Source organism: Arthrobacter arnarulunnguaqae, assembly GCF_051262515.1.
In the GTDB taxonomy this organism is placed as follows: Bacteria; Actinomycetota; Actinomycetes; order Actinomycetales; family Micrococcaceae; genus Arthrobacter_N.
On record NZ_JBIMER010000010.1, the window covers coordinates 1 to 56433 of the forward strand.

The following is a 56433-nucleotide window of genomic DNA, read 5'->3' on the forward strand; positions in this document are numbered from 1 at the left end:
TACCACCACCGACAAAATGGGAACAAACCTTCGAACAAGGAAAAGATTCCCATACCAGCACCTGTGGAGGACGAGTCAGGGCGGAATGAAGAGCGCGGCGGCTCCGCGAGGCTCGGCAAATTGAGAGTGCGCTCGGAACTAACCATTGAAACCTTAAGCATGCCACTGTAGAATAGTTTCACATTCAACCAACGGAGATTCTCCATGCAGACCGCGACCACCGCCCATTCAGTCATTACGCCCGCGCTCCGCCTTGCGGCAGAGGGAGCGACGAACGACGACGCCGTTCAGGTACGCACCCGTGTCAGCGTCCCGTTGGAATTCGCCGACGGCTCCGGCACCGCGGCGGACGTCTTCACGTTCACAGGCCTCTCCGACGGCCGCGAGCACCTTCTGCTCGGACTCGGCGATTGGCAGGCCGCCCTGACCCGTTCCGCCGCGGGCGGCGAAGCCCCGCTGGTCCGCCCGCACAGCGAATGCCTGACCGGCGACGTCTTCGGCTCCCAGCGCTGCGACTGCGGTCCCCAGCTGCGCGAGTCGGTCGAGCGCATCGCCGAGGCCGGCGGTTTCCTCCTCTACCTCCGGCAGGAAGGCCGCGGCATCGGCCTCTACGCGAAGCTCGACGCCTATGCCCTGCAGGACGCCGGCCTGAACACCTACGAGGCCAACGTCGCCCTGGGCCACGGGGAAGACGAGCGCGACTACTTCCCCGCCGCCCAGATGCTGCTCGCGTTGGACGCGGACCGGATCCGCCTCCTCAGCAACAACCCGGACAAGGCCGCCCAGTTGGAGTCCCACGGCGTCGCCGTGACGGAGAACGTCCCTACCGGCGTTTTTCTCTCCAGCGCCAACTCCCGCTACCTCGAGGTGAAGCGGGACCACACCGGGCACACTCTCGATCTGGGCCTGCCCGGCGCGATGGCCTACGGACGCGCTTCGTAGACGAACAGCTCCGTTCCGGCGACCTCATCGCCGTCGTCCGGGGCGGCGAACATGCGCAACACGCCGCCGTCGGACTCCAGCGCCACGGGGTTCCGCGTCATGGAGTGGCCCGCCGTCGACGTCATGCCCACGGGAACCTCGTGCTTGATCTCACCCGTGGCCAGATCGGTCAGGGCGAGGCCGCCGAGCTCGTACGTTCCGCCGTCGGCCGTCGCCAGGTTCGTGACTCCCGAGCAGAGCTGGTGGCCCGCTCCGGCGTACTCGCAGTCCTGGTAGTCGATGAAGTGGCTGGGGTTCGCCGACGAGTCCACGACCTTGCCCTGCCTGTTCCACGTGAAGAACGTGCGCGATCCCCAGTTGACACCGTTGAGCTTGCCCGTGGACCGGTCCATGGTCACCCCGCCGACGTGGTCGTCGTGGCGCAGGTGCTCCGTCACCTCGTACGTTTCGGGGTCGATGGAATAGACGATCGACGCGCTGTCTGGGCGGTATTCGGCGACCGGAACCCAGACCTGCTTGCCGTCGAAATCGATGCCGCCCGGGTGGTAGATGGACCCTTCGCCGACCACGATGTCCTTGAGCAGTTCGCCGTCGCGGTTCAGCACGAAAACGTGCCCGCGGCCGACGCCGGCGGAACGGTCCACGCCATCGACTGGCTCCGGGTAGCGGACGGTCGGTTCGATGATCTCCACGCTGGACAGGAAGATCTTGTCGCCGACAACCGACATTCCCTGCGGATGGTGCGTCTCGAAATCCAACGACAGCTTGCGGGCCAGGCTCCAGGCAGTTCCGCGGTCGGTCTGGGAGAAGGCGGACGCCTCGGCCGTGAGCCGGGTGCGCTCGCTACCGCTCTGGGCGCGGTCTGAGTGGTCCGCCGGTGCGGCGGACGCGGCTGTGAGGCCCGTGGCGGCGACGGCGAGCGCGAGCGCTGCCGTGGTCAGTGACCTGGTGAATTTCATGCTGTGCTCCTGGGGAAGGCGCCTGCGCCCGGTCCCCACCCCGGACGGTTGCCGGACGGCAACACCCAGGGACACTATGCGGGTCGGCGAACGGCGGCGTGACTCGCGCGGAAATCCCCGGTGAACGCCGGGCGGCGTTTCCGGATCCAGTCGCGTTCCGTTCGACGGCACAACGCTTCCCCACCCTGCCCGCACCATGTCAGAGTGGGCCGCACCCAGCAACAATGTGCCATAGGTTGCGGTTACCGGGCCGCGGAACAAGGCCGCGGGAACGAAACCCCGACCGCCATGGCGCGGACGCACCCGCCCGAATCGACCACCGGGAGAACCCAGTGAACACCGAAAAAGCGCCGGACGGCGTCGTACTCCTTGAGCGCCGCGGCCCGGCGCTGGTCGTCACCATCAACCGGCCCGAACGCCTGAACGTCGTCAACACCGAGGTCGCCACGGCGCTCGGCGCGGCGTTTGAGGCGGCCGACGCCGATGCCACCGTCCGCGCGGTGGTGCTGACCGGCGCGGGGGACAGGGCGTTCACGGCCGGCGCGGACCTCGAGGCGTTGGCAGCGGGGGAACTGCTGCGGTCGGAGGCCCCTGGCGGCGACGCGTGGGGGTTCGCGGGGATCGTGCGGCACCACATCTCCAAGCCCGTCATCCTCGCTGCCAACGGCGCGTGCCTCGGCGGCGGGACGGAGATCCTGCTGGCGTGCGACCTAGTGGTCGCCGCCGAACACGCGGTCTTCGGGCTCCCCGAGGTCAAGGTGGGCGTGTACCCCGGCGGTGGCGGTGCCTTCCGGCTGTACCGCCACCTGCCCCCGAAGATCGCGTTGGAGGCCATGCTGACCGGGCGCGTCCTGGTGGCGGACGAGGCGGCCCGCTGGGGCTTGGCCAACCAGGTGGTTCCGGCCTCGGAGTTGTTGGATGCCGCCCTGGAGCTGGCCGACCGGATCGCGGCCAACGCGCCGCTGAGCGTCGCCGCGACAAAACGGATCGCGCGGGGCTTCGAGCCGGACGGGGACGGGCTGGCGTGCCCCGACGAGGACGGCGGCTGGGCGCGCACCTACGCCGAAGGACCCGGCGTCCTCGGCTCGGTCGATTGCGTCGAGGGGGTCGCCGCCTTCAAGGAGAGGCGCGCACCCGTCTGGACCGGCAATTAGGGCTTGACAAACCGCCGCGTCCTAGTGTTCGGAACGGGCGTTGGCCAATGGGTCGCGGCGGGTGTGTGATGTAACCGGAGCACATCGCGCCACCTGGCGCGGATCCGCGCTCCGCTCGTACGACAGTCCCCGTCAGAAGGAAGCATTCCGATGAGCACCACGGACTCCTGCCCGTCGAAGGCCAACCCCGCCATCGGCAGGCTCCCGCGCCCGGAATCGATGGCAACCAACATCGACGTCTCCACGCTCGTGGATGCCGACGGCGGCATGATCGACCGCTCCATCTATACGGACCAGGGCATCTACGGTCAGGAGATGCGGCGCGTCTTCGCCCGCAGCTGGCTGTTCCTGGCCCACGAGAGCCAGTTCAAGAAGCCCGGCGACTTCTTCACCACCTTCATGGGCGAGGACCCGGTCATCGTCACGATGGACAAGACGAAGACCATCCGCGCCTACCTGAACTCCTGCCGGCACCGCGGCGTGCGGCTCTGCCGGGCCGACGCCGGCGCCACCAAGATGTTCACCTGCACCTACCACGGCTGGTCCTTCGACCTGGCCGGCGCGCTGCAGTCCGTGCCCAACGAGACCGCCTACCCGGAGGACTTCGACCGCAAGGACTGGAGCCTCATCGACGTGCCCAGCCTGGCCATCTACAAGGGCCTGATCTTCGGCAACTGGGACCCCAACGCGGAACCCCTCGAGGACAACCTGGGGGACATGCGCTACTACATGGACGCGATGCTGGACCGCGACCCCGAGGGCACCGAGGTCATGGGCGGCGTCATGAAGTGGGAGCTGGAGGGCAACTGGAAGCTCGCCGCCGAGCAGTTCGCCACCGACTGGTACCACGTGAACATGTCCCACGCCTCGGCGCTGATGGTCATGTCTCCCACCGGCCGCGGGCCCAAGGCGGAGATCGTCGCCACCCCCGGGCGCCAGTTCGTGGCCCCCAACGGCCATGGCGCCGGCTTCCCCACGCACCCCAAGTCCCGGTTCGACGCCGGCCCGGTCCACGAGTACTACGACTACCCGGCGCTGCGCGAACGGCTCGGGGACGCCGCCGTCGAAGGACCGATGACCACGGGCCACGCGACCGTGTTCCCGAACTTCTCCTACCTGCCGATCAACGGTTCCATCCGCGTCTGGCACCCCAAGGGCCCGGACAAGATCGAGGTCTGGGCCTGGGTCCTGGTGGACAAGTCCATGCCGGACGAGGTCAAGGACGCACAGCGCCTCTACAACCTGCGCACCTTCGGACCCTCGGGCATCTTCGAGGCGGACGACGGCGAGAACTGGTCCGAGGTCCAGGCGATCTCCCACGGTTTCGTCACCAACCGCGTCCCGCTGAACTTCCAAATGGGGATCGGCAGTGAACGCGAGGACGGCGTCTACCCCGGCCAGACCTCGGAACTCTATTCCGACGCCGCCGGCCGCGCCTTCTACAGCCACTGGGCGGGGCTTATGAACGAACCGGCCTGGCACGAGAACATGGGCAAGTAACCAATACCACCAGCCAAGGAGCAGGACCATGAGCGAAGCAATCAACGTGGGCAGCGTCGACGACATCGACGAGGGCGAGGCGAAGGTCGTGCCCGGCGACGAAAACGGCACCGGCGAGGACATCGCGGTGTTCCACGCCGAGGACGGCAACTTCTACGCGCTGAACGACGAGTGCACCCACGAGACCGCGTCGCTGGCGGATGGCTGGATCGAGGGCACCGAGGTCGAGTGCCCCGTGCACTCCGCCAAGTTCTGCCTCAAGTCCGGCGCGGCCATGTGCATGCCCGCGACCGTCGCGGCGCGCACCCACAAGGTGGTCGTCGAGGACGGCGAGGTCCTGCTGTACCCGAACGAAGGCGCCGACGATGCCTCTTGACTCGGTCACCATCGTCGGCGGCGGGATGGCCGGCTTCACCACGGCCAAGGAGCTGCGCTCCCGCGGGTACACCGGCTCCCTGGCCATCATCGACCCCGAGGGCCTGCCCTACGACCGCCCGCCGCTGAGCAAGGACTACCTTCTGGGCAGCCGCAGCAGCGAGCAGATCCTGCTCTCGGCCGCGGCCTGGTTCGAGGAACACCACGTCGAGGTCGTCACGGGCCGGGCCGTCGCGCTGCGGCCGGACGCCGGAGTCGTGGTCCTGGAGGACGGGACCGAGCGCGCCGCGGACCGGATCGTGCTGGCCACCGGCGGGTCCGCCCGCCGCCTGGACATCCCGGGCGGGGACCTGGAATCCGTCCTGGAGCTGCGCAACCGCGCCGACGCCGACAAGCTGCGCGGTCTGCTGAAGCCCGGCGTCCGGCTCGCGATCATCGGGGCCGGCCTGATCGGCGCCGAGACCGCGTCCTCGGCCATCGCGCTGGGCGCCGACGTCACGCTGATCGATCCCGTCGACCCGCCACTGGTCCCCGCAGTCGGCCCGGAACTCGCAGGACGCCTGCACCGCATGCACACCGAGCGCGGCGTCCGCCTGGTCACGGGCATCCCCGCGGCCATCACGGTGGACGACGCCGGGCACCACGTAGGGATGGACGACGGCTCAACGATCGACGCCGACCTGGTCCTGGTGGGCATCGGAATCGTTCCGGAGACGGCACTGGCGGCCTCCGCGGGCCTGGACATCGACAACGGGACGCTGGTCGACGAGCACCAGCGCACCACCCACCCGTTGGTCTACTCCGTGGGCGACTCGTCCCGGACGCGGTTGCCCGATGGCACGCTGTTGCGCCGCGCGGAGCATTGGGAACACGCCATGAACACCGGAACGACGGCGGCCGCCTCGCTCCTCGGGCAGGACCTGCCCGCGCACGGCGCCTCCTGGTTCTGGTCCGACCGCCACGGCGTGCACGTCGAGGGCGTCGGCTCGATGCTCGGCGAGGGCAGCGTGGTGCTCCGCGAGCGCGACGGCGTCCCGCTGGCCAGCTTCCGGCTGGACCCGGACGGATACATGGGAGGGTGCGCCGCGATCGACGGCGGCCTGACCGTGCGCGCGGCCCGCCGCATCATCGACCGCAGGATCCTGGTGGATCCCGCGAAGCTGGCGGACCCGGACATCGACCTCAAGAAACTCGCCCGCTAACCCCGATCCCATCGATCCCCTCCAAGAAACGCGAGCCGAAACCATGACCGAAAACGTGGCCCCCACGGCGGGGCTGGACACAGCCGCACCGGACAACACCACATCGGACAAGGGCGCGCCGAAGACCGACGAGTTGGACGGCCGCCTGGTCGACTCCGAGCTGTCCTACCGCGTCCAGCAGTTCTACTTCCGCGAAGCCGAGCTCCTGGACGACGGCCGCTTCGCCGACTGGCTCGAGGTGTTCGACGACGACCTCTTTTATTGGGCCCCGCTGCGCACCAACCGGCTCCGCCGGCAGGCCGCGCTGTCCATCGGACGCGAGGGAGAGGCCGCCTACTTCGACGAGACCAAGGAATCCCTGGCCTGGCGCATCCGCCGCTACGACTCCGGCATGGCCTGGGCCGAGGATCCGCCATCGCGGACCCGCCACCTGATCTCCAACGTCACCGTCCACCACCAGGGCGACGGCACCCTGAGCGCGCGCTGCGCCTTCCTGGTCTACCGCAACCGCCTGCAAACGGAAACGGACATCTACGCCGGCGGACGGACGGACATCCTGCGCATCCAGCCCGACGGCGGATTCCGCGTCGCGCGCCGAGAGATCCTCTTCGACGCCAATGTCCTCCAGGCGAAAAACCTCAGCACGTTCTTCTAGCCGCACCGTTCACCACGAGAGGTCCACATGAGTGAAACACAGCAGGCCGGCTGGCTCCGGGGCGACGTCGCCCTGGTGACCGGCGGAGGGTCCGGGATCGGCCGGGCCGTGGCCGAACGCTACCTGGCGGAGGGCGCCTCCGTGGCGATCTTCGGCCGCGACCTCGCCAAGCTGCAGGCCGTGGTTGACGCGAGCGCCGCGCCGGAGCGCATGCTGGCGATCGCCGGCGACGTGCGCGAGACGCGCGACCTGCACGACGCCGTCGAACAGACCGTCGCGCGCTTCGGCAAGCTGGACATCCTGGTGCCCAACGCCGGAATCTGGGACTACAACCGCTCCATCACGCGCCTGGACGGGGAGCAGTTGGGGGACGCGTTCGACGAGCTTTTCTCCATCAACGTCAAGGGCTACCTGCTCACGGTGGAGGCGGCGTGGCGGGAACTGGTCAGGACCCGGGGGTCCATCGTCATGACGCTGTCCAACGCCTCCTTCCACACCGCCGGCGGCGGGCCCGTCTACACGGCGTCGAAGTTCGCCTGCCGCGGGCTGGTCAACCAGCTCGCCTACGAACTCGCGCCGAAGGTGCGCGTCAACGGGGTCGCGGTCGGCGGCATGAACACGGACCTGCGCGGACCGGCGTCGATCGGTCTGGACGGCCGCTCCATCGCGGACTCGTTCGCCCGCTCGGAGGTCACGGGCAACAACCCGCTGATCCCGCTGCACGACGCCTCGGTGGAGCCCGTGGACTTCACCGGCTCCTACGTGCTGCTGGGATCGCGGAGCAACGCCGGGAACATCACCGGCGCCATCATCCCCGCCGACGGCGGCATCGCCGTCCGCGGCTTCGGGGACCGGGCCGCGGGAGGCGACCAGCTATGAGCAACCGGATCGACATCAACCCGGTCGGCGGCGTGCTCCGCCAGGCCGCGTACTCGCCCGACTCCACCGCGCTGGTGTACGAGGGGCGCGAGATCGGCTACGGCGAACTCGCCCGCGACGCCGGCCGGATGGCCTCCGCGCTACGCGCCCAGGGTGTGGCCGACGGCGACCGCGTGGCCTACCTGGGCCTGAACAGCGCCACCTTCATCACCACCATGCTGGCCGCCTGGTGGCTCGGCGGGGTGTTCGAGCCGCTGAACTTCCGGCTCGCCCCGCGCGAGGTCGGCGTGCTGCTGGAGCGCTCGGCGCCCACGGTCGTCGTCGTCGAGCCCTGCCACCAGGACGTCGTCGAGACCCTGGCGGGCTTCGCCGGGCACGACGCCGGAACGCAGCGCTTCGTGCTCGTGGACAACGATCCCGCCGTGCCCGTGGCGGGCGAGCCGGCGTCGTTCTGGACGCCCCTGACCGCGTTCCTCGGCGCCGCCGGCGGTGAGGTGCCCGAGGCCGTGGAACGGTCCGAGGACGATCTGGCGATCCTGATGTTCACGTCCGGCACCACCGGGGTCCCGAAGGGCGTGCAGCTCACGCACGGAAACCTGTGGTGGAACTCCGTGAACGTCGATTCGCTGGTGGACACGCGCCGCGGGGACACCAACCTGGCGGTCGCGCCGCTGTTCCACGTCGGCGGGCTGAACGCGCTGACCATCCGCGTGCTGGTGCGCGGCGGCACCACGGTGCTCCGCCGCACCTTCGATCCGCGGCAGACCCTGCGCGACATCGAGGAGTACGGGGTGTCCCAGGCGTTCCTGGTCCCGGCGCAGCTTTCGGCGATGCAGCAGACCAAGGAGTTCGAGGCGCACGACATCTCCAGCCTGCGGGCGCTCATCTGCGCGGGCGCGCCGGTCCCGCCGGTGCTGCTGAGGCAGTACGAGCACAAGGGCGTAGCCGTGCAGCAGGCGTGGGGCCTGACCGAGACGTCCCCGTTCGCCACGTACCTGCCCTCGGAACTGACGTACGCGAAGGGCGGATCCTGCGGGATCCCCATGCCGTACAGCCAGGTCAAGATCGTGGATCCGGCGACCGGTGCGGACGTCCTCGCGCCAGGCGAGACCGGGGAGATGTGGACGAAGGGGCCCAACGTCACTCCCGGTTACTGGAACGACGACGCCGCGACAGCCGCCGCGTTCCACGACGGCTGGTTCCGCACCGGGGACATCGGCTACCGGGACGCGGACGGCTACTTCTACATCGTGGACCGGCTGAAGGACATGATCATCACGGGCGGCGAGAACGTCTATCCGGCGGAGGTCGAGCGCGCGCTGATGGAGTACCCGGGCGTCCTGGACGTCGCCGTCGTGGGCGTCGACGACGAGAAGTGGGGCGAGTCGGTGGTGGCGGTCATGAGTTGCGCCGACGGGTCCGTGCCGGACATCGAGTCCGTCCGCGAGTTCACCGCGACTTACCTCGCGCGCTATAAGCTGCCCAAGAAGCTGGTGCTGACCGCCGCGGTTCCGCGCAACGGGGCGGGAAAACTGGACAAGCCGGCCATCCGCCGCCTGGTCAGCGAGGAGGAGTAGCCGCATGATGGACCACGACGAGCACGCCGACAACGACCACGCCAACGACGAGGTCGACCAGTTGCGCTGGCCCGATGCGCTTCCGCCGTCGTGGGCGGCCGCCCCGGTTTCCGCGGAGCCGGGTTTCGAGTCCACGTTCGCGGTCACCGAGGACGGGGCCCCGCGGGGGAGCGTCTCGGTGGTCCGTGTGGCCAAGAGCGAGTTGGACGCCGCCTACCCGGCCTCCGTGCGGGACCGGCTGCTCGTGCCGTCGCCCGACGCCCCCGCGGAGGCGCTCCAGCTGGTGTCCGAACGCGTCATGGAGGCCGAACCGGCCTGCCGGCGCCTGGTGGTCTCCACCCCGGAGGGGGACGTCGCGCAGATCGCGCGTGCAGAGAGGGCCGGCTACCGCTACGTCGTCGACGTCGACCTGCCGGACCGGGCGGTCTCCCTGATGGCCGCCGAACCGGACTGGGTGCTCGAGGAGTCGCGCCGGATCGACGACGTCCCCACGCGCTAGGCGGTCCGGCGCTAGGCGCTCTTGGCCGCCTGCCGCTTGGCCTGGTGCTGCTGCCCGCTGATCGCCGCCACGGCGCGCGAGGCGGCGTAGCAGACCTTCCGCAGGACGGTGGCCTGCGAGTCCGGGACGAACTTGCCGACCGGCCCGGACACGGACATCGAGGCCACCGGCTTGCCGTTGGGCCCGAAAATCGGGGCGGCGATGCAGTTCAGACCGGTGAGGATCTCCTCGCGGTCGAACGCGAGGTTGGTGTTGCGGACCTCCAGGAGCTCGCGGCGGAAGGCGTCCGGGTCCGTGATGGTGGCCGGCGTCCAGGCCAGCATTTCGGAGCGCATGGCCTCGTCCGCGGCGTCGGGATCGTAGGCCAGGAGCACCTTGCCGACGGCGGTGCAGTAGGCCGGGGCACGCCCGCCGATGCGCGAGGGGCTGCGCACCTGCAGGTGTCCGTAGAGCTTATTGAGGTAGACGACGTCGGTGCCCTGCAGGACGGCGAGGTGGACCGTCTGCTTGGTCAGTTCGTAGAGGTCCGCGAGGAACGGCGTGAGCGCGTCCCGCATGCGGCCCTGCAGCGCGTCCTCCTGCGTCGAGCCCAGGTCCTGGATCATCTTTCCCAGTCGGTATGCGTTGCCGGCGCGCTCCACGGCACCGTTGTTCTGCAGGGTGGCCAGCAGCCGGAAGGCGGTGGACTTGGACAGCGAGGCTCGGCGGGCGAGTTCGCTGACGCCGACGCCGACGAACGCGTCGTTGCCGAAGGCGTTGAGCAGCGACATGGCCTTGTCGACGGCCGTCCGGTCGTCGCGGGGCGCGGGGGTGCTACGGGTCATGCTTTAGTTTCCCGCGCCATCGTGCGGCTGTCAAACATGACAGTTCGTCACTTATAGGTGACACTTGGGGTGTGCAGGCCAACGACCTCGTCTCCCGGAACATCCGCCGTTTCCGCGTGGAGCGCGACCTCTCGCTCGGCGAGCTTGCGGCGCTGGCGGGCATCTCCAAGCAGACCCTGTCCAAGGTGGAGGGCGGCGTCGGGAACCCCACGGTGGGGACCCTGGAGAGCATCGGGCACGGGCTCGGCGTCAGCGTCGTGCGGCTGCTGACCGAATGGGGGACTCCCGTCCACGAGTCGTTGGCGGCGGACGCATCCTGGCGTGCCGCTGGCGTCGCGCACGTCAGGGACCTGGACCGGATCTATGGGTCCGGATACGTCCGGACGCATGTCCTGCGCGTGCATCCGTCGACGAAGACGCGCGTGGTCGAGGTGCACGGATTCGGGTCCCTGCACCAGTTGTATGTGGTGTCCGGGACGCTGGAGGCCGGTCCGGTGGGGGACCTCCGCCGCCTGGGCGAGGGCGATTTCCTGCGTTTCCCGGGCGACGCGGAACACGCCTACCGCGCGGTCGGGGGCCCCGCCGTCGCGCATCTGACGACGACGGCGCCCCAGGTGCCGCAGTTCCCGCACGGGGACGGCACCGGGGATCCGGCCTGAGCTCTCGCTCCGGAATGGGGCGCCCGTTGGCCCGGGCGCCCCAAGTGGGCTAGGCTCGCCATCGTCCACACGGGTGCCCTCGCAAGGGCTGAGATCAGGCTGACGCTGCCTGCGACCGTCGAACCTGTCCGGGTCATGCCGGCGTAGGAAGTGAGGGCTCATCCGTGAGCGTTTCAGCAGAAAACCAGTCCATCCACCGTGCCTCCGAACAGCACCCGGCCCACTCGCCGGCGTTCCTGGAGGACGCCGACTCCGGCATCCGCGTGCCGGTGACGGCGATCAGCCTGGACGATTCCCCGGACGGAAACCCCAATCCGCCGCTGAACGTCTACCGCACCGCGGGGCCGGGCAGCGACCCGCTGGAGGGGCTGCCGCCGTTCCGCGCCGCGTGGATCGAGGGCCGCGGGGACACCGAGGAGTACGGCGGCCGCGAGCGCAACCTGCACGACGACGGGAAGTCGGCCGTGCGCCGCGGCGCGGCATCATCCGAATGGAAGGGCGCGCGTCCGGTCCCGCGGCGTTCGCTAGCTGGGCGCGTGGTGACGCAGATGCACTACGCGCGCGCCGGCGTCGTCACCGAGGAGATGCGCTACGTGGCGCTCCGCGAGGGATGCGACGTGGAACTGGTGCGCAGCGAGGTCGCCGCCGGACGGGCCATCATCCCCAACAACATCAACCACCCCGAGTCGGAGCCGATGGTCATCGGCAAGGCGTTCCTGGTGAAGATCAACGCGAACATCGGCAACTCCGCCGTGACCAGCTCGATCGCCGAGGAGGTGGACAAGCTGCAGTGGGCCGCCCACTGGGGCGCCGACACCGTGATGGACCTGTCCACCGGCGACGACATCCACACCACGCGCGAGTGGATCATCCGCAACTCGCCCGTCCCGATCGGCACCGTGCCCATCTACCAGGCGCTGGAGAAGGTCGGCGGCGACGCGGCGAAGCTGGACTGGGAGGTCTTCCGCGACACCGTGATCGAGCAGTGCGAGCAGGGCGTGGATTACATGACCATCCACGCGGGCGTGCTGCTGCGCTACGTGCCGCTGAGCGCCGAGCGCGTCACGGGGATCGTGTCCCGCGGCGGGTCCATCATGGCGGGCTGGTGCCTGGCGCACCACCGCGAGAACTTCCTCTACGAGCGCTTCGACGAGCTCTGCGAAATCTTCGCCCGGTACGACGTCGCGTTCTCCCTGGGCGACGGGCTGCGGCCCGGCTCGATCGCCGACGCGAACGACGCCGCTCAGTTCGCGGAGCTCGACACGCTGGCCGAGCTGACGAAACGGGCGTGGGAGTTCGACGTCCAGGTCATGGTGGAGGGGCCCGGGCACATCCCGTTCCACCTGGTGCGGGAGAACGTGGAGCGCCAGCAGGAGCTGTGCGACGGCGCGCCGTTCTACACGCTGGGCCCGTTGGTGACGGACATCGCGCCGGGCTACGACCACATCACCAGCGCCATCGGGGCCACGGAGATCGCCCGTTACGGCACGGCGATGCTCTGCTACGTCACCCCGAAGGAGCACCTCGGGCTGCCGAACAAGGACGACGTGAAGACCGGGGTGATCACGTACAAGATCGCCGCGCACGCCGCCGACCTGGCCAAGGGCCATCCGGGTGCGCACGAGCGTGACGACGCCCTGTCCAAGGCGCGCTTCGAGTTCCGCTGGAAGGACCAGTTCGCGTTGTCGCTGGATCCGGCCACGGCGGAGGCGTTCCACGACGAGACGCTGCCGGCCGAGCCGGCCAAGACGGCGCACTTCTGCTCGATGTGCGGGCCGAAGTTCTGTTCCATGCGGATCTCGCAGGACATCCGCAAGCAGTTCGGCTCGGCCGCGGACCAGCAGGTGCTGGCCGAGGACATCGAGCGGCGGATCTCCGAGGGCATGGAGGAGAAGAGCCGCGAGTTCGCCGGGGCCGGCGGCAGCGTCTACCTGCAGCAGACCATCGGGGTGGGCTCGCCGAACGCCTAACCTCGAAGCACTGGACCCCGTCCGCGCCGCCCGAAGCGAGGCGGCGCGGACGGGGTCCAGTGGCGGTGGGCACCGACAGGCGGGGCATAGGACCGCCGCGACAGGTCACCGTTATCGACCTTTTGACCTATTTGGTGGCGTTGGGATGGTGTGTGTGGACGTCGGTCAGTACAACGGAGCGTTCGTCGACGTAGAACCAGATTCTGGCGCCATTTGCCAGCTCGTACTGCCGTCGGCGGTGTTTCGTTCCTTTATGGCTGACAAACTCGAGATCACCCTTCATCCCATGACACGTCGGATCGTCAGCGAGGGGATCAGTGGTCAGTCGCTCCCAAGCTTGGACGACGGTATTTCGTTGCACCGCGACGACGTCTATCCAGCTTTTTCGCGAGTTGGAGGTCCCGAAAACGATCTCGTACTCACTGCGGCGCAGGGGACGGTGGACTGTCTCCTTCTTCGGTGTCACCGCCCGGCCCGAGGATCGTCAACACTTTCGCGCTCATCCAGCCAGTCGAGCTCGTCATCGGGAGTGAAGCCGGCCGCGATCGCTTCGGCTGTTGATCTCCACTCGGCCAGAACGACGAAAAGCCTGTCAAAGCTAGAGATCGAAGCACAAGCGCGGGAGACTTCGACGATTTCGGCTGCGAACTGCTCGCGCTGGTAAGCGGGTAGGAAACCCAGCCAAGGGAAGGGCGCAAGGAGCCGCTCGGCGAAGCTTGAATCGCCGGGCGCAAGGGATGCGGCCAGGAGGTTGGCTGCCAGTCGTAGGGCCTCATGTTCCCGCTCGACCGAGCTGGATCGGACCAGTGTCAGCGGCTCGCCGTCGCGACGTGTGATTGTCACTGGGCCTTCTTCTGCCGCGCGGAAGACCTGAGCCGGATTCCTGGACAGGTCCGAGGAGCTGGCAGTGCGGCTATGCGCGATAACAGTCATGACACTATTATTCTGAATATGTTCAGAAAACGCAATGTCGCTACTGGCGCTCAGTATTTTCCCTTGCTCGTGACTGGCGCCGGATCCGCTGGCAGGCACATGTGTCAAGCCCCGGGTTTGGTGGAGGCTAATTTAGTTGGAGATTGCTGTTGGTTTCCGGTGCTGTTGCCACGGCGTTGACCCGTTCGTATTCGACGGGTGGGACGTGTCCGAGCTCGCCGTGCAGGCGCCGGAAGTTGTACCAGTCGACCCATTCCGCGACGGCGATTTCAAGGTGGTTGATGTCCCGCCATGGACCCTTGTTCCGAACCAGTTCGGCCTTGAACAGCGAATTGAGGGCCTCTGCCATGGCATTGTCGTAGCTATCACCCTTCGAGCCCACCGATGCCACGGCGTCCTCGGCGTCGAGCCGCTCGGCGTACTTGACCGCACGGTACTGCACCCCGTGGTCTGAATGGTGTACGAGGCCGGCCAGATCGGCTCCCTCTTTGGTACGGGTCCAGATCCCCATCTCCAAAGCGTCCAGCGCCAGTTCGGTATAGAGCCGCGTTGATACCTGCCAGCCCACGATCCTGCGGGAGAAGACATCCAGGACGAATGCGGCATAGACCCAGCCGGCGAACGAGCGGACGTAGGTGATGTCCGCGACCCACAACCGGTTGGCCTCCGAGGCGGTGAACCGGCGCTCCACGCGGTCGGTGGGCCTGTCCGTTTCCGGGGCCGGCTTCGTGGTCTTGGGTCCCTTGTCCCGGGTGATGCCGCGCAGTCCCTCTTCGCGCATCAGCCGCTCGACCGTGCACCGCCACCGGGATGCCTTGCCGGCGCAGTTGGGCGTGGACCTTCCGGGCGCCGTAGGCGTCGTAGTTCTTCCCGTGGACCTGTCGGATCACCGGTTTGAGCCCGGCGTCGCGGACGCTGCGGGCAGAGGGCGGGCGGGTACGGCGGGCGTAGTAGGTGCTTGGGGCGATCCGCAGTTCGCGGCAGATCGGCTCGACCCCGTGTTCATCGCGGTGTTCGTCGATGAACGCGCACATCACTTGGACGGGCGGTCGAGCTCCGCCGCGAAGAAAGCCGACGCCTGGCGCAGGATCGTGTTGGCGCGGCGTAGCTCGCGCACCTCGCGTTCGAGTTCGACCAGTCGGACGGCATCGTCGGTGGTGGTGCCGGGGCGGAGCCCTGGTCCGTCTCGGCGCGTTGGACCCAATTGCGCAGCGCTTCGGGATTGACACCGAGCTGCTCGCCGATGCGCCGGTAGGCGCCGCTCTTGGTGGCCACATCACGGCGGGCCTCGACGGCCATCCTTGTGGCCCTCTCCTTCAGTTCTGCGGGGTACTTCGATGGTGCTGGCATGAGATCCATCCTTCCGGGTAATCGATCTCTCCATCAAACCCGGTGCGAATCACGTACGGGTGGTGGTCGCCCTGCCCAGGCCTCGGGGACCTGTTGGACCTGGCCATGGGCCAGCCCCGGCAGTACGGGTCGGAGGACCCCGACCGGACCGGCAGCTACCGGAACGGAATCCGGGAGCACCTGCGGCGGATGCGGGACGCCATTGGCGCGGGAAGCCAACCGCCGGCCGAACGCCGGCGCCTGCTGGACCTGGCGGACACGATCGGCACCACCCCGCCGATCGGCTAGCCCGCCCATGGCGTCCACCAGTGCCGGCGGGTGTCATGCCCTCGCCGACGCTGGATGCCAGCTGGCCCTGCGGGGGGTCAGGCGGTCGACCGTGCCGGCGTGCGCCCGCGGTTCCGCGTGAGGAGAGCCAAGGCCGGCAGGGCCAGGGTGGCGATGCCCGCGAAGAGCGCTCCCGTGAGCGCCCAGGCCAGCATGGCGGTGCTGTCGAACACCGAGAAGCGGACCAGCAGCAGCGACACCAGCGGGATGCCAGCGAGCACGATGGCGGCCGGGTGGGCCAGCACCCACCGCGGGGCGAGGGCGCCGACGCCGGCGATGGCGGCCGAGCCCGCGACCAGCAGGCCGAGCAGCCCGGACCACCGGTTGCCGTCCTCCTCCAGCAGTCTTAGGCCGTCGGTCCCGAAGGCCACGGGCCACGCCGCGGCGAGGGAACAGAACGCCGTGGCGGCGAGCAGCATGCGGATGGCCATGAGTGCGAAAGGCATGGTCGGTCTCCTATTGGGGATGTGTGCGGCGCGTTTCCGCGCACACTACGCGCCGAATGCCGGCCCCTCAATGCCAGCCCGATAACGACGGGCCGCACCATACCGCCGCGTGCCCTCCACCGGGCGCACGGCGCACGTCGACTAAGGTGTCGCCCTTCTGCAGGGAGTGGAGCGCCTGGCCAAAGGCGGGCCCGGTCGCCCGAGCGCCGTTGATTCCGTGGTCGACGTAGAGGTCGTCGCGTCGAACGCTGGCGGCCATCAAATCTTTCGTTTGCCGGTCGGTGTCCTGGCCCGGGTGGAGACCTGTCTCGCAATAGTGGTTGAGTACCCGAATCCGGGCACTTGCTTGCGAGGCATGGTGGCGAGACGCGCGAGTCTGTGAAGTACACCAGTGATTGGCCTGTTTTTCGCAGCGTTTAGTGGCGGCTTGGTGCTCTGCAGGCTGAGTTCGTGGACTTTGAGGTGGACGGAGACGAGGGCGGGCGCCTATGTCTGGTAGTCGTATTTGTGGTCTGAGGCGTATGTCTGGAACGTGTTTTGCGGGGATGATCCTTGGAGTCCCAGGCTGGTCGTCATGAGTTTGCTGAGGTCCTGAAGGGCATTGTGCAGCGCGCGTCCTGCGGCTCGCACTCCGGGATCAGCGTGTTCCTGGGCGTGTTCGCTCAGTGCGATCGCGTAGGAGATGGAGGTCGCCAGTGATGCGGCGGCCGTAGATTCACGGAAGTAGTACGACTCGCTGGTTTGTGTGAGGTCTACGCGGGTTTGGACGACCCCGTCGGTGATGCTGTCCAGGACACGGCTGATCATGTCGGGGCTGAACTCGGGTAAGTGCTGCAGGTATTGTGCATCGCGTAGGACTGTGAGGCGTATCGCGAGGGCACGACGGCGGGCGAGAGCGGGGTAGAGCTGCAGGAACCAGGACACTGCGGCTGTGAGCAGGGCAAAGCCTGTTAGTGCCTCCACCGGAGACAGTGCCCGAATCCACGGGTTGGTTGCGATGACGTCTCCGAAGCCAAGAGTCGACAGCGTGACCGTCGAGATGTACAGAGCTTCGATGAAGTCGGGGTATCGGGCGGGATTGATGCCGTCGGCGTAGGTGAAGCCCTGTGGAACCTGGGGGTAGTACACCAGCGCCCATCCGAGGATCTGCAGTGCCGTCCAGAGCAGGATGACTGCGACAATGCCGAAAGGGCCGGCCAGGGATACTGCTTTCAGCCCGAGTATCTTCGAGGTTCGCCAGCTGCCGTTCATGGCCGCTTTGGTCAGCTCTCCCTGCCCGCTGGGGTGGAGCAGGGTGTGGAAGACATCCCTGAGTCCGATCATGATGACGATGAATCCCAGTACGGGAAAAATCCACTCCATCGACACACTCCTTCTCTCCGTATCGGCTGCCGGGCACGCTTCCGTCGTTACTTCGCTGAGTCGCTGCTTCGTTGGAGGTGTTGTGCCTCAGTGCGTGGCTTTGTGATGGCGGACCACCGCCCACTGGGTGGCGATGATGATGATCGCGACGGTTGCCGTGATGACGAGGGTGAACGCTTCGGACTGCGCCTTGAGGAGCAGGAAGGGGACGAGGACCGCGATGTCGAGGATGATGGCGACGACGGGGACCCAGATCTTGGCGTCGACGTCCTCCCGGAGGTGCCTGATGATGCCCCAGTGGATGGCGATGTCCATGACGAGGTAGAGGATCGCCCCGAGCGAGGCGATCTGGGACAGGTCGAAGAAGGCGGCCATGATGATGGCCAGCCCGGCGGTGATGAACAGTGACTGGTGTGCCTTGTGTCCGGGCAATCCTGGTGCCTGGCCCATGTCGTGGAGCATGTCGTAGAGCTTGGAGACGGAGAAGAGGCTGGCGATGAGCCCGGAGAGGGTAGCTACGACGGCGATGATGACGGTCAGCACCACGCCCACGGATCCGAAAGCGGGTTCGGCCGCTTCGGCGAGGGCGTAGTCCCTGGCTTCCACGATCTGCGGGACCGTGAGGCTTCCTGTGACCGCGACCGTGATGAGGAGGTAGAGCACCGTGCACAGGCTGATGGAGATGATGATGGAACGGCCGATGTTGCGCTCGGGATCGCGCAGGTCCGCGCCCTGGTTCGTGATCGTGGTGAACCCCTTGTAGGCGAGGATGCACAGCGTCACGCCCGCCAGGAAGCCCAGCAGGCCCGAGTCGGGTGGGGTTCGTTCGGCCGTGGTGAACAGCCTGCCCAGTGAGGAGACACCGGCAGCGAAGATCCCTCCGATGGCCAGGATCGCGATGCCGATGATCTTCAGGCCCGCGGTGACGGTTGCGGAGCGTTCCACCAACCGGTTACCGACCAGATTCACCAGTGCGGCAGCAGCGATGGCGAGTACCGCCAGGATCGGCACCCAGAGTGCCGAGGACTGCATCCCGAAAGGCCGGAGGACGTAGGTGCCGAAGGTACGGCCGAGGAGGCTTTCGGCCATGATCATCGATACGTACATGAACAGTGAGAGTGAGCCGGCGGCTATGCCGGGGCCATACGCCGCCTTGAGGAGCATCGCGATCCCGCCCGAGGACGGGTTCGTCGCGGAGTAGCGGACGTAGGAATACGAGCTGAAACCGACGACGACGGCGCCGGCGAGGAACGCCCAGGGAACCCAGCCTCCGGCGAGCTCGGCGACCTGCCCCACCAGGGCGAAGATCCCGGCTCCGATCATGACACCGGTACCGAGTGCCACGGAACCGACCAATGACAGTTTCTGCTCGTCCTTCGACGACGTGTCCTTCATGTCCTTCATGTCCATCCTTCTGTCTGTCACCGCACTCGTTGCAGACTGCGAGGCGCTTACGTGCCCACCATCACTTAGCGAGCGACAGTCGGGTACGGGGGGGGCTACCCGGTACCCAGTACCGGATTTGCGGGTGCTAGCTGAGGGAGGTCAGCAGTTCCTCGCAGGCCTTTTCGCACCGGCGGCACGCTTCGGCGCAGATCTGGCAGTGCTCGTGCATGCCGGCGTGCTGCTCACACTCGTCAGCGCACGCCTTACACGCAGCGAGGCATGCCTCCACGATGCTGCGGGTGATGTCCGCGTTGTATCCGGTGCGGCGGGACAGGACGTTGCCCGTGGTTGCGCAGATGTCAGCGCAGTCCAGGTTGGTGCGGATGCACTTCGTCAGCTCAGCGACCATGTCCTCGCTGAGGCAGGCATCAGCACAGGCCGTACAGGTATGGGCGCATTCGAAACACGCCGCGATGCACTCCGCGAGTTTGGCCTGGTCGATCCCTCCCAGATCCTTCGGGTAGGTCTCGAGCATGGACGTCACATTGTGTGTCATGTCGTTCTCCTGGTTCAGGGTGGCAGGAGTCAGCCACCGGGACTGGTTAGTGCATGCCGCACCACCCTAAGCAGAAGCTAAGCCTGCTGACCAGCCTGACCATCGGTACCCACTGTCCGTGGAAGAGGATTTTGAGCTGCTGCCGCAGAATTCCCAGGGGCCTGGCGTGAGCCCACAACAGGTTTCACGTTCCTCTCTCGCTGAACGCGAAAGTGGCAGGCACCCCCGTCCAGGGCGCCTGCCACTTCTGTCCACCCTACGGACGTCGGACGTCCGCAGGCCGGTGTTCGCCGGTGTTAGCCGTTGACGCGTACGAAGGACGAGCCGGGGAGGTCCGACAGCGAGTGTTTGATGGTGAGGTTCGCACCGTTCATGCCGCTGCTGATGACTTCGCCGTTGCCGACGTAGATCGCGATGTGGCCGTAAGCCGAGGCGACCAGGGCCGCGCCCACGCCGCTGGCAGGAACCGATGATGCTGCAGGGGCGATCGGGGTGATAGCGGCCGAGGCCAGGACATAGCTGGGCTGCGCTGCTGCAGGAGCTGGTGCTGCTGCGGGAGCTGGAGTTGCTGCAGGGGCAGGAGCCGTGTAGAACACCTGGTTTGCCGGTGTTGCGGGAACAGCGGCCGGGCTGACCGCAGCGGTGGCGGTGGTGGTGGCTGCCACCGCAATCGCGACCATCGTGCGCATCACCGGTGGAAACTTCCGCCTCGTCGACCGGCTCATCACCCAAATCCGACGCATCCAAGCCCTCAACAAGCTCGACACCCTCACCCCCGAGCTCGTCGACGCCGCTCGCGAAGCACTCCTCATCGGCCACTAATCGCTGCCAAAACAACGCCACTTATCGCTGCGATTCACACGCGGACGCGAAAGGGTCTCGACGAACTGTCTTGCAACCCGCGGGTTGCAAGACAGTGATTCACGCGGAATCTGAGGCGTGCGACGCTTGGCGGAAGAAGGTCTTGGGCTGAACTGTCTGGCCTGGCTGGCCGTGCGCTGATGTTGGCGGGGGTTTCGGGCAGGCCATCTTCACGAGGGCTTTGTTGTAGTCGTCAGCGAAATCGATCCGGGTCAGGTGCTTGTACTTAAACTGGGTCATATAGTCGTCCCATGTCCTGTCGGGATAGATCGTCAGAATCCAGACGGACTTCTTGCCCCAGTCCGCCGGCGACCCAATCCGGCACATATCTGGACACCTGGCTTCTTCGAAGAGCGTCACGACGCTGGCGAAGCTCACAGCGGAGATGAAACTGGATGGGCTGGAAAGGTCGATGAGTTCCGCGGGTTTGACCGGCGGCCAAGCCTGGTGCTCGCGTAGGAAGGGCAGGAATCTGGTGTCGGCTTCCACGCGGCGGGCCTGATGCCCTCGATCGGGGAGATCCAGGTCGCCGATGTCCCCGGCCGGTTTGAACCCGGCACCGGAGAGGTCAACTTACGGGCCGTGGGGACAGTTTTGCGGGGAGCCGGCTATAACGGCGTCGTCGGTCTCAGGGCCGGAGCCTCGGGCGGACCGGACCTGGAATCGGGGGATGCTGTCTTCGCCACCTTCCGCACCGCCTTCGACGTATGACACGCGCCGACCTGCGATGTTTACCTTGGAAGGGCCGACGGACTACGCACATCCGCACAGAAGACGGAAGGAATCTTGTGGGAAACGACCTGGAACTACGCCTGGGCGGGGAGGAACTCGTCCTCCACGACAGGTACGAGATCGTCTCGATACTGAACGACGTTCTGATCGCCGTTTGGTTCATCATCGGCAGCCTGCTCTTCTTTGGCGAAAGCACCCAGACAGCCGGAACCTGGATGTTCCTTGCGGGTTCCATGGAGCTGCTCATCCGCCCGGTCATCCGGTTGACGAGGAACATCCACATCAAGTCGGTCTCGAGGAACACCGACACCGGCGACTACTGAGCGGGTGTCGCCCAGACCAGACGGCTTCCATCGGGACGCGAGGGGGTTCGGGCATACTGATGAAGGCTGCCCTGAAATTCCGCGTCAGCCTCTTCGGCCACCTGGAGGACACCTACGCGCTCACCCACCGCACCCGCGAGAACGGTTGATCCAGTGGTTCGCGGACGACGGGTCTTCAGGGAGGGCGCCTGGCGCCTGATGGAGCCGATGCACAAGGGCCTGCTCCTCGGCGTGCTGGCCGGGGCGGTCCTCGCCTTGCTGACGCACCAGCTACCGTGGCTCGCGGCCGGGGTCTTCCTCGGCGTGTGGATCGGGCATACCGCCGGCCGCCGACGGCAGAGGAAACGCAAGACCCGTCATCAGGCACGGAACGGAGCCCCCGCGCGCCGTGCGGTCCCCCGCCCGGAAGAAACTCCCGAACACCGGGACGAACGGCTGCGCTGGGCCGCGACGTTCCGGGGCACGCGATTGCTCGAAGGCCGGACCGACCGTGGCGGCGCGCTCGAGGAGATCCGGAATACCGTTCTTGGCTTCCCTTTCGAGCGCTACGAAGCCGAGCTCGACGAGGCACTGGCGCGCATCGATCAGTACCGGGTGGGGGTCCGGGCCCGGAGGGCGAAGCTCGTCGGGGAGGCACGGGAAATGGATGCGCTCAACGCCGTGTTCACCCTCTGGTATTTCAACGGCCGGTTCTCCGGGCACGTCGGGGAGTGCGCACTGGGGCCGATCGACCCCGTTAAGGCTTTGGGCGACCTGCATCCGCCGGAGGTATTGGAGGAGGTCGCGGTCCGTTCCGAGGCCCTGATCGACGAAGGCGTCAGCATGGGCATTGGCTCTTGGGACCACGAACCCAACATGGCCCACCTGCGCCAATCCCACCCCGGGTTCAGCGACCGTGCGCTGGCTGACGCCCTCGACTGGGGCCACCTCATCTACCGCTGAGCGGTCCCGCTACCTGCGGGGCTCCGCGGCCTCGTTCCGCAGGCCTACCCGAGGAAGTGGCGCAGCGTGCCCGCGTTGCGGACGGCGTGGCCGTCGCCATCGTTGTTGAAGTAGACGTAGACGTCCTTGCCGGCGGCCCGCCATTCCCGGATCCGGTCCGCCCACCAGCGCAGGTCGTCGTCCGAGTACGACCCCGCGTACAGGTGGTTGTGGTCGGGTCCGTGCATGCGCACGTAGACGAACGGCGCGGTCGCCTCCAACACGCAGGGCAGCCCGGCGCCACTCATGATGCAGTAGGCGGCGCCGTGCCGGGCCAGCAGGGCGTACACGTCCGCGTGGTGCCAGCTGGCGTGCCGGAATTCCACCGCGACCCGGATCCACTCGGGCAGCCCGTCGAGGAAATGGTGCAGCCGGGCGTCGTCGCGCTCCATGCCCGGAGGTAACTGGACCAGCAGGACGGCGCGCTTTTCCGCAAGCTCGTGCCAGGCGGACGCGATCCGCCGGGTCCACGCCTCCGGGGCATAGAGCCGCTTCGCGTGCGTCAGCCCGCGGGGCGCCTTGACCGTGAACGCGAAACCGTCCGGCAGGCGCCGGCGCCACCCGGCGAAGGTCTGGTCGCGGGGCCACCGGTAGAAGCTGGCGTTCAGCTCGACGGTGTCGAACCGGCGCACATAGTGCGCCAGCCGATCCCGGTCCGGGGTGCCGGCCGGGTACAGGACGTCGTTCCAGTGTGCGTAGCTCCAGCCGGACGTGCCGATGCGGACTTCCATGCCTTCCCTTATATCCTGAACCGCCTCGATCCCGGCGAAATCTCCCGATGTGCGGAGAAAAACCCCCAAACTATCCGCAAATAGGGAAGTATGGGTGCATGCCCACGATCCGCATTGCCGAGGCCGCCCGCTTCCTGGGCGTCAGCGACGACACCGTCCGGCGCTGGACGGAGAACGGCACCCTGACCGCTGAGCGCGACGACGCCGGTCGGCTGGCCGTCGACGGCCTGGCGCTCGCCCGCCTGGCGAGGGACCAGTCCCACCTTCCCGACGACCCCACACGCGTCGGGTCATCGGCCCGCAACCGGTTCGTCGGCCTGGTCACGGACATCACCGCCGACCGCGTCATGGCGCAGGTCGAACTCCAGTGCGGTCCCTTCCGCGTCGTCTCGCTCATGAGCACCGAGGCCGTCCGGGACCTCGGCCTCGAGCTCGGCTCCGTGGCCACCGCCGTGGTCAAGGCCACCACGGTCATCATCGAAACGCCCCAGGGAAAGAGCGTGCCGTGAGCGCCCGCCGCCGCGCCGCCGTCGCGCTCGCCGTCGCGGCCATCGCCACCGGAGTCTCGGGCTGCGCCGCCGCCGAGCCCGGGGACACCGTCACCGTCTTCGCCGCCGCCTCGCTCCGGGACACCTTCACGCAACTCGCGGACGACTTCGAAGCCCGGAACCCCGGCATCGACGTCCGCCTCAATTTCGCGGGGTCCGCGGACCTGGCCACGCAGATCGCCCAGGGCGCCCCGGCGGACGTCTTCGCGTCCGCCGACGAGCGCACCATGGCCCAGATCGCCGACGCCCAACTCACCGACGGCGCACCCCGCGCCTTCGCGACCAACACGCTGGAGATCGCGGTGCCGTCCGCCAACCCGGCCGCGATCGGCGGCCTCGCGGACCTGGCCCGGCCCGGCGTTAAACTCGTCGTGTGCGCACCCCAGGTGCCCTGCGGCGCCGCGGCCGCGGAACTCGCGGACGCGGCCGGCGTCGTGCTGGCGCCGGTCAGCGAGGAATCCTCCGTCACGGACGTGCTCGGCAAGGTGCTCTCCGGGGAGGCCGACGCCGGACTCGTCTATTCCACGGACATCCGGGCCACGGACGCCGAGGCGGCGGGGGGCCGGGTCCGCGGCATCCCCGTCCCCGGCGCCGGCGCGGCCGCCACCACGTACCCCATCGCGGCGCTGGCGACCGGCGCCAACCCGGACGCGGCGCGCGCCTTCGTCGCACTCGTCACCGGCGCCGACGGGCAAAAGACCCTGCACGACGCCGGATTCGGCACCCCGTGAGGGCCGCCGCGAAGCCGCGCGCCGGAGCCGGCTACACCGGCGTCCCGGGCTGGGTCTACGCCCTCGCCGTCGCCGGGGCACTGCTGGTGGTGCTGCCGCTCGCGGGCATCCTGGCCCAGGTCGACTGGCCGCGCTTCGTCCCGCTGGTCACGTCCGAATCGTCGCTGACCGCGCTCGGCCTGAGCCTGCGCACGGCCACCGCCAGCACTGCCCTGTGCGTCGTCTTCGGCGTGCCGCTGGCCATGGTCCTGGCGCGGAGCCCGTTCCCCGGCCAGCGTCTGCTCCGCGCGTTCGTCCTGCTGCCGCTGGTCCTGCCGCCTGTCGTCGGGGGCATCGCCCTGCTCTACACCTTCGGGCGGCAGGGCCTCCTGGGCCGGTACCTCGAACTCGCCGGCATCCAGATCGCGTTCTCCACCGCCGCCGTCGTGCTCGCCCAGACGTTCGTCGCGCTGCCGTTCCTCGTGGTGAGCCTCGAGGGCGCGCTGCGCACCGCCGGCACCCGATACGAATCCGTCGCGGCCACGCTCGGCGCCCGCCCCACCACCGTGCTGCGCCGCGTCACGCTGCCGCTGGTCCTGCCCGGCCTCGCGTCCGGCGCCGTGCTGTCCTTCGCGCGCTGCCTCGGCGAATTCGGCGCCACGCTCACGTTCGCCGGGAGCCTGGAGGGCGTCACCCGGACGCTGCCGCTGGAGATCTACCTGCAGCGCGAATCCGACGCCGATGCCGCCGTCGCGCTGTCCCTGCTGCTGGTCGCCGTGGCCGTCGCCGTCGTCGGGCTCTCCTACCGGCGCCGCGCCGCCGCGCCCCGGGGGGCGGCGGCATGAGCTTCCGCCTGCGCGCCGCCGTGGAGGCGCGGGGTTTCGACGTCTCCCTCGACGTCGCGCCCGGCGAGACCGTCGCCATCCTCGGACCCAACGGCGCCGGCAAGTCGACGCTCCTGGCCGTCGCCGCCGGGCTGCTACGACCCGACGCCGGCCGCGCCAGCATCGGGGACCGCGTCCTGTTCGACGTCGGCAACGGCGCCGACCGGTGGGTCCCGCCACACGCCCGCGGCACGGCTCTGCTGGCGCAGGAACCGCTCCTCTTCCCGCACTTGAGCGCCCTGGACAACGTCGCGTTCGGCCCGCGCAGCGCCGGCGCCTCCCGGGCCGCGGCCCGGGAGACGGCCGAACGCTGGCTGGGGGAGGTCGACGCCGAAGACCTCGCCGGCCGCCGCCCCGGCGCCCTTTCCGGCGGCCAGGCGCAGCGCGTGGCGGTCGCCCGGGCGCTGGCCGCCGACCCGGAACTGCTCCTGCTGGACGAGCCCATGGCGGCACTCGACCTCCACGCCGCGCCCCTGCTGCGGCGCCTGCTCAAGCGGGTCCTCGCCGGCCGCCGGGCCGTCATCGTCACCCACGACATCCTCGACGCCCTGATGCTGGCGGACCGGGTGGTGGTGCTGGAGAATGGCCGGGTGGCCGAGGAGGGGCCGACCCGTGCGGTGCTCGAGAGGCCGCGCAGCCGGTTCGCCGCTGGATTGGCCGGGCTGAACCTGATAGCCGGAACGCTCGGCCGCGAGGGAGTCGCCACGGCGGACGGACGGGTCGTCGCGGGGCACCACGACGACACCGTGCGGCCGGGCGACGACGCCGTGGCGGTCTTCCCGCCGTCGGCCGTGTCGGTTTTCCTGGTCCCCGAGCACGGCAGCCCGCGCAACGCGTTCGGCGTCCGGATCACGGACCTCGAGCCGCACGGCGACCAGATCCGCGTGCGCGCCGGGGGCCTCGCTGCGGACATCACGCCGGCGGCGTCCGCGGACCTGGGCCTCGCGCCCGGAATGGACGTCCACTTCGTGGTCAAGTCCGCCGCAGTCGCCATCTATCCGGCGTGAGCGCGGCGCGGGGCAGTGCGATGCCGACAGGCGGAACGCCGGGTCGAACGGGACGGTGCGATTCGGCAGACTGTCAGTGACGCCCCACACCGCCACATCTAGGAGCCACCCGCGCATGCTCGCCGCCGTTGCCGTCTCGCAAAACCCCGACGATCCGCTGTCCGGACTGGAACTCAAGGAGGTCCCCACGCCCGAGGCCGCGCCCGGCTGGACGCGCGTGAGGGTCAAGGCGTCCTCGCTGAACATGCACGACGTCTGGACGCTGCGTGGGATCGGGCACGACCCCAAGAACATCCCGATCATCCTGGGCTGCGACGTCGCCGGCGTCACGGACGACGGCCGCGAGGTGGTGGTCTACCCGGTCATCGCCGATCCCGACGCCGGATTCGGCGACGAGACCCTGGACCCGAACCGCGCACTGCTCTCCGAACGGCACGACGGCGGGTTCGCCGAATACATCGTGGTCCCCGACCGCTGCCTCGTGGACAAGCCGAGGCACCTGAGCTTCGAGGAGGCCGCCTGCCTACCAGTGGCCTGGTCCACCGCCTACCGCATGCTGTTCACCCAGGCCGGCATCAGGGCCGGGGACCGCGTGCTGGTCCAGGGCGCCGGCGGCGGGGTGGCCGGCGCCGCGATCGCCCTCGCCGCCGCGGCCGGCGCAACCGTCTACGCGACCAGCCGCACCGAGGAAAAGCGCGGGCTCGCCCTCGAACTGGGTGCCCACGCCGCCTTCGAGTCCGGGGCGCGCCTGCCGGAACGCGTGGACGTCGTCATCGAGACCGTGGGGGCGGCCACGTGGGCGCACTCCCTGCGCTGCCTGCGTCCGGGCGGGGCGATCGTGATCGCCGGAACCACCAGCGGCACCAGCCCGGAGGCGGACCTGGGCCGGATCTTCTACCAGCAGCTGCGGATCCTCGGCTCCACCGGATCGACGCGCCACGAGACGGTGGCGATGCTGCGCATGCTGGAGGCCACCGGGCTGCGCCCGCGGATCGACCGGACGGTCCCGCTGGCACGGATCCACGACGGCTTCCAGGCCATGATCGACGGCGACACCGCCGGCAAGATAGTCGTCACCATGTAGCGGAAGCCGACGCTGCCGGCGGCTATTCGTGGCCGTCGAGGCGGGCGAGCGCCGCGGAGGTGCCGAGCTCCGGCCGGTCCGCGGGGTGGTCCAGGTAGTGCCGCAGCGCGGCCAGCAGCCGGTGCGGGTCGCAGGCCAGATGCTGGACGTGGACCACCACGGGTCGGTCGCTGCGCGCGGCCGCGCCCTCCCGCAGGCGTAGCACCATGAGGGCCGGTCCCCGCTTGCCCAACGGCGAACGGCCGGGGGGGTCCTCCGCGGAGACGGACTCGATGTCCCGCCAGTAGACCTCGTGGATCCCGTGCGGGGCCAGGACCACCACGCGGCTGCGCGTGAGGTAGACGCCGGCCCGTTCGCGGGCGACCGCGGTGCGCATGTGGCGCAGGCCATGGCGCAGGATCCACAAACCGATCAGCAACAGGAACACGGACGCCCCGACCAGCAGGAACCGCGACGGTTCGCTGTGCAGGAGCAGGTATCTGGCAGCCAGGGCGAGGGAAGCCACGGCGGTCACGACGCCGAGTCCCACGGTGCTGGCGCCGAACGGAGTGGAGACCGGCAGCAGGTCGAAACGCGTGGCCGCGCGCCGGCCCGTGGAGGTCTCGACGGCGGCCGTCGCGGGCGGTTGCGTCTGAATGCCGCGGCGAAACGCGCGCACGATCGAGCCGGTGCTGCCGGCCGCGATGGCCAGCACCGGAACGGCGAAGAACCAGCGGCCCATCACGGCCGCGGCAACGCCCAGTCCCAGCAGGAAGGCGGCCAGGACAAAGGCGGGGACCAGATGGTGGGCGAGCTTCCAGCCCCGGTGCGGGGGATCCCAGAGCCGTGACGCGGGTGGGGCCATCGTCGCCAACCCTAGGCCCCGGCCGCCGACGGGCGTTCCAGCGTCTGGGCCAGGGAGCGCGCGGGCCTGCCGAGCAGGGATTCGACGTCGTCCGTCGTGGCGCCCAGGTCCCCGGCGGCGATGGCCGTGTAGGTGCTCACCCACGCGTCCACCTGCCAGGGGTCCGCACGGTAGCCCGCACGGGAGGCGTAGGCCTCCTCCAGCGACTCGTGGTGGAACGCCGCGGCGGTGCCGGTGAGCGTGGTGATCGCGGCGCAGGCTTCGGAAAGCGTGAAGGCCTCCGGCCCGGTGAGGTTGTAGGTCCGGCCGGCGTGCGCCGAGGACTGTCCGGCACCCAGCGCGTTCGCGGCTTCGCGGAGCACGACGGCGGCGCAATCCGCCACGTCGTCCCGCGCCACGGCGGCCACGCGCCCGTCGCCGGAGGGACCGCGCAGGATGCCGTCCTTCCCGACGAACAGCGGGAAAATGTCCTGGTAGAAGTTGTCGCGGAGGATGGTCCAGGCCATTCCGGAGGAGCGTAGGTGCTCTTCGGTATGGAAGTGGTCGCGCCCCAGCGTGAACACGGAATCCGGCGCGGCCCCCACGAAGGACGTGTACACCACGTGGCGGACACCGGCCCGCCGGGCGGAATCGATGAAGGTCCGGTGGCTGTCCAGGCGGTCGGCCGCCTCCGCCGCCGAAACCATCAGCAGCACGTCCACGCCGCGCATGGCCAGCTCGGCGTTCGGGTCGGTGTAGTCGACGGCGCCGGCCTCGACGGCGGCGCCGCCCGCCGCCGCGCGGAGCGCCTGCGCGGCGGACTCGGCGCGGGCCGTGTCGCGGGAGAACACCCGCAGGGGGACGGCCCCGGCCAGTCCGCGGGCGACCCGGCCGCCGATTTCCCCGGCGGCCCCGGCGATGGCGACGACGGCGGGGCGAGAAGGTGCAGGTTCCATGGCTCCACCGTACGCCGGGAGCGCGGCCGCAGAAGGGTTAACCCGGCGTTTGTGCATGCGTCGACCGCCCGCCGTCCACAATGCCTAGCCTGAGTGGATGGTTGAACGGTTCGTGGTGATCGGCGACTCCTTCACCGAGGGCGTGGGGGACTGGGACGCCCGGCTGCCCAACGGGGTGCGCGGTTGGGCGGACCGCGTGGCGAAACAACTCTCCAAGGCGGATCCCACGTGGGAGTACGCGAACCTGGCCATCCGCAGCCGGCGCCTGGACCGGATCATCGAGGAGCAGGTCGAACCCGCCGTGGCCATGCGGCCCACCGTCGTCTCCTTCTACGCCGGCGGCAACGACATCCTGGAGCTCCGCCACGACATGGACGCGATCCTGCACAGCTATGCGCGCGCCGTCGAACGCCTCTGCTTCTCCGGGGCGCGGGTCCTGCTCTTCACCGGCTTCGACGTCCCGATGCACCCGGTGCTGGAACCCATGAAGCGACGGAACTGGGCGTTCAACCGCGCCGTGCGCGAGCTCGCCGCGAAGCACGAGCGGGACGGCGCCGTGCTGGTGGACTACTGGACGTGGGACGCCTATCAGGACCGGCGGATGTGGGACACGGACAAGCTCCACATGAACCGCGCCGGCCACCGCTACATGGCCATCCAGGTCCTGAACATCCTCGGCGTCGTGCACCAGTTGGAGTTCGAGGAACTCGGGCCGCAGGACCGGGTGGTCCTCCGGGACGGACTGATCCGCGACGCCGAGTGGCTGCGCCAGTGGGTGCTGCCGATGTTCGGCCGGAGGCTGCGCGGAGTCACGCTGGGGGACCGGCTGGAACCCCGCTGGCCCGAACCGGTCAGGCCGGCCGACGGCCTGAAGCGGCTCTACCGCAAACGAACGCGGACTACCATGAAGGCATCATGAATTCACTGCGCAAATTCCAGAAACCCATGGCATGGATCGTCGTCGTTTCGATGGTGGCCATGACCGGAGCCGGACTCCTCCAGGTCCTGGCCGGGTGAGCACCGGCCCGGTGACCGGCGGGGCCACCGTCCCGGAGGCGCTCGCCGAACCGGTCCGCCGGGTGGGACCGAGATGGGTCACCGGCGTCGTGCTGGTGAACGTCGGCATCAACGTGGCGTTTTTCGCGCCGATCAACATCCTGCTGGGACTCCAGGCGACGGCGATCGACGCGGCCAACAAGGAAGCCATCCTCTCGCTGGTGACGGCGTGCGGGGCGGCCGTCTCGCTTGTCGCCAATCCGCTCAGCGGCGCCCTGTCGGACAGGACCGTCTCCCGCCTGGGACGGCGCTCGCCGTGGATCCTCGGCGGCGCCATCCTGGGGACCGCCGCCCTGCTGTTGCTCTCGGGCGCGACGACGATCGCCCTGCTGCTGCTGGGCTGGTGCCTGGTCCAGCTCGGCGCCAACGCCGCCTACTCCACGGTCTTCGCGGCCATCCCGGACCGGGTTCCGGTGGAGCAGCGCGGACAGGTCGGCGGGCTCGCAGCCATGGGACAGACCCTCGGCATCCTCGGCGGCTCGGTGATCGGCTTCGTGATCTTCGGCAACATCGCGTTCGGCTACTGGCTGTGCGCGGCTGCGCTGCTGCTCTCCGTGGTGCCCTACCTGGTCCGCTCCGACGACCCGGTCCTCCCGCGCGTCGAGCGGGAGCCGTGGAAACTGGGCGAATTCCTGCGCGGCTTCTGGATCAACCCGGCGCTGCACCCGGACTTCGGCTGGGCCTGGTTGACCCGGTTCCTGATGTTCGTGGGGAACCAGCTGACGATCGTCTACCTGCTGTTTTTCCTCACCGACGTCATCCGCCACCCCAACCCGCCGGGCGGCGTGCTGGTGCTGACCGGCCTCTACGCCGGGATGGTGGTGGTCACCAGCGTGATCGCGGGCCGGTGGAGCGACCGGGTCGGCAAGCGCCGCGTCTTCGTCGCGGGATCCTCCGCGCTGATCGCCTGCGCAGCGCTCATCATGGCGATCTTCCCGGTCTGGACCGGGGCAATCGTGGGCGCCGGCGTGCTGGGCGTCGGCTTCGGCGCCTACCTGGCGGTCGACTTCGCGCTGCTCACCCAGGTGCTGCCCTCGGCCGCGGCCCGCGGGAAGGACCTCGGCGTCATCAACATCGCCGCGGCCCTTCCGCAGGTCGTGGCCCCGGCGCTGGCACTCGTGGCCGTCAAGTACCTCGGCGGCTACGGCTCCATGTTCACGCTCGCCGCGGTCATCGGGCTCGCCTCCGCCGTGCTGGTGTACCGGATCAAGTCCGTTCCCTAGGTCCCCTATCGCGCCAGCGCCTCGCCGGCAAGGACGGAGGTCGTGGCTAGGAAGTCGAGCCCGTGGGCCTCGGCGACGGGGGCGTAGGTGATCCGTCCGTCGTGGACGTTCAGGCCGGCGGCGAGTCCCGCGTCCTCGCGCAGCGCCTCGCGCCAGCCCTTGGACGCGATGCGCAGCGCGTAGGGGAGGGTCGCGTTGGTCAGCGCCGCGGTCGAGGTCTGCGGGACCGCGCCCGGCATGTTGGCCACGCAGTAGTAGACGGCGTCGTGCACCTTGAAGATGGGATCGGCGTGCGTGGTGGGGCGGGAGCCCTCGAAGCAGCCGCCCTGGTCGATCGCGATGTCCACGAGCACCGAACCCGGGCGCATCTGCGCCACCATGTCCTTGGTGACGAGCTTCGGCGCGGCCGTGCCGGGAATCAGCACGGAGCCGATCACGAGATCCGCCGCAGCGACTTCGCCGGCGATGGTGAAGGCGGACGAGGCGAGGGTCTTGATGCGCCCCTTGTGCGTGGTGTCGATTTCCTTGAGACGGCCGAGGTTGATGTCGATGATGGTGACGTCGGCACCCATGCCCGCGGCGATGATCGCCGAGTTCTCTCCGGCGACGCCGCCGCCGATCACGACGACCTTGGCCGGACGGGTCCCGGGGACGCCGCCCATTAGGATGCCGGCTCCGCCGCTGGGCTGCTGCAGGTGGACGGCGCCGATCTGCGCGGCGAGGCGTCCGGCGACCTCTGACATCGGGGCCAGCAGCGGCAGGCTCCGGCCGGACGTCACGGTCTCGTACGCGATGGCAGTGGTTCCGGCGGCGACGAGCGCCTCGGTGCATTCGCGGGATGCCGCGAGGTGCAGGTAGGTGAAGAGCACCTGGCCGCGGCGCATGCGGTGGTACTCGTCCGCGATGGGCTCCTTGACCTTGAGGACCATGTCCGCCTCGGCCCACGTGGCGTCGGCGTCGGCGGCGATGCGCGCCCCGGCGCTGACGTAGACCTCGTCCGGGATGCCGGAGCCGACTCCGGCGCCGGACTCGATGACGACGTCGTGGCCGCGGCCGACGAATTCGGACACGCCTGCGGGCGTGATGGCCACGCGGAATTCGTTGTTCTTGATTTCCTTGGGTACGCCGATGATCATGGTTTTCGCTCCTGGATGGGGGTGGATCTCTTGCATCAATCGTAGGTTTTCCTGCGGTTCTATAGGGCTTAGACGGAAGTTCTTGCGGTAATCTCAGGTCAATCTAAGTTTTAATGCGGAAAACGGAAGGTGTGACGGTGGCCACAGTGAAAGATCTTCGGGGTCGGCGTCCGGTGGATCTCGACGAGATCGACCGGGGTCTGCTGCGCATGCTCTCGGAGAACGCCCGGCGCACCAACAACTCCCTCGCCCAGGAGCTCGGCATCGCCGCGTCCACGTGCCTGGCCCGGGTGAACGCCCTCCGCGAATCCGGGGTCATCCGCAAATTCACGGTGGATATCGATCCGGAGGTGCTCGGGCACGCGCTGGAGGCCCTGATCTTCGTCCGCATCCGCGCGGGGGCCCGGCACCTGATGTCCGCCTTCGCCGAGGAGATCCGGGCCAAGCCGGGCGTCACGCAGTTGTTCTTCCTCGGAGGCACGGACGACTTCCTCATCCATGTGGCCGTCAAGGACTCCAACGACGTGCGGCAGTTCGTCCTCGACAACCTCTCGGCCAATCCGGCGGTCGCCTCGACCCAGACGTCTCTGGTCTTCGAGCATTCGCAGGGCCTGGTCCCCTGGGTGTGAATCCGCGGGTGTGACCAGAGTCACGGTGGCTACCCGCCGGTAGTTCACCTGCCATGTCTGGTTTTGGCCGCGTCCCTGTGAAATGACTGGTTGTACACCCCTGCACCGAGGAGCACTTTCATGGCGATCCAGAACACCGAACGGCGGCTCAAGGCCGTGCTCGACATGTTGAGTGCGGCAGCCAGCGAAGGAGCCCCCGTGAACGCCGGGACGGTCCTCGCCGAGGCGCTCGTCCAGGTGCCGCCGACCCCGCAGGAGGCGGAGTTGCTCAGCGGCGGAATCCCGCGCGGCCACAAGAACCTGACGACGGCGACGGCCCGTTTGGTCAAGGCCGGATGGATGGTCAAGAACAGGTCGGGTTGGAGCGCCACGGATACGGGACAGCGGGCGACCGTCGCGTTCCCGACGGCGGCGAAGTTCGCCGAGGCGCTGGCGGCCGGAACCCCGGTGCCGGAGGGCACGCCGTTGCCGAAGCCGAAACCCGCGAAGGCCGCGGCCAAAAAGACCCCCGCCAAGAAGGCCCCGGCCAAGCGGCAGCCGCGCGCGAAGAAGACGGCCGCCGTCGTGCCGCCGGAGGGACAGCCGCGCTCCGTCGCCCTGGCCGGAGACTTCGCGACGCACCTCGGCGCGGACGAGAACTGGAACCCGGCCACCCCGGCCGTGCAGATGGCGTTCGATCCGTCCGAAGACCGGTGGAGGCTCGCGGTCGACCTGCCCCGCGGGCGGTACGAGTACAAGGTCGTCCTGGACAACTCGTGGGACGAGAACTACGGGGCGTTCGGCGTGCGCGACGGGGCCAACCACTCGCTCGAACACCCGGGCGGGCCGCTCGTCTTCGCCTACGATCACGGCGCCCGCGACATCGTCCCCGGGCGGTAGCCGGCACGGCGCACGTATCCGTCCGCCCGTCGCCACCCCTCTATAGTGTGGAGACAGGCAGGACGCGGCCCGATGCGGGCCACATGCATCACCCACACGAACGTTTGGAGAATCCATGGAAGTTTGGCCCGGCGACGCCTATCCCCTCGGCGCGACCTACGACGGCAACGGAACCAATTTCGCGCTCTACAGCGAAGTGGCCGAATCCGTTGAGCTTTGCCTCTTCGACGAGGAGGGAACGGAGACGCGGGTGGCGCTCACCGAGGTCGACGGCTTCGTCTGGCACTGCTATCTTCCACAGACCATCCCGGGCCAGAAATACGGCTACCGCGTGCACGGGCCGAACGATCCCGGCGCCGGACAGCGGTGCAACCCGAACAAGCTGCTGCTCGACCCGTACGCCAAGGCCGTCCACGGCGAGATCGATTGGGACCAGGCCCTCTTCGGCTACAACTTCGGCGACGAGGAATCCCGCAACGACCAGGACTCCGCTGCCCACATGATGCTGGGCGTCGTGGTCAGCCCGTTCTTCGACTGGGACGGGGACCGCAAGCCCAAGACCCCGTACCACCAGTCCGTCATCTACGAGGCGCACGTCAAGGGCCTGACCGAGATGCACCCGGACATCCCGGAGGAGCAGCGCGGCACGTATGCGGGCGTCGCGCACCCCGCCGTGATCGCCCACCTGCAGAAGCTCGGCGTCACCGCGTTGGAACTCATGCCGGTCCACCAGTTCGTCAACGACAGCACCCTGCAGGACAAGGGGCTCTCCAACTACTGGGGCTACAACACCATCGGCTTCTTCGCCCCGCAGAACACCTACAGCTCCACGGGGGACACCGGCCAGCAGGTCCAGGAGTTCAAGGCCATGGTCCGCGCGCTGCACCTGGCGGGCATCGAAGTGATCCTCGACGTGGTCTACAACCACACCGCCGAGGGCAACCACCTGGGCCCCACGCTCTCCATGCGCGGGATCGACAACGAGTCCTACTACCGCCTGATGGAGGACGACAAGCGGTACTACATGGATTACACCGGCACCGGGAACTCGCTCAACGTGCGCAATCCGCACTCGCTCCAACTGCTGATGGACTCGCTGCGGTACTGGGCCACGGAAATGCACATCGACGGCTTCCGGTTCGACCTGGCCTCCACGCTGGCGCGCGAGTTCTACGACGTCGACAAGCTCTCCACGTTCTTCGAACTCATCCAGCAGGACCCGGTGGTTTCCCAGTGCAAGCTGATCGCCGAGCCGTGGGACATCGGCCCCGGCGGCTACCAGGTGGGCAACTTCCCGCCGCAGTGGACCGAATGGAACGGCAAGTACCGGGACACGGTGCGCGACTTCTGGCGCGGGGTCCCGTCGACGCTGGGCGAGTTCGCGTCCCGCATCACCGGCTCCGCAGACCTCTACGAGCACTCCAGCCGCCGTCCCGTGGCCTCGATCAACTTCGTCACCGCCCACGACGGCTTCACGCTCCGGGACCTGGTCTCCTACAACGAGAAGCACAACGAGGCCAACGGGGAGGACAACAACGACGGCGAGTCCCACAACAGCTCCTGGAACTGCGGCGCCGAGGGCCCCACGGACGATCCCGAGATCCAGGCCCTGCGTGCGCGCCAGCAGCGCAACTTCATCGCCACGCTCCTGCTCTCCCAGGGCGTGCCGATGATTTCCCACGGCGACGAGCTGGGCCGCACCCAGGACGGCAACAACAACACATACGCCCAGGATTCCGAGCTCAGCTGGATCCACTGGGAGGAGATGGACCAGCCGCTCCTCGAGTTCACGGCGGCGGTCAACAAGCTGCGCGCGGAGCACCCCACGTTCCGGCGCCGGCGCTTCTTCGACGGCCGTCCCGTCGAGGTTGAGGACGGGGGCAAGCTCCCGGACATCGAGTGGCTCGGCGCCGACGGGCGGCCCATGAAACCTGCCGACTGGGACGCGGACATCGCGGCCTCGATCGGCGTGTTCCTCAACGGCAACGGGATCGCCGGGACGGACAGCCGCGGCCAGGAAATCCAGGATCTGAACTTCCTGCTCTTCTTCAACCCGCACCACGACGACGTCGACTTCAAGCTTCCGTCGAAGGCCTACGCGCCGCGGTGGGACCAGGTGATCGACACGGCCGGCGCCTACGCCGACAGCGAGCCGGTGGACGCGGGAACGTCCGTGACCGTTGTGGGCCGCTCGATGCTGGTGCTGCGCGCCCATGAAGCCGAGGAGGCGGATCTGGACCATTCGGTTGCCGCGTCTCTGGTGGCGCTGGCCGGATCGAAGAACCGCGAGACGTCCGCATGAGGACCCCGCTGAGCACCTACCGGCTGCAGATCCGCGCGGGGTTTACGCTTCACGACGCCGCGGCGCTGGTGCCCTACCTGACGGAGCTCGGCGTGGACTGGGTGTATCTGTCTCCGATCCTCACATCCGAGGAGGGATCGGACCACGGCTACGACGTCACCGATCCCACCACGGTGGATGACGCTCGCGGCGGACCCGAGGGGCTGCGCGCGCTCTCCGAGGCCGCCCACGCAGCCGGGATGGGCGTGCTCGTGGACACCGTCCCGAACCACATGGGCATCGCCACGCCGCGGCAGAATCCGTGGTGGTGGTCGCTCCTGCGGGAAGGCCGCGAGTCCCGCTACGCCGAGGCGTTCGACGTCGACTGGGACGCCGGCGCGGGGCGGATCCGCCTGCCGCTGCTGGGCGACGGGGACACGGAGGAGAACGAGCTGAAGCTGGTGGAGGCCGACGGCGCCTTCGAGCTGCACTACTACGACCACCAGCTCCCCGTCGCCGCGGGGACCGCCGCGGCCGGGGACGATCCGCGTGCCGTGCACGACCGCCAGCACTACCAGTTGGTCAACTGGCGCCGGGCGGACAACGAACTGAACTACCGCCGGTTCTTCGGGGTCACCACCCTGGCGGGCCTGCGCGTGGAGGTCGACTGGGTCTTCGACGAGTCGCACGCCGAGATCAAGCGCTGGTTCGACGAGGGCCTGGTCGACGGGCTGCGGATCGACCACCCGGACGGGCTGGCCGATCCCGCCGGCTACCTGCGCCGGCTCCGCGAACTCACCGGCGGGGCGTACGTGCTCGTCGAGAAGATCCTGGAGCCCGGCGAGCGGTTGCCCGAGGACTGGGAGTGCGAGGGCACCACCGGGTACGACGCGCTCGCCGACGTCGACCGGCTTTTCGTGGACCCCGCCGGCCGGGAGGTCCTCAGCGAGATCGCGCCGGGGGAGAGGTACGCGCCGATGATCCACCAGACGAAGCGGGACATCGCCGACGGGCTCCTGCGTTCCGAGGTGCTGCGCCTGGCGCGGCTGGTCCCGGCCGACGCCGGCCTGGAGCACGAGGCGGCCGCGGACGCGATCGCCGAGGTCCTTAGCTGCTTCCCGGTGTACCGCAGCTACCTTCCCGCGGGCGCCGAGCACCTCGAGGAGGCCGTCATCGCGGCGCGGGTCCACCGGCCGGACCTCGCGGAAACCATCACGGCCCTGCACCCCCTGCTCGCGGAGGACACCGGCGCCACCGAGCTGGCCACCCGCTTCCAACAGACCTCCGGGATGGTCATGGCCAAGGGCGTGGAGGACACCGCGTTCTACCGGTTCACCCGCCTGACGTCGCTGAACGAGGTCGGGGCGGACCCGTCGGTGTTCGCGATCGAGCCGTTCGACCTGCACACCAAGTTCGCCACCCGGCAGCTGTCCAACCCGCTGTCCATGACCACGCTGTCCACGCACGACACCAAGCGCAGCGAGGACAACCGGGCCCGGATTTCCGTGCTGTCCGAGCTGCCGCGGGAGTGGGCCGATGTGTTCGCCCAACTCGACGCACTGGCCCCGCTCGGGGACCTGCCGTTCGCCGACCTGCTGTGGCAGGCCGCCATGGGATCCTGGCCGATCTCGCGCGAACGCGCCCACGCCTACGCCGAAAAGGCGTCGCGGGAGGCCGGAAACAGCACCACGTGGACTAAACCGGACACCGAATTCGAGGACGGTCTCCATGCCGCCGTCGACGCCGCCTTCGACGACCCGGAGGTCAACCGGATCATCGGGGAGTTCGCGTTGCGGATCAAGACCGCGGGCCGTTCCAACTCGCTGTCCGCGAAGCTGGTCCAGCTGACCATGCCTGGCGTCCCGGATGTGTACCAGGGCACCGAGGTGTGGGACCACTCGCTGGTGGATCCGGACAACCGGCGGACGGTGGATTTCGATCGGCGCCGGGAGATGCTGGACGAGGTCCGTAACGGGGAACCGCCGGAGGTGACCGGGCGGGCCGACGCCAAAATGTTGCTGGTCCACCGCGCGCTGCAGCTCAAGCGCGGGCGCCCGGAGTTCTTCACGGGATACGAGGCCGTCGCCGGCGAGGGTGACGCAGCGGAGCACGTGTTCGGGTTCGACCGCGGCGGTGCCATCACGCTCGCCACGCGTCTGCCCGTGGGGCTCGAGCGCGCCGGCGGATGGCGCGACACCCGCGTGCTGCTGCAACCTGGGAAGTACCGAGATGTCATTACCGGGAGGCTCTTGTCCAGCGACGGCGCGCTGGCCGTCAAGGAGGCGTTCGCCGTCTACCCGGCGGCGCTTCTGGTCCGCGAGGAGGAGCAGTGAGGAACAGGTTCGATCTCTGGGCGCCGGCCGCCGGGGAAGTGAGGCTTCTCGCCAACGGCGCCACCGTCCCCATGCGGCGCGCGACGCCGGATTCCCCGTCCGACGCCGGCTGGTGGACACCGGCCGAACCGGTCCCGGACGGCGAGGTCGACTACGGGTACCTGCTGGACGGGGACACGACGCCGCTGCCGGACTCCCGGTCCCGACGCCAGCCGGACGGCGTCCACGGGCTTTCGCGGACGTTCGACGCCGGGGCGCACGCCTGGGAGGACGGCGACTGGGTGTCGCCCGGGCTCTCTGGCGGGGCGATCTACGAGCTCCACATCGGCACGTTCACGCCGGAGGGAACCCTGGATGCCGCGGCGGAGAAGCTCGGCTACCTCGCCGACCTCGGGATCGACTTCATCGAGCTGCTCCCGGTCAACGCGTTCAACGGAACCCACAACTGGGGCTACGACGGCGTCCTCTGGTACGCGGTGCAGGAGACGTACGGCGGGCCCGCGGCCTACCAGCGCTTCGTCGACGCGGCGCACCAGCACGGGCTCGGGGTGATCCAGGACGTGGTCCACAACCACCTCGGCCCCAGCGGAAACTACCTGCCGCGGTTCGGCCCGTACCTCAAGCAGGGCGACGCGAACACGTGGGGCGATTCGCTGAACCTCGACGGCCCCGACTCCGACCGGGTGCGCGCATACATCGTGGACAGCGCTCTCATGTGGCTCCGCGACCACCACGTGGACGGGCTCCGGCTCGACGCGGTGCACGCGCTGCGCGACGAGCGCGCGGTACACCTCCTGGAGGAACTCGCCGCCGCCGTCGACGCGCTGGCTGCGGAGACCGGCCGCCCGCTGTTCCTCATCGCGGAATCGGACCTGAACAACGACCGGCTGATCCAGCCGCGCGACGTCAACGGCTACGGCCTGGCCGGCCAGTGGAGCGACGACTTCCACCATGCCGTCCACGTGAACCTCACGGGGGAGACGGAGGGCTACTACGCGGACTTCGAATCCGTCGGCGCCCTGGCCAAGGTGCTGCGCGACGGCTTCTTCCACGACGGTGCGTGGTCCTCCTTCAGGGCCCGGCACCACGGGCGGCCGATCGACCGGGCGCGCGTCGAGCCGCGGCAGCTGGTGGTCTGCACGCAGAACCACGACCAGATCGGCAACCGCGCTGCCGGCGACCGGATTACCGTGGCGCTCGGTTTCGACGACTTGGCGCTGGCCGCCGTCCTCAACCTGACCTCGCCGTTCTCCCCGATGCTGTTCATGGGGGAGGAGTTCGCGGCCGCGACCCCGTGGCAGTTCTTCACCTCGCACCCGGAGCCGGAGCTGGGCAGGGCCACCGCCGAGGGACGCCTCGCCGAGTTCGAACGCATGGGGTGGGACCCCGCCGTCGTGCCGAATCCGCAAGACCGCTCGACGTTCGAGAATTCCCGGCTGGACTGGTCAGAGCCCGCCGGCGGCGACCACGCACGGATGCTCGCGCTCTACCGGGAGCTGTTGGCGCTGCGCAGGGCGGAACCCGAGTTGCGGGACCCGGCATGGCCGGACGCCGTCGACTTCGACGAGGCGGACCGCTGGCTGGCCCAGTACCGGGGAGGTCTCGCGATCGTGCTCAACCTCGCCGACGCGCCGCGCGAGATTCCCCTGCGCGGGACGCCGGGCCGGGTCCTGTTCTCGACCGGGGGTTCCGCGGACGACGCCGGCGCCACCGCGGGCGCGGACACGGGCCTTACGCTGCCGGCACGCTCCGCCGTCGTGCTCCGCATGTCCTGGCGACCGACGGAAACGCCGCCCCGGGGATCGTAGGGCGGTCCGAGACGAACCTAGCCGCCAGACGGAATACGTGCGGAAACCGGCACTAATTTTCCGCGGCGTTCCGGGCGTATGGTGAACGCAGTGGCCCGCACCAGGCCGGGCCGATGGCATGAGGAGAACACCATGACTGTCACGCCAACCGTCGCGGAATGCACCGTGGCCAACTGCTCGTTCAACGACCACTCCCATTGCGAGGCCGCCGGGATCACCATCGGCGGAGCCTCGGACCACGCCCAGTGCGCCACGTTCGTGGACACCGGAACGCACGGGGGCCTCCCGAAGGTCCTGTCCTCCGTGGGCGCGTGCCAGCGTTCCGAGTGCGTCCACAACGACCACCTCATGTGCGGCGCCAGCGAGATCCACGTGGGGCCCGGCGCCGACAACGCGGACTGCCTCACGTACAAGCACGCGGTCTGACCGCACCAGGGACCGTCCGGAGCCCACATGTTTGTTCAACAATCCCTTGCGCGCATTGTTGAACAACCTGTAGGGTTCCATTCAACAACCCTGTGACTGGCGTCACCGCACCGGACGGATACCCCCATGGCAGAAACCGGCACCAACCAGCCCGGCACCAAAATCAACCTGAGCCACTCGGCCAGGCGCACCGCGCTCCTCGGCGCGATGTTCCTGATGGCCACCAGCGCCATCGGCCCCGGCTTTATCACCCAGACCACGGTCTTCACCGTCCAGCTGGGTGCCGCCTTCGCATTCGCGATCCTCGTCTCGATCCTCGTGGACATCGCCGTCCAGATGAACGTCTGGCGCGTCATCGGAGTCTCCGGCCTGCGCGCCCAGGAACTCGGCAACAAGGTCCTCCCCGGAATCGGCTGGTTCCTCGCGGGACTCGTCTTCATCGGCGGTGTCGTGTTCAACATCGGCAACATCGCGGGAACCGGCCTCGGCGCCAACGCCATGCTCGGCGTCGACCCGAAGATCGGCGGCGGCCTGTCAGCGCTGGTCGCCATCATGATCTTCGTCAGCAAGAAGGCCGGCATGGCCCTGGACCGGATCGTGGTGCTACTCGGCGCCATCATGATCCTGTTGATGATCTACGTGGCCATCGTCGCCGCCCCACCGGTCGGCGACGCGCTGCGGAACACGTTCCTGCCGGAGAAGATCGACTTCCTGATCATCACCACCCTGGTCGGCGGGACCGTGGGCGGCTACATCACCTACGCCGGCGCGCACCGCATGCTGGACTCCGGCGCCACGGGCATCGAGCACGTCGCACAGATCACCCGCAGCTCCGTCCTGGGCATCATCGTCACCGGCGTCATGCGCGTCCTGCTCTTCCTCGCGATCCTCGGCGTCGTCGCCGGCGGCGTCGCGCTGACCAGCGACAACATGGCAGCCGAGGCGTTCGGCGCGGCGGCCGGCGAAATCGGCATGCGGCTCTTCGGCGTCGTGCTCTGGGCCGCGGCCCTGACCTCCGTGATCGGCGCGGCGTTCACCTCCGTCTCCTTCATCACCTCCTCCAGGACCTCCGAGCGCAAGCGCAATCTGATCACCGTGGCGTTCATCGCGGTCTGCGCCGTGATCTACCTGTTCCTCGGCCAGGCCCCGCAGCAGCTGCTGATCTTCGCCGGCGCGTTCAACGGACTGATTCTTCCGGTCGGCTTCGGCGTGCTTCTCTACGTGGCCTGGCGCCGCCGGGACCTCCTGCACGGGTACGCGTACCCGAAGTGGCTCCTGATCATGGGCGTCACCACCTGGCTGCTGACCGTCTTCCTGGGGTGGAACGCCATCCTGAGCCTCTCGAAGATCTGGGCGTAGCGGCATGGCAAAGGCGGGCGCCGGCACCGTGCTTCCGGAAAACCACGCCGCGCTGGCTCCCGCCCGCGCCCGCGAACTGTTCCGCGGCGGTCTCGTCGCGCCGACCGCGGGCGTCTCCCGGGGATACGCGCAGGCGAACCTGATGATCGTGCCGAAGGCGCAGGCCTACGACGTGCTCCTCTTCGCCCAGCGCAACCCGAAGTCCTGCCCCCTGCTGGGAGTGCTCGACGCCGGCGAAACCACCGGCCCGCTGCTGGCGGGCGGCGACATCCGCACGGACGTCCCCAAGTACACGGTGTACCGGGACGGCGAGCTGGTGGACGAGCCGACGGACATCTCCGCGTATTGGCGCGGGGATCTGGTGACGTTCATCGTCGGCTGCAGTTTCACGTTCGAATCGGCGCTGCTCGACGGCGGCGTGCCGGTCGCGCACATCGAGCAGGGCGTCAACGTGCCGATGTTCCGCACGAACCGGCGGTGCGCACCCGCCGGGTCCCTGTCCGGACCGCTGGTGGTCTCCATGCGTCCCATCCCCGCGTCCCAGGTGTCCGACGCCGTGCGGATCACCTCCCGCTATCCCGCCGTGCACGGGGCTCCGGTGCATGTGGGGAACCCGGCCGAACTGGGGATTGCCGACCTCGGCGGGCCCGACTTCGGGGACGCCGTGGCGATTCCGGAGGGCCACATCCCCGTGTTCTGGGCGTGCGGAGTCACGCCGCAGGCCGCCGTCATGGAATCCCGGCCCTCGCTGGCGATCGGCCACGCCCCCGGGCACATGCTGATCACCGACGCGCGGGACGGCGACTACCTGGTTCCGTAGGCCGCGGGCCCGGCGCCGCGCGGCCCGGAGGCCCCGTGCCGGCGTCGTCCGGTCCCGGCCCGCCGCGGCGCATCGGTAGGATGACCCGGTGACCCCCCAGCCGAACCCGCCGTACCCACCCATGCTGCATCCCGTCGAGATCCGGCAATTCGTCGGCGCCGCGGCCTTCGAGCGCGGGATCGACTATTTCGACGACGACCGCGTCGGCGGGATCGAGTGGAACCCGGAGAGCCGGCAGGTCGCCGCCTACGTGGAGGGGGCCCCGCCGACTCCCTACCGGACGCTGGTCACCTTCACCCGCGGAACGAACCCGCAGCCGGGCATCTCGGCGTGTTCCTGCCCGATGCGCAGCCGCTGCAAGCACACCGCTGCGCTCCTGCTGGCCGCCTCCCACGCCGCCATGCGGGCCGCGGAACGGGCCTCGGCCGCACCCGTCAAGCAGTTGCCGCCTTGGCGGCGCAAACTCGATGCGATGCTCGGCGGCGACGAAGCCACGGACGCGCCCGGCCCGCTCGGGGTCCAATTCGAGGTGGTCGACGTCGGCGGGCGGCGCCGGAAGAAGCAGCGGCGGCTCTCGTTGCGGCCCGTCACGCTGAACGACAAGGGCCGTTGGATCTACGGCAATTTGCGCTGGGGTGGCTTCGGACCCTCGCCCTACGGCAACCACCACTACTCCTACCAGCAGCAACAAACATCCTTCAGCGACGCCCAGAAGCGCTGGATGGAGGATTTCGTGGTCCTCCACGCCGGCGCGCAGGGGCAGAACGCCATCTACCTCGAGGACTTCGCCTCGCCGGTCCTGTGGCAGCTGCTGGCCGGGGCGCACGACGCGGGAATCGTGCTGCGCGGCGCGACGGCCGCCGCCCGGTTGACCATCCACGCCCCGGTGGCCGTGGGGCTGGACCTCGTGGACGCCAACGGCAAACTACGGGTCGCGCCGGCCATCCACTTCAACGGGCACGGCGACGCCGCGGCCCCGTTGTCCGGCGATGGGCTCGAGCTGGGTATCATCGGGCAGTCCGGCCACGGTGTCTGGTGGCAGGACCAGCCGGACGTTCCGGCGCGCGAGCGGCCCGTCCACCTGGCGCCGTCCGTCGGGGAAGTGCCCGGCGTCGTCGTGCAGTTGTTGGAGGACCGCAAGCCGCTGGAGATTCCGCGGAACGGCCGTGCCGCGTTCCTGAGCGACTACGTCCCCGAACTGGGACGGCTGACGACGCTCGGCTCCAGCGACGGATCGATCGAGGTGCCGGAACCGGTGCCCCCGCACCTCTGGCTCACGGCCGGCCATTTCCGGCGCCGAGGCCCCCGCAACAAGCCCGATGTCACCGGCCTGCGCCTGGCGTGGACGTGGGACTACGGCACCGAGGGCGCGCGGAACCTGCCGCTGGTCGACGACGGACAGGGCCGCCGGGACCGCCAGTTCGAGACAAGCGTGCTGCACCGCGTGACGGGCGTGTTGGACGATTTTCCCGGCGCATGGCGGTCGGCGTTTCCGCAACCGTTGCTGGGGATCCGGGGCAGCATCGAGCCGCTGGAGCTCGAGGGTGTCGACGCCGCGCGGTTCAGCGCCGAGGCCATGCCGCTGCTTGAGGGGTTGGACGGCGTCTCCGTTCAGGTCCAGGGCGAGGAGGTCGAGTACGTCGAGTTGACCGATTCCCCCGAAATCTCCGTCAGCGCCAGCGAATCCGGGACCAGCGACTGGTTCGACCTCGGCGTTCAGGTCCATCTGGGCGGCGCCGAGATCCCGTTCGACCAGCTGTTCGTCGCACTCGCCCAGGGGGAGGACTACCTGCTGCTCGACGACGGTGCCTACCTTTCCCTGGACAAGCCCGAATACCGGCAGCTCCGCCGGCTCATCGAGGAGGCGCGCACCCTGCAGGACCGCGAATCCAAGGGCCTGCGGATCAGCCGGCACCAGGCCTCCCTTTGGGACGAACTGGTGGAACTGTCCGCCAACGCGGAGCAGGCCGAATCGTGGAGGCTGTCCGTGGGCGGCCTCCTGGAACTGGAGACGATCGAGCCGACCGCTCCGCCGGCCGCGCTACAGGCCGAACTGCGCCCCTACCAACAGCAGGGTTTCTCCTGGCTGGCGTTCCTCCACGACCACGGGCTTGGCGGGGTGCTGGCGGACGACATGGGGCTGGGCAAGACCGTCCAGACCATCGCGTTGATGCTCCACGCGCACGACCGGGCCAGGTCCGCTGGGGAGCGGGCCAAGCCGTTCCTCGTGGTCGCGCCGACCTCCGTGGTGCCGAACTGGGCCACCGAGGCGGCGCGCTTCGCGCCGAGCCTGCGCACCGCCGTCGTCGGGGAGACGCTCAAGCGCACCGGCATGGAACTCGGCGCGGTGCTGGAGGGGACCGACGTCGTCGTCGTCTCCTACGCCCTCTTCCGGCTGGAGAACGCGGACTACGCGCGCCACGACTGGTCCGGACTGATCCTCGACGAGGCGCAGTTCGTGAAGAATCCCGCGACGAAGGCCGCCGCGCAGGCGCGCGAGTTCCCGGCGTCGTTCAAGCTGGCGATCACCGGAACGCCGATGGAGAACAACCTTTCCGAGCTGTGGTCGATGTTCGCCATCACCTCCCCGGGACTGTTCGCGTCCGCCAAGAAGTTCGACGAGGTCTACCGCAAGCCGATCGAAAAGGACGGGGACAAGGAGCGCCTGGCGCAACTGCGACGCCGGATCCGTCCGCTGATCATGCGCCGCACCAAGGAGCTGGTCGCCACCGAGTTGCCGCCGAAGCAGGAACAGGTCCTCGAGTTGGAGCTCTCGCCGAAGCACCGCACCATCTACCAGCGGCACCTGCAGCGCGAACGGCAGAAGGTGCTGGGGATGATCGACGAGATGGACAAGAACCGCTTCCAGATCTTCCGCTCGCTCACCATGCTGCGCCAGCTCAGCCTGGACGCGTCGCTGGTCGACGAGCGGTACGCGGGCGTGCCCTCCAGCAAGCTCGACGCGCTGCTCGAACAGCTCGACGACCTCGTGGCCGAGGGGCACAGCGCGCTGGTGTTCAGCCAGTTCACGTCGTTCCTGGGCAAGGCCGCGCAACGGTTGGGCGAGGCCGGGATCCCGTACGCGTACCTCGACGGCAGCACCAAGTCCCGCGGCAAGGTGATCGAGAAGTTCACCGGCGGCTCCGTGCCGGTGTTCCTGATCAGCCTGAAGGCGGGCGGGTTCGGGCTGAACCTCACGCAGGCGGACTACTGCTTCATGCTGGACCCGTGGTGGAACCCGGCGAGCGAGAACCAGGCCGTGGACCGGGCACACCGGATCGGGCAGACGCGCAACCTCATGGTCTACCGGCTGGTCGCCAAGGACACCATCGAGGAGAAGGTCATGGCGCTGAAGGAGAAGAAGGCCAAGCTGTTCTCCGCCGTCATGGACGAGGACGCGGCGTTCGGCTCGGCCATCGACGCGGAGGACGTCAGGTCGCTGTTCAGGGACTGAGAATACAACACTATTCATAGGTTCTCCTATGTCATATATAGCCACGTGTAAGTATTGTTAGGTTGTAGGAGGTGTTTGTGGACGAGGCACAGGAAATGGGCGAACATCTGCGTCAATGGCGCATCATGCTCGGGCTCAGTCAGGAATTGGCCGCCGAGCGGGCGGATGTTTCGCTGCCGACCCTCCGCCGGGTGGAGAAGGGCGACCCGGGGGTAAAACTCGGCAGCTTCCTGGCCGTCGCCCGCGTCCTCGACGTGGCCCGCGCCCTGGTGGTCGCGACGGATCCGCTCGAAACCGAGCTGGGCCGGTTGCGCGCACCGTTGCTGGGCCGGCAACGCGCCAGACGGAGACCGCAATGACCTACGGCGTGTGGATGGGAGACCGCCAGGTTGGCGAGTGCTCCAACGATGTCCGCCCGGGCCATCAGTTCCAGTCCCTGACGTTTACTTACCGGGACGACTGGCTGGCCGACGACCGGTCGTTCGCGATCTCCCCGGACCTGCCGCTGCGGCGGGGGCCGCACACGCCTGCCACCCACCGGTCGGTGTTCCGCGCTTTCGACGACGCGGCGCCGGACCAGTGGGGCCGCAGGCTCATGGACGCCGAGATGCGGAGGCGTTCCACGGGGGAGCCGGCGCGCAGACGAAAGCCCCTCACGGAGATCGAACGGCTTCTTGCCGTTGACGATAGGACGCGTCAGGGGGCCCTTCGCTTCAGCCGCGACGGTGTGTTTCTCGCCGAAGACGGACGTTGCGCCGAACTCAAGGACCTCGCCCGTCTGACCGCCGCGGCACAGCGGTTCAACGACACCGGTGAGGTCGATGCAGGCGTGAGGGAGCTTGTCGGGGTGGGTTCTTCTCCCGGCGGTGCCCAGCCGAAGGCGTGGGTGGCGGACGATGACGGGACCACACACCTCGCGAAGTTTCCGCGGACCTCCGACACCTGGGATGTTTCGGCATGGGAGGCAGCGACCATGGCCCTTCAGCGCCGCGCTGGCATAAGGACCCAGCGTTCGCGCACCATCGCGCTGGGCCCCGGGAGCTCCGTCTTCCTCACTCGCCGTTTCGACCGCGACGGCGATGCGCGGATTCCCTACATGAGCTTTCGATCCGCCTTCTCGTTGGAAGATCACGACAGGCCTGACTACGCCTGGCTCGCGGCCAGGGTCGCGGCCATCTCCGCCAGCCCCACGGAGGACGCGTCCGAACTGTTCTCCCGCGCGGCGTTCGGCGTTTTGGTCAACAACATCGATGACCACATGCGCAACCACGGGTTGCTGCACACCGGCAAGGGGTGGCGGCTTGCCCCCGCCTTCGACGTGAACCCGTCTCGCTTCGGCACTTCGGACACGCCCTTGACGCCGGACGACGACCCGGGAGACCGCGATGTGCGGCTGCTGGTCGAGCACGCGGATGCCTTTCGTCTCACGAGGGAACAGGCCCTCGCGCGGATAGCGAAAATCACGCGCGCGGTCTCCCACTGGCGCGTGGATGCTGTTGCGGCCGGGGTGGAACCGGATGCGCTGGAATTCATGGCGACGGCCTTCGAAGGCCCGAGCCTGGGGCGGGTCCAGATGCTTGCCCACGGACCCCGGGGTGGTTCCGCAACCGGTGGTGGCGGTCCGTTTGAAGTATGGGTCCGGCCGCATGTGCGTGATGGCCGAACGGTCGAGGGGCACTTTCGCAAGCACAGGGCCCGATAGGCGCAGTATCGCTGTTGTTCTTCCGTTAGCGGAACTCGGGGACTGGAGTCAGGGGAGCGTCTCCGCGGAGCACCGCGAGGATGTTGTCCACGGCCAGATCGACCATCTTTTCCCTCGTTGCCTGGGTGGCGGAACCGACGTGGGGGAGCGAGGCGATCCGGGGATGGGTCAGCAGCGGGTTTGAAGGATCCCGGACCGGCTCGGTGTCGAACACATCCAGCCCGGCGGAGTGGATGGCACCGGCGTCGAGCGCCCCCAGCAGCGCGGCGGTGTCGACCACGGGCCCGCGCGCGGTGTTGACCAGCGTGGCGGTGACCTTCATCCGCTCGAGTTCCGGCTTACCGATCAGATGCCGCGTCTCGGCCGTCAACGGGACGTGGAGTGAGACGATGTCCGAGCGTTCCAACATTTCCTCCCAGGGCACGGCCGTCGAGAGGTCCGAGGTTCCGGTCCGAGACAGACTGTGCAGGACGGTCATGCCGAACCCCGCCGCCCGCCGGGCAACGGCCTGTCCGATCTGGCCGAAGCCGGTCAGGCCCAGCGTCGCTCCGGTGACATCGAGACCCAGGTGCTCGTCGAGTGTGGAGCGCTTCCACCGCCCGGCACGCAAATCGTCCACGGCCGGGAGCAGCAGGCGCCGCGCGAGCAGCATCAGGGCCATCGTGGTGTCCGCCGTCGTTTCATGGAGGACATCCGGGGTGTTGGTGACCGGTATCCCGTGCTCGACGGCGGCCGCGACGTCCACGGCGTCGTACCCGGCGTTCGGAAGGGCGACGACGCGGACGCGGCCGCGGGCGTCCTCGAGGAAGGCCCGGTCGACCTTCGCGTAGGCGGCCAGCACCGCGTCGGCTCCCCGGGCGAACTCCCGGAGCGCCTCGCCGGCGGCCGGCACGACGTCGTCGTCCGGCCAAAGCACGACGTCGGCGTGCTCACGCAGGCGGTCCAGGCCGCGGCCTGGCAACGACGAGCGCGTGACGGCGACCAGGGGACGGCCGGGGAGCGGGCACATCAGGCGCTCAGCTCCCGCATGACCCGGTGGAGGTCGCCCTTGCCCTCGAAGCCGATGCCGGGCAGGTCGGGCATCCTGATGTAGCCGTTGTCGACCTCGACGCCGTCCGGGAAGCCGCCGAAGGGCTGGAAGAGGTCCGGGTAGGACTCGTTGCCGCCGAGCCCGAGCCCGGCGGCGATGTTCAGCGACATCTGGTGTCCGCCGTGCGGGATGCAGCGGCTGCGCGACCAGCCGTTCTCGTCGAGCATGTCCAGGGTGCGGAGGTACTCCACCAGGCCGTAGCTGAGCGCGCAGTCGAACTGGAGCCAGTCCCGGTCCGGCCGGAGGCCGCCGTACCGGATGAGGTTCCGGGCGTCCTGCATGGAAAACAGGTTCTCGCCCGTGGCGAGCGGCTTGGCGTAGGCCGCCGCGACGTCGGCCTGGGCCTCGTAGTCCAGCGGATCCACCGGCTCTTCGTACCAGAAGAGGTCGTAGGCCGAGAGTGCTTGGGCGTATTCGATGGCGGTCTTGCGGTCGAAGCGGCCGTTCGCGTCGACCGCGAGGCTCTGGCCCGGGCCAAGCATGTCGAGGACGGCCTCGATCCGCTGAAGGTCCTCGGACAGGGACGCCCCGCCGATTTTCGCCTTGACGGTCGAGTAGCCGCGGTCCAGATATCCCTGCATCTCGTCGCGCAGTCCCTGGATGCCGCGACCGGGCTGGTAGTAGCCGCCCGCCGCGTAAACGAACACCTGGGGATCAGGCCGGTTGTCGCCGTACCGCTCGGCAAGGAGTCGGAAGAGGGGCCGCTCCTCGATTTTCGCGACGGCGTCCCAGACGGCCATGTCCAGGGTGCCGACGGCGACGGACCGTTCGCCGTGGCCGCCCGGCTTCTCGTTGGCCATCATGGTGTCCCAGATGCGCGCGGGGTCGAGATTGTTGCCCGTCTCATCCAGCAGATCCGCGGTCTGGGCCTCCATGATCCGCGGAATGATGCGCTCGCGCATGAGGGAGCCCTGGCCGTAGCGGCCGTTGGAGTTGAATCCGTAGCCGACCACTGGCCTGCCGTCGCGCTCGACGTCGGTGATGACCGCGACCAGGCTCAGGGTCATCTTCGTGAAGTCGATAAAGGCGTTGCGGATGGGGGAACTGATGGGCAGGGTCTGTTCGCGGATCTCGACGATTCTCATCGGGTGGCTCCCGAGGGCGTCGTCTGGGCGTGGAAGGCAGCGACGAGTGCGTCGGACACGTCGTCCGTACTGGCGGTGCCACCGAGGTCCGGGGTGCGGATGTCGGTTTCGGTCAGAACGTGTTCCATGGCCGTGATCAGGTCCCGCCCGGCGTCCGGGTGGCCCAGGTGATCCAGCATCATGGACGCCGCCCACACTTGGCCCAGCGGGTTGGCCTTGCCCTGGCCGGCGATGTCCGGAGCGGAACCGTGAACGGGCTCGAACATGGAGGGGAATTTCTTCTCCGGGTTCAGGTTCGCCGACGGGGCGATCCCGATGCTGCCGATGATCGCCGCGCCGAGGTCCGTGAGGATGTCGCCGAACAGGTTGGATGCCACGACGACGTCGAACCGGGCCGGGTCGAGCACGAACAGCGCCGCCAGGGCGTCGATGTGGTATTCGGAAACGGTGAGATCCGGGTGGTCCTTGGCGAGGTTTTGCAGGGTCTCGTCCCAGAACGGCATGGTGTGGATGATGCCGTTGGACTTGGTGGCGGACGCGAGCTGGCCCGTGCGCTGCTCGGCGAGATCGATCGCGTAGTTCATGGCGCGTTCCATGCCGAACCGGGTAAAGATCGATTCTTGGATGGCCATCTCCTGCGGCATGCCGCGGTAGAGCCGCCCGCCGCTCTCCGAATATTCGCCCTCGTTGTTTTCGCGGACCACCAGGAAGTCGATGCCCCCGGCCGGCACCTTCCGCAGCGGGCTCTCGATGCCGGCCAGCAATCGGACCGGACGCAGGTTGATGTACTGCTGGAAGGCGCGGCGGATGGGAATGAGCAGCCCCCACAGAGACACATGATCCGGGACTCCCGGAAAACCGACGGCGCCCAAGAAGATCTGATCGCATGCGGCGAGTTGATCGAGCCCGTCCTCCGGCATCATGCGGCCGGTCCGCGCGTAGTACTCGCAACCCCACTCGAACTCCTGCCAGTCGAAACCGAACCCGTAGCGTTTTCCGGTGAGCTCAAGGAGTTTTTGCGCCGGCGGCATGACTTCGGTGCCGATCCCGTCGCCCGGGATCACGGCAATGCGGTAGCTGGGACTTGTCATGGGTGTTCCTTTGCTGTGAAGGTCTTAGAGGGTGAATTCGGGCAGGTTGACGTACAGGATCCGCGTGAATCCGAAGTAGAAAACCAGCACGACGCCGACGGCGACGCCGAAGTCGAGGAGGATGTTTTTCCAGTTGGGGCGTGACGTGCGCATGAGCGCGGCCACCAGGGTGAAGAAGATGATGCTGCCGAAGAGGTATCCCAGGACGGGTAGTGATGCCACCCACGCGATCAGCAGGACGAGCGCCCGGCCCAGGTCCTTGTAGCCGAGCCTCCCGATGCTGTTCCAGCCGGTTTCACGGTCCCGCCAGATCACCCCCCGGGCGACGAGAACCACACCGAGAACACCGAGCGCGGTCAGGACGGCGTCCGGGAAGATCCCGCCGTAGTCGCTGGAGTACGCGCGCTGGACCCAAAAGACCAGGCAGATCACCAAGACCACTGCGCCACCGATGATGTTTCCCATGTCAGCGTCCTTCCGTGGTGCCGGCGCCGTGTGCGGTCCGGCGCACCGGCGTCGTCCGCTCGGCCCGGCGCTTTTGGATGAAGGGCCACGCCAGCGAGATCACGGACATGGCGATCAGGACCAGGCTGATGGGCCGGGTGAAGAAGGTGAGCCACGGAAGCGCTTCCCCGGAGGACGTCAGGATGCCTTGGACGAGGCCTGTTTCCGCGATGGTGCCCAAAACGAGCCCCAAGACGATCGAGGCGCCGCCGATTCCCACACGTTGCAGCAGGTAGGCCGCGATGCCCAGCGCCAGCATGATGAACACATCCACGACGGAGCTGCGGATGGCGTAGGCACCGATGATCGTCAGCACAATGATGCCGGGGGCCAAGTAGCGGACCGGGAGGGCCATGACCCCGCGCTGCAGGCCGCGGCCGGCGACGAGACCGACCGGGACCATCATGACCGCTGACACCGCCAGGGCGATGATGAACGTGTACACGAGCGGACCGGACGTTTCGAACAGCTGCGCGCCAGGGCGCAGCCCGTGCAACAGGAGCACGCCCAGGATGATGGCGTCCGGCGGGGTTCCGGGGACACCAAGCGTCAGCGTGGGGATGAATCCGCCGCCGACGGTGCCGTTGTTCGCGGACTCGGAGGCGACGACGCCGTCGATCTCTCCTTCGCCGAACGTTTCGGGGTGCTTCGAGGCCCGCTTGGCTTCGTTGTAGGCGACCAGGTTCGCGACGCTTCCGCCGGCGCCCGGCAGGATGCCCACGAACGTCCCGATGATCCCGGAGCGGACCAGGTTCACCGGGCGGCTGAGGATTTCCTTCAGCATGCCGCCGAGCCGGTCTTTCTCGCGGGTCTCGTCCACCATGTGCGCGTCGCGGGTGCGCAATGCGATGAGCCGGATGACCTCGGGAATGGTGAACAGGCCGATCAGGGCCGGCACCAGGGGGATGCCGCCCTGCATCATCGGCTCGCCGAAGGTGAACCGCACGTCTCCGCCCACCGGTGCGATCCCGATGGTGGCCAGAAGCAGTCCGAGCAGGCCTCCGATGATCCCCTTGAGCAGCGACCCCGAGGCCAGGCTCGCGATGATCGTCAGGCCGAAGACCGCCACCCAGAAGTACTCCTGCGGGCCGAAGCGCAGGGAGAAGGAGGCGAGCGGAGGAGCCAGGAAGATCAGCCCGATGACGCCGATGATCCCCCCGACGAACGAACCCATGGTCGCCCCCACGATGGCGAATTCGCTGCGCCCCTTCCGCGTGAGTGGATATCCGTCGAGCGCCGTGGCGATCGACGACGGCGTGCCGGGGGCGTTGACGAGGATCGCCGTGAAGGCGCCTCCATAGATGGCACCCATGTAGAAGGCGCCGAGCAGGACCAACCCGGAGGTCGGGTCCATGGCGAAGGTGAAAGGGACCAGCAGCGCCACGCCCATGGTGGCGCTCAGGCCGGGCATTGCCCCGAGAGCCATGCCGCTCAAGGTGCCGACGAGCACCAGGAGCAGCATGGACGGGGCAAGGTTGGCCAGCAGCCCTTGCCCGAGAACCTCGAACATTACGGAACCAGTTCCAGCCTCGTCAGCAGGTCCTCATAGACCGCTGTCCGCTCTTCGGTCAGCTTCGCGGCCTCTTCGGGCCCGTAGTTCTCCAGGACGAAGGCCTGCTCCTCGAAGGCCGACACGAGGTCGGGATCCTGGTTGACCTCCGCGAAGGCGTCGGCGAGTACCTGCACGACGTCGTCCGGGGTGTCCTGCGGGACGGAGACGCCGCGGTACGCGCCGTCGACCAGGTCGTGCCCCTGCTCCGCGAAGGTGGGAACGTCCGGGAGCCCGGGCATGCGTTCCTCGGTGGCGACGGCGATGGCGCGGACCTGGTCACCGAGCTGCGAGATTTGCGGGGTGTAGGACATCAGCGCATCCACGTGCCCACCGAGCAGGGCCGGCACGGCGGTACCAGTACCGGAGAAGGGGGTGTAGGTGACGTCAACGTCGGCCATGTCATTCAGCATGAGCGTGCCGATGTGATTGGCGGTGAAGTCACCACTGCCACCGACCGACATGGCACCCGGCTTTTCCTTGGCCGCCGCGATGAAATCGTCCAAGGTCTCGATGTCGCTGTCTGCCGGAACCAACAGGGCGTTGGGAGTGCTCTGGAAAATATAGACCTGCTTCAGGTCCTCCGTCTGGTAGCCGGCGTCGTCGCGCAGCATCGGCTGAAGGATGATGTGTGGCAGGTTGCTCCCCATGAATTTGTAGCCATCCGGGGCGGTGCGGGTGAGCTCGGACCAGCCCAGGGCGCCGCCGCCGCCGGGCTTGTAGGAGACGTTGACCGGTTGGCCGAGGACCTCCGCAAGCTTCTCCTGCTGCAGGCGAGCCGTGATGTCCGACTCTCCACCGGCGTCGAACGGCAGGATGTAGTCCAAGCGCTTCTGCGGGAAGTCGTTTGCCGACCCTTCTCCGCCGCCCGCACCACCTCCGCATCCCGCTACGGCGAATGCGACGGCGATGGTTCCTGCGATCGATGCGAGCATGCGACGGCTTTTCATCTTTACCTCCATTGGTAAGGGTGGCGCTGGTTCTTTCAGGTGGGTATCAGCCTGCATTAGGAGAAGTGATACAGATCACTTCTGTTCATACTGTTCACAGGTTCCGGGCGGCTACCTCAGGCGGCCGATGACGGCAGCCGTGACCTCCTCGGTGGTGGCGGAACCGCCGAGGTCCTTGGGCAGGATCCTGGCTTCGGTGGTGGACCGGATGGCCTCGGCCAAGCGTTCCGCCTCATCGGTGAGGCCGAAGTGATGGAGCATGAGACCGGCGCTGGAGATGGCGCCGATGGGGTTGGAAATCCCTTGACCGGCGATGTCCGGAGCGGAACCGTGGACGGGCTCGAACATGCTGGGAAAACGCTTTTCGGGGTTGTAGTTGGCGCTGCTGGCTAGGCCCAGACTTCCGGCCAGGGCGCTCCCTAAATCAGAGAGGATGTCGGCGTTGAGGTTGGACGCGACGACAACTGAGAGCTCCTCAGGCTTGAGCACAAACTTCGCCGCCATGGCGTCGACGAGCACGCTCTCGGTCTCCACGTCGGGGTAGTCCTTCGCGACCCGCTTGAAAACGTCGTCCCACAGCACCATGCCGAACTGCTGGGCGTTGCTCTTGGTCACGCTGGAGAGTTTCGGCCGCGTGCGGGTGCGTGCGATGTCGAAGGCGAAGCGGATGATCCGTTCGCAGCCCACCTCGGTGAACAACGAGGACTGCACGGCGACCTCGCCGCCCTTGCCGCGTGCCGCGAGGTTGCGGCCGCCGAGACCCGCATACTCGCCTTCGCTGTTCTCCCGGACCACGATCCAGTCGAGCTCGGTGTCGTCGGCCTTGCGCAGCGGGCTGGTGACGCCGGGCAGGAAGTGGACCGGTCGAACGTTGGCCCACTGGTCGAACCCCTGACAGATGGCCAGGCGAAGGCCCCACAGGCTGATGTGGTCCGGGACCGTGGGCCACCCGACCGCTCCGAAGTAGATGGCGTCGAAGCCCCGCAACTGGTCGAGTCCGTCGTCGGCCATCATGACGCCATGTTCGGCGTAATAGTCACTGCCCCAGGGGAACTCGGTCCATTCGAAGGAGACGCTCCCGTTCGAGTCCGCTGCGATGGCGTCCAGTACTTTTCGTCCTGCGACGGTGACTTCCTGTCCAATGCCATCGGCGGGAATGGCTGCGATGCGAAAAGTCTTGGAGGTCATGGTTCGACGCTAGGTCAGATTGTGACCCGTGTCTCAGACGTAGATCCTCTCCGGCCCATAGGATAAGCCTATTCGAGCTTGTCAGCCCGGTAATCACGTACAACGTCGGCGAAGGCCTGAGCCGCCGGTGTCAATGCCGCAGGTGCCCGGTAGGCCAGCCCCACCTTGAGGACGTGGGTCGGCTCGAGGTGCATGACGGCAGCGCCGTTCCTGCGCGCGTAATCGCTCCAGGCCGCCGCCAGCACCGCCATTCCGCAACCGGCGAGGACCAGCGGAAGGACGGCCGCGCGGTGCGCCACCTCGACTGCGATGGTCGCGTCCTCGCAGCAGACCAGGACTTCGTCCACGACCTTGCGCATGACGCTGCCCTCCTGGGAGGTGATGAACCGCTGTCCGTGCAGCTCATGGTGCTGGACCACCGAGCCGTCCGTGAACGGCTGCCCGGGGAGCCCGACGAGTACCATGGCCTGTTGCTCGACGGTTTCGCAATGTATGCCGGCAGGCGGCAGCAGGTCCGCACTGCCGAACAAGCCGAGTTCGCACGCGCCGCTGCCGATGAGGCGCATGACGTCGGCGCCGGTGTAGGCGGACTGCGCGCTGATGGTCATGCCGGGGTAGCGCCGGCCGAACCGCACGGCAATCGAGCGGAAGGGCTCGATCGATTGGGAGGGCATG

The 56433-nt window shown here is 68.4% G+C and carries 54 protein-coding genes, 1 pseudogene, 1 riboswitch and 1 other annotated feature (1 of these 57 only partly in view); of the genes and pseudogenes, 33 read left to right on the forward strand and 22 right to left on the reverse strand.

Going from position 1 to position 56433, the window contains the following annotated elements:
- The first annotated feature begins 204 nt into the window (after positions 1–204).
- Positions 205–942, forward strand: a complete 738-nt coding sequence (locus ACHAAJ_RS10430) for a GTP cyclohydrolase II (protein ID WP_435728076.1) — start codon at positions 205–207, stop codon at positions 940–942.
- Here ACHAAJ_RS10430 and ACHAAJ_RS10435 read toward each other — a convergent pair.
- Positions 924–1901 carry a DUF6454 family protein gene (locus ACHAAJ_RS10435; RefSeq protein WP_435728077.1) on the reverse strand — a complete coding sequence of 326 codons (978 nt, stop codon included), beginning with the start codon at positions 1899–1901 and terminating at the stop codon, positions 924–926. The two genes, ACHAAJ_RS10430 and ACHAAJ_RS10435, sit on opposite strands and share 19 nt — an antisense overlap.
- Before the next feature lie 332 nt (positions 1902–2233).
- Here ACHAAJ_RS10435 and ACHAAJ_RS10440 point away from each other — a divergent pair, with 332 nt between their 5' ends.
- The 8 genes from ACHAAJ_RS10440 to ACHAAJ_RS10475 all read left to right on the forward strand — a co-directional run bounded on the left by ACHAAJ_RS10440 (position 2234) and on the right by ACHAAJ_RS10475 (position 9742).
- Complete coding sequence (locus ACHAAJ_RS10440) at positions 2234–3055, forward strand: enoyl-CoA hydratase-related protein (protein WP_435728078.1); 822 nt, start codon at positions 2234–2236, stop codon at positions 3053–3055.
- Positions 3056–3205: 150 nt separating this feature from the next.
- A complete protein-coding gene (locus tag ACHAAJ_RS10445; RefSeq protein WP_435728079.1) occupies positions 3206–4555 on the forward strand; it encodes an aromatic ring-hydroxylating oxygenase subunit alpha in 1350 nt (449 codons plus the stop codon).
- Between the two features lie 28 nt (positions 4556–4583).
- Positions 4584–4931: a bifunctional 3-phenylpropionate/cinnamic acid dioxygenase ferredoxin subunit gene (locus ACHAAJ_RS10450; RefSeq protein ID WP_435728080.1), complete on the forward strand. Its 348-nt coding sequence runs from the start codon at positions 4584–4586 to the stop codon at positions 4929–4931.
- Positions 4921–6132, forward strand: coding sequence for an FAD-dependent oxidoreductase (locus ACHAAJ_RS10455; RefSeq protein WP_435728081.1), 1212 nt, complete (start codon positions 4921–4923; stop codon positions 6130–6132). The genes ACHAAJ_RS10450 and ACHAAJ_RS10455 overlap by 11 nt, the downstream gene beginning before the upstream one ends.
- A 43-nt stretch (positions 6133–6175) precedes the next feature.
- Positions 6176–6787 (forward strand): aromatic-ring-hydroxylating dioxygenase subunit beta, encoded by a 612-nt coding sequence (locus ACHAAJ_RS10460; protein ID WP_435728082.1) that lies wholly within the window; start codon positions 6176–6178, stop codon positions 6785–6787.
- A gap of 27 nt (positions 6788–6814) precedes the next feature.
- Positions 6815–7666, forward strand: coding sequence for a 3-(cis-5,6-dihydroxycyclohexa-1,3-dien-1-yl)propanoate dehydrogenase (gene hcaB / locus ACHAAJ_RS10465; RefSeq protein ID WP_435728083.1), 852 nt, complete (start codon positions 6815–6817; stop codon positions 7664–7666).
- Positions 7663–9243: an acyl-CoA synthetase gene (locus tag ACHAAJ_RS10470; protein WP_435728084.1), complete on the forward strand. Its 1581-nt coding sequence runs from the start codon at positions 7663–7665 to the stop codon at positions 9241–9243. Before hcaB ends, ACHAAJ_RS10470 begins: the two co-directional genes overlap by 4 nt.
- A 4-nt stretch (positions 9244–9247) precedes the next feature.
- Entirely contained in the window at positions 9248–9742 is a 495-nt protein-coding gene (locus ACHAAJ_RS10475; protein ID WP_435728085.1) for a GNAT family protein, read from the forward strand.
- A gap of 11 nt (positions 9743–9753) precedes the next feature.
- Here the strand turns inward: ACHAAJ_RS10475 and ACHAAJ_RS10480 are convergent, their stop codons facing one another.
- Positions 9754–10566, reverse strand: coding sequence for an IclR family transcriptional regulator (locus tag ACHAAJ_RS10480; protein WP_435728086.1), 813 nt, complete (start codon positions 10564–10566; stop codon positions 9754–9756).
- 71 nt (positions 10567–10637) lie between these two features.
- On the opposite strand from ACHAAJ_RS10480, the gene ACHAAJ_RS10485 reads away from it, so the two are divergent.
- On the forward strand, positions 10638–11225 hold the full coding sequence (locus tag ACHAAJ_RS10485) for a helix-turn-helix domain-containing protein (protein ID WP_435728087.1): 588 nt from the start codon (positions 10638–10640) through the stop codon (positions 11223–11225).
- A gap of 59 nt (positions 11226–11284) precedes the next feature.
- Positions 11285–11392: riboswitch (TPP riboswitch) on the forward strand.
- Positions 11390–13195, forward strand: a complete 1806-nt coding sequence (thiC, locus tag ACHAAJ_RS10490; protein WP_435728088.1) for a phosphomethylpyrimidine synthase ThiC — start codon at positions 11390–11392, stop codon at positions 13193–13195. (Overlaps the previous riboswitch by 3 nt.)
- Before the next feature lie 462 nt (positions 13196–13657).
- Here thiC and ACHAAJ_RS10495 read toward each other — a convergent pair whose 3' ends face one another.
- Together ACHAAJ_RS10495 and ACHAAJ_RS10500 are read right to left on the reverse strand one after the other, a co-directional pair.
- Positions 13658–14128 (reverse strand): type II toxin-antitoxin system Phd/YefM family antitoxin, encoded by a 471-nt coding sequence (locus tag ACHAAJ_RS10495; RefSeq protein ID WP_435728089.1) that lies wholly within the window; start codon positions 14126–14128, stop codon positions 13658–13660.
- Positions 14129–14255: 127 nt separating this feature from the next.
- Positions 14256–15478 (reverse strand): annotated as a pseudogene (locus ACHAAJ_RS10500) (IS3 family transposase).
- Positions 15088–15201, reverse strand: a sequence feature (AL1L pseudoknot). (Overlaps the previous pseudogene by 114 nt.)
- 105 nt (positions 15479–15583) lie before the next feature.
- On the opposite strand from ACHAAJ_RS10500, the gene ACHAAJ_RS10505 reads away from it, so the two are divergent.
- Positions 15584–15766 carry a hypothetical protein gene (locus tag ACHAAJ_RS10505; RefSeq protein WP_435728090.1) on the forward strand — a complete coding sequence of 61 codons (183 nt, stop codon included), beginning with the start codon at positions 15584–15586 and terminating at the stop codon, positions 15764–15766.
- Positions 15767–15843: 77 nt separating this feature from the next.
- Here ACHAAJ_RS10505 and ACHAAJ_RS10510 read toward each other — a convergent pair whose 3' ends face one another.
- The 5 genes from ACHAAJ_RS10510 to ACHAAJ_RS10530 all read right to left on the reverse strand — a co-directional run bounded on the left by ACHAAJ_RS10510 (position 15844) and on the right by ACHAAJ_RS10530 (position 20220).
- Positions 15844–16251: a hypothetical protein gene (locus ACHAAJ_RS10510; protein ID WP_435728091.1), complete on the reverse strand. Its 408-nt coding sequence runs from the start codon at positions 16249–16251 to the stop codon at positions 15844–15846.
- Positions 16252–16737: 486 nt separating this feature from the next.
- Complete coding sequence (locus ACHAAJ_RS10515) at positions 16738–17613, reverse strand: potassium channel family protein (protein WP_435728092.1); 876 nt, start codon at positions 17611–17613, stop codon at positions 16738–16740.
- Between the two features lie 87 nt (positions 17614–17700).
- Positions 17701–19017, reverse strand: coding sequence for an APC family permease (locus ACHAAJ_RS10520; RefSeq protein WP_435728093.1), 1317 nt, complete (start codon positions 19015–19017; stop codon positions 17701–17703).
- Positions 19018–19144: 127 nt separating this feature from the next.
- Positions 19145–19555 carry a four-helix bundle copper-binding protein gene (locus ACHAAJ_RS10525; protein WP_435728094.1) on the reverse strand — a complete coding sequence of 137 codons (411 nt, stop codon included), beginning with the start codon at positions 19553–19555 and terminating at the stop codon, positions 19145–19147.
- A gap of 296 nt (positions 19556–19851) precedes the next feature.
- Entirely contained in the window at positions 19852–20220 is a 369-nt protein-coding gene (locus ACHAAJ_RS10530) for a hypothetical protein (protein WP_435728095.1), read from the reverse strand.
- Between ACHAAJ_RS10530 and ACHAAJ_RS10535 the strand changes: the two genes are divergently transcribed.
- Positions 20210–20377, forward strand: a complete 168-nt coding sequence (locus ACHAAJ_RS10535) for a hypothetical protein (RefSeq protein ID WP_435728096.1) — start codon at positions 20210–20212, stop codon at positions 20375–20377. The genes ACHAAJ_RS10530 and ACHAAJ_RS10535 overlap by 11 nt on opposite strands.
- A gap of 99 nt (positions 20378–20476) precedes the next feature.
- Here the strand turns inward: ACHAAJ_RS10535 and ACHAAJ_RS10540 are convergent, their stop codons facing one another.
- Complete coding sequence (locus ACHAAJ_RS10540) at positions 20477–20905, reverse strand: hypothetical protein (RefSeq protein WP_435728097.1); 429 nt, start codon at positions 20903–20905, stop codon at positions 20477–20479.
- Between the two features lie 299 nt (positions 20906–21204).
- On the opposite strand from ACHAAJ_RS10540, the gene ACHAAJ_RS10545 reads away from it, so the two are divergent.
- Positions 21205–21471: a YrhK family protein gene (locus ACHAAJ_RS10545; RefSeq protein WP_435728098.1), complete on the forward strand. Its 267-nt coding sequence runs from the start codon at positions 21205–21207 to the stop codon at positions 21469–21471.
- Between the two features lie 153 nt (positions 21472–21624).
- Positions 21625–22413 (forward strand): hypothetical protein, encoded by a 789-nt coding sequence (locus ACHAAJ_RS10550; RefSeq protein ID WP_435728099.1) that lies wholly within the window; start codon positions 21625–21627, stop codon positions 22411–22413.
- A gap of 44 nt (positions 22414–22457) precedes the next feature.
- Here the strand turns inward: ACHAAJ_RS10550 and ACHAAJ_RS10555 are convergent, their stop codons facing one another.
- Positions 22458–23183 carry a DUF72 domain-containing protein gene (locus tag ACHAAJ_RS10555; RefSeq protein WP_435728100.1) on the reverse strand — a complete coding sequence of 242 codons (726 nt, stop codon included), beginning with the start codon at positions 23181–23183 and terminating at the stop codon, positions 22458–22460.
- A gap of 98 nt (positions 23184–23281) precedes the next feature.
- Between ACHAAJ_RS10555 and ACHAAJ_RS10560 the strand changes: the two genes are divergently transcribed.
- From ACHAAJ_RS10560 to ACHAAJ_RS10580, 5 genes are all read left to right on the forward strand, one after another.
- Positions 23282–23692, forward strand: a complete 411-nt coding sequence (locus ACHAAJ_RS10560; protein WP_435728101.1) for a TOBE domain-containing protein — start codon at positions 23282–23284, stop codon at positions 23690–23692.
- Positions 23689–24462 carry a molybdate ABC transporter substrate-binding protein gene (gene modA, locus ACHAAJ_RS10565; RefSeq protein WP_435728102.1) on the forward strand — a complete coding sequence of 258 codons (774 nt, stop codon included), beginning with the start codon at positions 23689–23691 and terminating at the stop codon, positions 24460–24462. The genes ACHAAJ_RS10560 and modA overlap by 4 nt, the downstream gene beginning before the upstream one ends.
- Positions 24459–25286 (forward strand): ABC transporter permease, encoded by an 828-nt coding sequence (locus ACHAAJ_RS10570; RefSeq protein WP_435728103.1) that lies wholly within the window; start codon positions 24459–24461, stop codon positions 25284–25286. Before modA ends, ACHAAJ_RS10570 begins: the two co-directional genes overlap by 4 nt.
- Positions 25283–26332: a sulfate/molybdate ABC transporter ATP-binding protein gene (locus ACHAAJ_RS10575; protein ID WP_435728104.1), complete on the forward strand. Its 1050-nt coding sequence runs from the start codon at positions 25283–25285 to the stop codon at positions 26330–26332. The genes ACHAAJ_RS10570 and ACHAAJ_RS10575 overlap by 4 nt, the downstream gene beginning before the upstream one ends.
- Positions 26333–26447: 115 nt before the next feature.
- Entirely contained in the window at positions 26448–27416 is a 969-nt protein-coding gene (locus tag ACHAAJ_RS10580) for a zinc-binding dehydrogenase (protein WP_435728105.1), read from the forward strand.
- A gap of 22 nt (positions 27417–27438) precedes the next feature.
- On the opposite strand, the gene ACHAAJ_RS10585 is transcribed toward ACHAAJ_RS10580, so the two are convergent.
- Together ACHAAJ_RS10585 and ACHAAJ_RS10590 are read right to left on the reverse strand one after the other, a co-directional pair.
- Positions 27439–28260 (reverse strand): hypothetical protein, encoded by an 822-nt coding sequence (locus ACHAAJ_RS10585; RefSeq protein ID WP_435728106.1) that lies wholly within the window; start codon positions 28258–28260, stop codon positions 27439–27441.
- Between the two features lie 11 nt (positions 28261–28271).
- Positions 28272–29195: an NAD(P)H-binding protein gene (locus ACHAAJ_RS10590; protein WP_435728107.1), complete on the reverse strand. Its 924-nt coding sequence runs from the start codon at positions 29193–29195 to the stop codon at positions 28272–28274.
- Positions 29196–29292: 97 nt separating this feature from the next.
- Here ACHAAJ_RS10590 and ACHAAJ_RS10595 point away from each other — a divergent pair, with 97 nt between their 5' ends.
- Positions 29293–30114, forward strand: a complete 822-nt coding sequence (locus tag ACHAAJ_RS10595; RefSeq protein ID WP_435728108.1) for an SGNH/GDSL hydrolase family protein — start codon at positions 29293–29295, stop codon at positions 30112–30114.
- A gap of 94 nt (positions 30115–30208) precedes the next feature.
- Entirely contained in the window at positions 30209–31474 is a 1266-nt protein-coding gene (locus tag ACHAAJ_RS10600) for an MFS transporter (protein WP_435728109.1), read from the forward strand.
- A 5-nt stretch (positions 31475–31479) separates the two neighbouring features.
- Here ACHAAJ_RS10600 and ald read toward each other — a convergent pair whose 3' ends face one another.
- A complete protein-coding gene (gene ald / locus ACHAAJ_RS10605) occupies positions 31480–32610 on the reverse strand; it encodes an alanine dehydrogenase (RefSeq protein ID WP_435728110.1) in 1131 nt (376 codons plus the stop codon).
- Positions 32611–32723: 113 nt separating this feature from the next.
- Here ald and ACHAAJ_RS10610 point away from each other — a divergent pair, with 113 nt between their 5' ends.
- The 11 genes from ACHAAJ_RS10610 to ACHAAJ_RS10660 all read left to right on the forward strand — a co-directional run bounded on the left by ACHAAJ_RS10610 (position 32724) and on the right by ACHAAJ_RS10660 (position 48301).
- Entirely contained in the window at positions 32724–33239 is a 516-nt protein-coding gene (locus ACHAAJ_RS10610; RefSeq protein ID WP_435728111.1) for an Lrp/AsnC family transcriptional regulator, read from the forward strand.
- A gap of 120 nt (positions 33240–33359) precedes the next feature.
- Positions 33360–34118 (forward strand): pullulanase X25 domain-containing protein, encoded by a 759-nt coding sequence (locus ACHAAJ_RS10615; RefSeq protein WP_435728112.1) that lies wholly within the window; start codon positions 33360–33362, stop codon positions 34116–34118.
- 115 nt (positions 34119–34233) lie between these two features.
- Positions 34234–36420 (forward strand): glycogen debranching protein GlgX, encoded by a 2187-nt coding sequence (gene glgX / locus ACHAAJ_RS10620; protein WP_435728113.1) that lies wholly within the window; start codon positions 34234–34236, stop codon positions 36418–36420.
- On the forward strand, positions 36417–38732 hold the full coding sequence (treY, locus tag ACHAAJ_RS10625) for a malto-oligosyltrehalose synthase (protein WP_435728114.1): 2316 nt from the start codon (positions 36417–36419) through the stop codon (positions 38730–38732). Before glgX ends, treY begins: the two co-directional genes overlap by 4 nt.
- Entirely contained in the window at positions 38729–40540 is a 1812-nt protein-coding gene (treZ, locus tag ACHAAJ_RS10630) for a malto-oligosyltrehalose trehalohydrolase (protein ID WP_435728115.1), read from the forward strand. The genes treY and treZ overlap by 4 nt, the downstream gene beginning before the upstream one ends.
- Before the next feature lie 132 nt (positions 40541–40672).
- The gene (locus ACHAAJ_RS10635) at positions 40673–40966 is read left to right on the forward strand and encodes a DUF1540 domain-containing protein (RefSeq protein WP_435728116.1); all 294 of its coding nucleotides are present in this window, start codon (positions 40673–40675) and stop codon (positions 40964–40966) included.
- Between the two features lie 126 nt (positions 40967–41092).
- Positions 41093–42325 carry an NRAMP family divalent metal transporter gene (locus tag ACHAAJ_RS10640; RefSeq protein WP_435728117.1) on the forward strand — a complete coding sequence of 411 codons (1233 nt, stop codon included), beginning with the start codon at positions 41093–41095 and terminating at the stop codon, positions 42323–42325.
- A gap of 4 nt (positions 42326–42329) precedes the next feature.
- Complete coding sequence (locus ACHAAJ_RS10645; protein WP_435728118.1) at positions 42330–43145, forward strand: putative hydro-lyase; 816 nt, start codon at positions 42330–42332, stop codon at positions 43143–43145.
- An 88-nt stretch (positions 43146–43233) separates the two neighbouring features.
- The gene (locus ACHAAJ_RS10650; RefSeq protein ID WP_435728119.1) at positions 43234–46599 is read left to right on the forward strand and encodes an SNF2-related protein; all 3366 of its coding nucleotides are present in this window, start codon (positions 43234–43236) and stop codon (positions 46597–46599) included.
- A gap of 77 nt (positions 46600–46676) precedes the next feature.
- Positions 46677–46958: a helix-turn-helix transcriptional regulator gene (locus ACHAAJ_RS10655; RefSeq protein ID WP_435728120.1), complete on the forward strand. Its 282-nt coding sequence runs from the start codon at positions 46677–46679 to the stop codon at positions 46956–46958.
- Positions 46959–46972: 14 nt separating this feature from the next.
- Entirely contained in the window at positions 46973–48301 is a 1329-nt protein-coding gene (locus ACHAAJ_RS10660) for a type II toxin-antitoxin system HipA family toxin (protein WP_435728164.1), read from the forward strand.
- Between the two features lie 25 nt (positions 48302–48326).
- Here the strand turns inward: ACHAAJ_RS10660 and ACHAAJ_RS10665 are convergent, their stop codons facing one another.
- The 8 genes from ACHAAJ_RS10665 to ACHAAJ_RS10700 all read right to left on the reverse strand — a co-directional run.
- Positions 48327–49310: a 2-hydroxyacid dehydrogenase gene (locus ACHAAJ_RS10665; RefSeq protein ID WP_435728121.1), complete on the reverse strand. Its 984-nt coding sequence runs from the start codon at positions 49308–49310 to the stop codon at positions 48327–48329.
- Positions 49310–50476, reverse strand: a complete 1167-nt coding sequence (locus tag ACHAAJ_RS10670; protein WP_435728122.1) for a mandelate racemase/muconate lactonizing enzyme family protein — start codon at positions 50474–50476, stop codon at positions 49310–49312. Before ACHAAJ_RS10670 ends, ACHAAJ_RS10665 begins: the two co-directional genes overlap by 1 nt.
- A complete protein-coding gene (locus tag ACHAAJ_RS10675; protein WP_435728123.1) occupies positions 50473–51567 on the reverse strand; it encodes a tartrate dehydrogenase in 1095 nt (364 codons plus the stop codon). The genes ACHAAJ_RS10670 and ACHAAJ_RS10675 overlap by 4 nt, the downstream gene beginning before the upstream one ends.
- 24 nt (positions 51568–51591) lie before the next feature.
- Positions 51592–52032: a tripartite tricarboxylate transporter TctB family protein gene (locus ACHAAJ_RS10680; RefSeq protein WP_435728124.1), complete on the reverse strand. Its 441-nt coding sequence runs from the start codon at positions 52030–52032 to the stop codon at positions 51592–51594.
- 1 nt (position 52033) lies between these two features.
- The gene (locus tag ACHAAJ_RS10685) at positions 52034–53581 is read right to left on the reverse strand and encodes a tripartite tricarboxylate transporter permease (RefSeq protein WP_435728125.1); all 1548 of its coding nucleotides are present in this window, start codon (positions 53579–53581) and stop codon (positions 52034–52036) included.
- On the reverse strand, positions 53581–54570 hold the full coding sequence (locus ACHAAJ_RS10690) for a tripartite tricarboxylate transporter substrate binding protein (protein WP_435728126.1): 990 nt from the start codon (positions 54568–54570) through the stop codon (positions 53581–53583). Before ACHAAJ_RS10690 ends, ACHAAJ_RS10685 begins: the two co-directional genes overlap by 1 nt.
- Before the next feature lie 111 nt (positions 54571–54681).
- Positions 54682–55758 carry a tartrate dehydrogenase gene (locus tag ACHAAJ_RS10695; protein ID WP_435728127.1) on the reverse strand — a complete coding sequence of 359 codons (1077 nt, stop codon included), beginning with the start codon at positions 55756–55758 and terminating at the stop codon, positions 54682–54684.
- Between the two features lie 68 nt (positions 55759–55826).
- Positions 55827–56433, reverse strand: the 3' portion of a protein-coding gene (locus ACHAAJ_RS10700; protein ID WP_435728128.1) for a LysR family transcriptional regulator. 290 nt of this gene lie beyond the right edge of the window; 607 of the gene's 897 nt are visible here — the last part of the coding sequence; its start codon lies beyond the right edge, outside the window; it ends in the stop codon at positions 55827–55829.

Coding starts and splice junctions, on each gene's coding strand:
- ACHAAJ_RS10430 (WP_435728076.1), top strand. CDS start 205: ATGCAGACCGCGACCACCGCCCATTCAGTCATTACGCCCGCGCTCCGC.
- ACHAAJ_RS10435 (WP_435728077.1), bottom strand. CDS start 1,901: ATGAAATTCACCAGGTCACTGACCACGGCAGCGCTCGCGCTCGCCGTC.
- ACHAAJ_RS10445 (WP_435728079.1), top strand. CDS start 3,206: ATGAGCACCACGGACTCCTGCCCGTCGAAGGCCAACCCCGCCATCGGC.
- ACHAAJ_RS10450 (WP_435728080.1), top strand. CDS start 4,584: ATGAGCGAAGCAATCAACGTGGGCAGCGTCGACGACATCGACGAGGGC.
- ACHAAJ_RS10455 (WP_435728081.1), top strand. CDS start 4,921: ATGCCTCTTGACTCGGTCACCATCGTCGGCGGCGGGATGGCCGGCTTC.
- ACHAAJ_RS10460 (WP_435728082.1), top strand. CDS start 6,176: ATGACCGAAAACGTGGCCCCCACGGCGGGGCTGGACACAGCCGCACCG.
- hcaB (WP_435728083.1), top strand. CDS start 6,815: ATGAGTGAAACACAGCAGGCCGGCTGGCTCCGGGGCGACGTCGCCCTG.
- ACHAAJ_RS10470 (WP_435728084.1), top strand. CDS start 7,663: ATGAGCAACCGGATCGACATCAACCCGGTCGGCGGCGTGCTCCGCCAG.
- ACHAAJ_RS10475 (WP_435728085.1), top strand. CDS start 9,248: ATGATGGACCACGACGAGCACGCCGACAACGACCACGCCAACGACGAG.
- ACHAAJ_RS10480 (WP_435728086.1), bottom strand. CDS start 10,566: ATGACCCGTAGCACCCCCGCGCCCCGCGACGACCGGACGGCCGTCGAC.
- ACHAAJ_RS10495 (WP_435728089.1), bottom strand. CDS start 14,128: ATGACTGTTATCGCGCATAGCCGCACTGCCAGCTCCTCGGACCTGTCC.
- ACHAAJ_RS10505 (WP_435728090.1), top strand. CDS start 15,584: ATGGGCCAGCCCCGGCAGTACGGGTCGGAGGACCCCGACCGGACCGGC.
- ACHAAJ_RS10510 (WP_435728091.1), bottom strand. CDS start 16,251: ATGCCTTTCGCACTCATGGCCATCCGCATGCTGCTCGCCGCCACGGCG.
- ACHAAJ_RS10515 (WP_435728092.1), bottom strand. CDS start 17,613: ATGGAGTGGATTTTTCCCGTACTGGGATTCATCGTCATCATGATCGGA.
- ACHAAJ_RS10520 (WP_435728093.1), bottom strand. CDS start 19,017: ATGAAGGACATGAAGGACACGTCGTCGAAGGACGAGCAGAAACTGTCA.
- ACHAAJ_RS10525 (WP_435728094.1), bottom strand. CDS start 19,555: ATGACACACAATGTGACGTCCATGCTCGAGACCTACCCGAAGGATCTG.
- ACHAAJ_RS10555 (WP_435728100.1), bottom strand. CDS start 23,183: ATGGAAGTCCGCATCGGCACGTCCGGCTGGAGCTACGCACACTGGAAC.
- ACHAAJ_RS10560 (WP_435728101.1), top strand. CDS start 23,282: ATGCCCACGATCCGCATTGCCGAGGCCGCCCGCTTCCTGGGCGTCAGC.
- ACHAAJ_RS10575 (WP_435728104.1), top strand. CDS start 25,283: ATGAGCTTCCGCCTGCGCGCCGCCGTGGAGGCGCGGGGTTTCGACGTC.
- ACHAAJ_RS10580 (WP_435728105.1), top strand. CDS start 26,448: ATGCTCGCCGCCGTTGCCGTCTCGCAAAACCCCGACGATCCGCTGTCC.
- ACHAAJ_RS10585 (WP_435728106.1), bottom strand. CDS start 28,260: ATGGCCCCACCCGCGTCACGGCTCTGGGATCCCCCGCACCGGGGCTGG.
- ACHAAJ_RS10590 (WP_435728107.1), bottom strand. CDS start 29,195: ATGGAACCTGCACCTTCTCGCCCCGCCGTCGTCGCCATCGCCGGGGCC.
- ACHAAJ_RS10595 (WP_435728108.1), top strand. CDS start 29,293: ATGGTTGAACGGTTCGTGGTGATCGGCGACTCCTTCACCGAGGGCGTG.
- ald (WP_435728110.1), bottom strand. CDS start 32,610: ATGATCATCGGCGTACCCAAGGAAATCAAGAACAACGAATTCCGCGTG.
- ACHAAJ_RS10610 (WP_435728111.1), top strand. CDS start 32,724: ATGCGGAAAACGGAAGGTGTGACGGTGGCCACAGTGAAAGATCTTCGG.
- ACHAAJ_RS10615 (WP_435728112.1), top strand. CDS start 33,360: ATGGCGATCCAGAACACCGAACGGCGGCTCAAGGCCGTGCTCGACATG.
- glgX (WP_435728113.1), top strand. CDS start 34,234: ATGGAAGTTTGGCCCGGCGACGCCTATCCCCTCGGCGCGACCTACGAC.
- treY (WP_435728114.1), top strand. CDS start 36,417: ATGAGGACCCCGCTGAGCACCTACCGGCTGCAGATCCGCGCGGGGTTT.
- ACHAAJ_RS10635 (WP_435728116.1), top strand. CDS start 40,673: ATGACTGTCACGCCAACCGTCGCGGAATGCACCGTGGCCAACTGCTCG.
- ACHAAJ_RS10640 (WP_435728117.1), top strand. CDS start 41,093: ATGGCAGAAACCGGCACCAACCAGCCCGGCACCAAAATCAACCTGAGC.
- ACHAAJ_RS10645 (WP_435728118.1), top strand. CDS start 42,330: ATGGCAAAGGCGGGCGCCGGCACCGTGCTTCCGGAAAACCACGCCGCG.
- ACHAAJ_RS10660 (WP_435728164.1), top strand. CDS start 46,973: ATGGGAGACCGCCAGGTTGGCGAGTGCTCCAACGATGTCCGCCCGGGC.
- ACHAAJ_RS10665 (WP_435728121.1), bottom strand. CDS start 49,310: ATGTGCCCGCTCCCCGGCCGTCCCCTGGTCGCCGTCACGCGCTCGTCG.
- ACHAAJ_RS10670 (WP_435728122.1), bottom strand. CDS start 50,476: ATGAGAATCGTCGAGATCCGCGAACAGACCCTGCCCATCAGTTCCCCC.
- ACHAAJ_RS10675 (WP_435728123.1), bottom strand. CDS start 51,567: ATGACAAGTCCCAGCTACCGCATTGCCGTGATCCCGGGCGACGGGATC.
- ACHAAJ_RS10680 (WP_435728124.1), bottom strand. CDS start 52,032: ATGGGAAACATCATCGGTGGCGCAGTGGTCTTGGTGATCTGCCTGGTC.
- ACHAAJ_RS10685 (WP_435728125.1), bottom strand. CDS start 53,581: ATGTTCGAGGTTCTCGGGCAAGGGCTGCTGGCCAACCTTGCCCCGTCC.
- ACHAAJ_RS10690 (WP_435728126.1), bottom strand. CDS start 54,570: ATGAAAAGCCGTCGCATGCTCGCATCGATCGCAGGAACCATCGCCGTC.
- ACHAAJ_RS10695 (WP_435728127.1), bottom strand. CDS start 55,758: ATGACCTCCAAGACTTTTCGCATCGCAGCCATTCCCGCCGATGGCATT.